At 71.5% G+C, this 57,671-nt stretch carries 46 protein-coding genes, 1 tRNA gene and 2 pseudogenes (2 of these 49 running past the window's edge); 35 read left to right on the forward strand and 14 right to left on the reverse strand.

The features are described 5' to 3' along the window. From hisF to ACIQ7Q_RS18950, 3 genes and pseudogenes are all read left to right on the forward strand, one after another. On the forward strand, positions 1 to 540 hold the 3' portion of the coding sequence (hisF, locus tag ACIQ7Q_RS18940) for an imidazole glycerol phosphate synthase subunit HisF (protein WP_403862872.1). It extends 216 nt beyond the left edge of the window; 540 of the gene's 756 nt are visible here — the last part of the coding sequence; its start codon lies beyond the left edge, outside the window; it ends in the stop codon at positions 538 to 540. A 533-nt stretch (positions 541 to 1,073) separates the two neighbouring features. Next, entirely contained in the window at positions 1,074 to 2,444 is a 1,371-nt protein-coding gene (locus tag ACIQ7Q_RS18945) for a PucR family transcriptional regulator (protein WP_403862875.1), read from the forward strand. Between the two features lie 125 nt (positions 2,445 to 2,569). Further along, positions 2,570 to 4,171, forward strand: a pseudogene (locus ACIQ7Q_RS18950) (cation acetate symporter); the annotation flags it as partial. 60 nt (positions 4,172 to 4,231) lie between these two features. Here the strand turns inward: ACIQ7Q_RS18950 and ACIQ7Q_RS18955 are convergent. Then, positions 4,232 to 4,864: a TIGR03085 family metal-binding protein gene (locus ACIQ7Q_RS18955; protein ID WP_403862878.1), complete on the reverse strand. Its 633-nt coding sequence runs from the start codon at positions 4,862 to 4,864 to the stop codon at positions 4,232 to 4,234. 85 nt (positions 4,865 to 4,949) lie between these two features. Here ACIQ7Q_RS18955 and hisI point away from each other — a divergent pair, with 85 nt between their 5' ends. From hisI to lgt, 11 genes are all read left to right on the forward strand, one after another. Beyond that, entirely contained in the window at positions 4,950 to 5,312 is a 363-nt protein-coding gene (gene hisI, locus ACIQ7Q_RS18960) for a phosphoribosyl-AMP cyclohydrolase (RefSeq protein ID WP_403862881.1), read from the forward strand. A gap of 11 nt (positions 5,313 to 5,323) precedes the next feature. Beyond that, positions 5,324 to 6,826 carry an anthranilate synthase component I gene (locus ACIQ7Q_RS18965; protein WP_403862884.1) on the forward strand — a complete coding sequence of 501 codons (1,503 nt, stop codon included), beginning with the start codon at positions 5,324 to 5,326 and terminating at the stop codon, positions 6,824 to 6,826. Beyond that, positions 6,826 to 7,476 carry a TIGR02234 family membrane protein gene (locus ACIQ7Q_RS18970; RefSeq protein ID WP_403862887.1) on the forward strand — a complete coding sequence of 217 codons (651 nt, stop codon included), beginning with the start codon at positions 6,826 to 6,828 and terminating at the stop codon, positions 7,474 to 7,476. The genes ACIQ7Q_RS18965 and ACIQ7Q_RS18970 overlap by 1 nt, the downstream gene beginning before the upstream one ends. Before the next feature lie 105 nt (positions 7,477 to 7,581). Next, entirely contained in the window at positions 7,582 to 7,836 is a 255-nt protein-coding gene (locus ACIQ7Q_RS18975) for an HGxxPAAW family protein (RefSeq protein WP_403862890.1), read from the forward strand. A 408-nt stretch (positions 7,837 to 8,244) separates the two neighbouring features. Then, entirely contained in the window at positions 8,245 to 8,730 is a 486-nt protein-coding gene (locus ACIQ7Q_RS18980) for a DUF2752 domain-containing protein (protein ID WP_403862893.1), read from the forward strand. A gap of 115 nt (positions 8,731 to 8,845) precedes the next feature. Continuing rightward, positions 8,846 to 9,655, forward strand: a complete 810-nt coding sequence (gene trpC, locus ACIQ7Q_RS18985) for an indole-3-glycerol phosphate synthase TrpC (RefSeq protein WP_403862896.1) — start codon at positions 8,846 to 8,848, stop codon at positions 9,653 to 9,655. Between the two features lie 7 nt (positions 9,656 to 9,662). Then, entirely contained in the window at positions 9,663 to 9,917 is a 255-nt protein-coding gene (gene trpM / locus ACIQ7Q_RS18990; RefSeq protein ID WP_403862899.1) for a tryptophan biosynthesis modulator TrpM, read from the forward strand. A 310-nt stretch (positions 9,918 to 10,227) separates the two neighbouring features. Then, positions 10,228 to 11,520 (forward strand): tryptophan synthase subunit beta, encoded by a 1,293-nt coding sequence (gene trpB, locus ACIQ7Q_RS18995; RefSeq protein WP_403862902.1) that lies wholly within the window; start codon positions 10,228 to 10,230, stop codon positions 11,518 to 11,520. Next, positions 11,517 to 12,332 (forward strand): tryptophan synthase subunit alpha, encoded by an 816-nt coding sequence (gene trpA / locus ACIQ7Q_RS19000; RefSeq protein ID WP_403862905.1) that lies wholly within the window; start codon positions 11,517 to 11,519, stop codon positions 12,330 to 12,332. Before trpB ends, trpA begins: the two co-directional genes overlap by 4 nt. Positions 12,333 to 12,395: 63 nt before the next feature. Beyond that, positions 12,396 to 13,253, forward strand: a complete 858-nt coding sequence (locus ACIQ7Q_RS19005; RefSeq protein ID WP_403862909.1) for a DsbA family protein — start codon at positions 12,396 to 12,398, stop codon at positions 13,251 to 13,253. Positions 13,254 to 13,338: 85 nt separating this feature from the next. After that, positions 13,339 to 14,262 (forward strand): prolipoprotein diacylglyceryl transferase, encoded by a 924-nt coding sequence (gene lgt, locus ACIQ7Q_RS19010; protein WP_403862912.1) that lies wholly within the window; start codon positions 13,339 to 13,341, stop codon positions 14,260 to 14,262. 231 nt (positions 14,263 to 14,493) lie between these two features. On the opposite strand, the gene ACIQ7Q_RS19015 is transcribed toward lgt, so the two are convergent. The 7 genes from ACIQ7Q_RS19015 to ACIQ7Q_RS19045 all read right to left on the reverse strand — a co-directional run bounded on the left by ACIQ7Q_RS19015 (position 14,494) and on the right by ACIQ7Q_RS19045 (position 23,446). Then, positions 14,494 to 15,303 carry an HpcH/HpaI aldolase/citrate lyase family protein gene (locus tag ACIQ7Q_RS19015; RefSeq protein WP_403862915.1) on the reverse strand — a complete coding sequence of 270 codons (810 nt, stop codon included), beginning with the start codon at positions 15,301 to 15,303 and terminating at the stop codon, positions 14,494 to 14,496. Beyond that, positions 15,300 to 16,547: a CaiB/BaiF CoA transferase family protein gene (locus tag ACIQ7Q_RS19020; RefSeq protein WP_403862918.1), complete on the reverse strand. Its 1,248-nt coding sequence runs from the start codon at positions 16,545 to 16,547 to the stop codon at positions 15,300 to 15,302. The genes ACIQ7Q_RS19015 and ACIQ7Q_RS19020 overlap by 4 nt, the downstream gene beginning before the upstream one ends. Beyond that, positions 16,544 to 17,431 (reverse strand): ribokinase, encoded by an 888-nt coding sequence (gene rbsK, locus ACIQ7Q_RS19025; protein ID WP_403862921.1) that lies wholly within the window; start codon positions 17,429 to 17,431, stop codon positions 16,544 to 16,546. Before rbsK ends, ACIQ7Q_RS19020 begins: the two co-directional genes overlap by 4 nt. After that, on the reverse strand, positions 17,428 to 19,011 hold the full coding sequence (locus ACIQ7Q_RS19030) for an ADP-ribosylglycohydrolase family protein (RefSeq protein WP_403862923.1): 1,584 nt from the start codon (positions 19,009 to 19,011) through the stop codon (positions 17,428 to 17,430). The genes rbsK and ACIQ7Q_RS19030 overlap by 4 nt, the downstream gene beginning before the upstream one ends. After that, on the reverse strand, positions 19,008 to 20,207 hold the full coding sequence (locus tag ACIQ7Q_RS19035) for an ADP-ribosylglycohydrolase family protein (protein WP_403862926.1): 1,200 nt from the start codon (positions 20,205 to 20,207) through the stop codon (positions 19,008 to 19,010). The genes ACIQ7Q_RS19030 and ACIQ7Q_RS19035 overlap by 4 nt, the downstream gene beginning before the upstream one ends. A gap of 117 nt (positions 20,208 to 20,324) precedes the next feature. Further along, positions 20,325 to 21,788, reverse strand: coding sequence for an ADP-ribosylglycohydrolase family protein (locus ACIQ7Q_RS19040; protein ID WP_403862929.1), 1,464 nt, complete (start codon positions 21,786 to 21,788; stop codon positions 20,325 to 20,327). Positions 21,789 to 22,420: 632 nt separating this feature from the next. Next, on the reverse strand, positions 22,421 to 23,446 hold the full coding sequence (locus tag ACIQ7Q_RS19045) for an ADP-ribosylglycohydrolase family protein (protein ID WP_403862932.1): 1,026 nt from the start codon (positions 23,444 to 23,446) through the stop codon (positions 22,421 to 22,423). A gap of 259 nt (positions 23,447 to 23,705) precedes the next feature. Between ACIQ7Q_RS19045 and ACIQ7Q_RS19050 the strand changes: the two genes are divergently transcribed. The 10 genes from ACIQ7Q_RS19050 to ACIQ7Q_RS19095 all read left to right on the forward strand — a co-directional run bounded on the left by ACIQ7Q_RS19050 (position 23,706) and on the right by ACIQ7Q_RS19095 (position 36,611). After that, on the forward strand, positions 23,706 to 24,434 hold the full coding sequence (locus ACIQ7Q_RS19050; RefSeq protein WP_403862935.1) for a VIT1/CCC1 transporter family protein: 729 nt from the start codon (positions 23,706 to 23,708) through the stop codon (positions 24,432 to 24,434). Between the two features lie 407 nt (positions 24,435 to 24,841). After that, positions 24,842 to 29,413: a glutamate synthase large subunit gene (gene gltB, locus ACIQ7Q_RS19055; RefSeq protein WP_403862938.1), complete on the forward strand. Its 4,572-nt coding sequence runs from the start codon at positions 24,842 to 24,844 to the stop codon at positions 29,411 to 29,413. Continuing rightward, positions 29,406 to 30,866: a glutamate synthase subunit beta gene (locus ACIQ7Q_RS19060; RefSeq protein WP_403862941.1), complete on the forward strand. Its 1,461-nt coding sequence runs from the start codon at positions 29,406 to 29,408 to the stop codon at positions 30,864 to 30,866. The genes gltB and ACIQ7Q_RS19060 overlap by 8 nt, the downstream gene beginning before the upstream one ends. Before the next feature lie 467 nt (positions 30,867 to 31,333). Further along, the gene (locus ACIQ7Q_RS19065; protein ID WP_403862944.1) at positions 31,334 to 32,050 is read left to right on the forward strand and encodes a vWA domain-containing protein; all 717 of its coding nucleotides are present in this window, start codon (positions 31,334 to 31,336) and stop codon (positions 32,048 to 32,050) included. A gap of 97 nt (positions 32,051 to 32,147) precedes the next feature. Next, positions 32,148 to 32,621, forward strand: coding sequence for a pyridoxamine 5'-phosphate oxidase family protein (locus ACIQ7Q_RS19070; protein ID WP_403862947.1), 474 nt, complete (start codon positions 32,148 to 32,150; stop codon positions 32,619 to 32,621). Between the two features lie 42 nt (positions 32,622 to 32,663). Then, positions 32,664 to 33,278, forward strand: a complete 615-nt coding sequence (locus ACIQ7Q_RS19075; protein WP_403862950.1) for a TetR/AcrR family transcriptional regulator — start codon at positions 32,664 to 32,666, stop codon at positions 33,276 to 33,278. Positions 33,279 to 33,733: 455 nt separating this feature from the next. Continuing rightward, complete coding sequence (locus tag ACIQ7Q_RS19080) at positions 33,734 to 33,937, forward strand: cold-shock protein (protein ID WP_005318814.1); 204 nt, start codon at positions 33,734 to 33,736, stop codon at positions 33,935 to 33,937. Between the two features lie 102 nt (positions 33,938 to 34,039). Further along, positions 34,040 to 35,635 carry a DEAD/DEAH box helicase gene (locus tag ACIQ7Q_RS19085; RefSeq protein ID WP_403862953.1) on the forward strand — a complete coding sequence of 532 codons (1,596 nt, stop codon included), beginning with the start codon at positions 34,040 to 34,042 and terminating at the stop codon, positions 35,633 to 35,635. 156 nt (positions 35,636 to 35,791) lie between these two features. Further along, a complete protein-coding gene (locus tag ACIQ7Q_RS19090) occupies positions 35,792 to 36,184 on the forward strand; it encodes a ribonuclease domain-containing protein (RefSeq protein ID WP_403862956.1) in 393 nt (130 codons plus the stop codon). Positions 36,185 to 36,224: 40 nt separating this feature from the next. Then, positions 36,225 to 36,611 carry a barstar family protein gene (locus ACIQ7Q_RS19095; RefSeq protein ID WP_403862959.1) on the forward strand — a complete coding sequence of 129 codons (387 nt, stop codon included), beginning with the start codon at positions 36,225 to 36,227 and terminating at the stop codon, positions 36,609 to 36,611. Between the two features lie 17 nt (positions 36,612 to 36,628). Here the strand turns inward: ACIQ7Q_RS19095 and ACIQ7Q_RS19100 are convergent, their stop codons facing one another. Continuing rightward, positions 36,629 to 38,152 carry an ankyrin repeat domain-containing protein gene (locus ACIQ7Q_RS19100; protein WP_403862962.1) on the reverse strand — a complete coding sequence of 508 codons (1,524 nt, stop codon included), beginning with the start codon at positions 38,150 to 38,152 and terminating at the stop codon, positions 36,629 to 36,631. A 23-nt stretch (positions 38,153 to 38,175) separates the two neighbouring features. Further along, positions 38,176 to 39,084, reverse strand: a complete 909-nt coding sequence (locus ACIQ7Q_RS19105) for a hypothetical protein (protein ID WP_403862965.1) — start codon at positions 39,082 to 39,084, stop codon at positions 38,176 to 38,178. 248 nt (positions 39,085 to 39,332) lie between these two features. On the opposite strand from ACIQ7Q_RS19105, the gene ACIQ7Q_RS19110 reads away from it, so the two are divergent. Next, positions 39,333 to 40,091 (forward strand): S1 family peptidase, encoded by a 759-nt coding sequence (locus tag ACIQ7Q_RS19110; protein WP_403862967.1) that lies wholly within the window; start codon positions 39,333 to 39,335, stop codon positions 40,089 to 40,091. 77 nt (positions 40,092 to 40,168) lie between these two features. Here the strand turns inward: ACIQ7Q_RS19110 and ACIQ7Q_RS19115 are convergent, their stop codons facing one another. Then, complete coding sequence (locus tag ACIQ7Q_RS19115; protein WP_403862970.1) at positions 40,169 to 41,917, reverse strand: beta-galactosidase family protein; 1,749 nt, start codon at positions 41,915 to 41,917, stop codon at positions 40,169 to 40,171. A gap of 137 nt (positions 41,918 to 42,054) precedes the next feature. Here ACIQ7Q_RS19115 and ACIQ7Q_RS19120 point away from each other — a divergent pair, with 137 nt between their 5' ends. From ACIQ7Q_RS19120 to ACIQ7Q_RS19140, 5 genes are all read left to right on the forward strand, one after another. Further along, positions 42,055 to 42,939: a helix-turn-helix domain-containing protein gene (locus tag ACIQ7Q_RS19120; protein ID WP_403862973.1), complete on the forward strand. Its 885-nt coding sequence runs from the start codon at positions 42,055 to 42,057 to the stop codon at positions 42,937 to 42,939. Between the two features lie 11 nt (positions 42,940 to 42,950). After that, a complete protein-coding gene (locus ACIQ7Q_RS19125) occupies positions 42,951 to 43,280 on the forward strand; it encodes a chorismate mutase (RefSeq protein WP_403862976.1) in 330 nt (109 codons plus the stop codon). 142 nt (positions 43,281 to 43,422) lie between these two features. After that, positions 43,423 to 45,921 carry an aminopeptidase N gene (gene pepN, locus ACIQ7Q_RS19130; protein WP_403862979.1) on the forward strand — a complete coding sequence of 833 codons (2,499 nt, stop codon included), beginning with the start codon at positions 43,423 to 43,425 and terminating at the stop codon, positions 45,919 to 45,921. A gap of 633 nt (positions 45,922 to 46,554) precedes the next feature. After that, on the forward strand, positions 46,555 to 47,919 hold the full coding sequence (locus ACIQ7Q_RS19135) for a pyridoxal phosphate-dependent decarboxylase family protein (protein WP_403862982.1): 1,365 nt from the start codon (positions 46,555 to 46,557) through the stop codon (positions 47,917 to 47,919). Beyond that, a complete protein-coding gene (locus tag ACIQ7Q_RS19140) occupies positions 47,916 to 49,325 on the forward strand; it encodes a lysine N(6)-hydroxylase/L-ornithine N(5)-oxygenase family protein (protein ID WP_403862985.1) in 1,410 nt (469 codons plus the stop codon). The genes ACIQ7Q_RS19135 and ACIQ7Q_RS19140 overlap by 4 nt, the downstream gene beginning before the upstream one ends. A gap of 9 nt (positions 49,326 to 49,334) precedes the next feature. Here ACIQ7Q_RS19140 and ACIQ7Q_RS19145 read toward each other — a convergent pair whose 3' ends face one another. Further along, positions 49,335 to 51,146 (reverse strand): bifunctional metallophosphatase/5'-nucleotidase, encoded by a 1,812-nt coding sequence (locus ACIQ7Q_RS19145; RefSeq protein ID WP_403862989.1) that lies wholly within the window; start codon positions 51,144 to 51,146, stop codon positions 49,335 to 49,337. A gap of 229 nt (positions 51,147 to 51,375) precedes the next feature. On the opposite strand from ACIQ7Q_RS19145, the gene ACIQ7Q_RS19150 reads away from it, so the two are divergent. Together ACIQ7Q_RS19150 and pyk are read left to right on the forward strand one after the other, a co-directional pair. After that, on the forward strand, positions 51,376 to 52,071 hold the full coding sequence (locus tag ACIQ7Q_RS19150) for an SIMPL domain-containing protein (RefSeq protein ID WP_403863589.1): 696 nt from the start codon (positions 51,376 to 51,378) through the stop codon (positions 52,069 to 52,071). A 134-nt stretch (positions 52,072 to 52,205) separates the two neighbouring features. Further along, entirely contained in the window at positions 52,206 to 53,633 is a 1,428-nt protein-coding gene (pyk, locus tag ACIQ7Q_RS19155) for a pyruvate kinase (RefSeq protein ID WP_403862992.1), read from the forward strand. Between the two features lie 13 nt (positions 53,634 to 53,646). Here pyk and ACIQ7Q_RS19160 read toward each other — a convergent pair. Together ACIQ7Q_RS19160 and ACIQ7Q_RS19165 are read right to left on the reverse strand one after the other, a co-directional pair. Continuing rightward, positions 53,647 to 54,073, reverse strand: a pseudogene (locus ACIQ7Q_RS19160) (hypothetical protein); the annotation flags it as partial. Positions 54,074 to 54,154: 81 nt separating this feature from the next. Continuing rightward, positions 54,155 to 54,238 (reverse strand) — tRNA-Leu (locus tag ACIQ7Q_RS19165). A gap of 91 nt (positions 54,239 to 54,329) precedes the next feature. Between ACIQ7Q_RS19165 and ACIQ7Q_RS19170 the strand changes: the two genes are divergently transcribed. From ACIQ7Q_RS19170 to ACIQ7Q_RS19180, 3 genes are all read left to right on the forward strand, one after another. Then, a complete protein-coding gene (locus tag ACIQ7Q_RS19170; RefSeq protein WP_403862995.1) occupies positions 54,330 to 54,986 on the forward strand; it encodes an ANTAR domain-containing response regulator in 657 nt (218 codons plus the stop codon). A gap of 531 nt (positions 54,987 to 55,517) precedes the next feature. Beyond that, on the forward strand, positions 55,518 to 56,678 hold the full coding sequence (locus ACIQ7Q_RS19175; RefSeq protein ID WP_403862998.1) for a branched-chain amino acid ABC transporter substrate-binding protein: 1,161 nt from the start codon (positions 55,518 to 55,520) through the stop codon (positions 56,676 to 56,678). 197 nt (positions 56,679 to 56,875) lie between these two features. Next, positions 56,876 to 57,671, forward strand: partial view of a branched-chain amino acid ABC transporter permease gene (locus ACIQ7Q_RS19180; RefSeq protein WP_356634236.1) — the 5' portion only. Its footprint extends 128 nt past the window's final position; only the first 796 of its 924 coding nucleotides appear in the window; it begins with the start codon at positions 56,876 to 56,878; the stop codon falls past the right edge of the window.

Raw genomic sequence — 57,671 nt, forward strand, 5'->3', positions numbered from 1 at the left:
CAGGTGTTCATCCCGCTCACCGTCGGCGGCGGGGTGCGCAGCGCCGAGGACGTGGACAAGCTGCTGCGGGCGGGCGCCGACAAGGTGGGCGTCAACACCGCGGCGATCGCCCGCCCCGAGCTGATCAGCGAGATCGCCGAGCGGTTCGGCCGCCAGGTGCTCGTGCTCTCCGTGGACGCCCGGCGCACCCCGGAAGGCACGTTCGAGGTCACGACGCACGGCGGCCGCAAGGGCACCGGCATCGACGCCGTCGAATGGGCGCACCGGGCCGCCGAGTTGGGAGCCGGGGAGATCCTGCTCAACTCCATGGACGCCGACGGCACCAAGGACGGCTACGACACCGAGATGATCGCCGCCGTGCGGAGGCACGTCACGGTCCCGGTGATCGCCTCCGGCGGCGCCGGCAGGCTCGCCGACTTCCCGCCGGCCGTCGCGGCGGGCGCGGACGCGGTGCTCGCGGCCTCGGTGTTCCACTTCGGCGACCTGCGGATCTCGCAGGTCAAGGACACGTTGCGGGAAGCGGGCCACCCGGTCCGCTGAGGGTGCGCAGATGAGCCGGCCGCCGCGCGGCCGGCTCACCAAGACCGGTGACGTGCCGATGTGCGCCGACCGGGTGCGCCCCGACGGTGGTACCGCCATCAACACGGCGGTACCACCCGGTGCATCCCCCCGGCCTTCGGACGACGGCCGGTCCCCCTGTGTGGCTCCGCCACGGCGGAGACGGCCACCCTCGTGCAGCACTATCCGCACCTCCCGGAGCCGCACCCGTAGCTGATGTTCCGGTGGCGGGCCGACCGCCACCGGCAGTGCGTTGTGCGGGCGCTCAGCCCGGAGCCACTCGGACCGGGGGCCGCCCAGTCCGAGCGGCAGCCGCGGCCGAAGGCGAACTCGCCCGTTTTCGCGAGCGCTCCAGGACCTGACCCAAGCCCGTTCGTGTTGCTGGACCGTGATGAGAACAATGCGCAAACCCCTGGGTACCGACTGGGCGGTATGCCATTCTGCGAGCGTCAGGTAGATCCGGTGAAGGTTTTCGTTCGCCGCGCCGGAGCGAACCGACCAGGTGGAGGCCGGCCATGTCGAATCTCGTACGCTCGCGCGTCAGGGCGGTTCCCCCGCCCCGCGCCGCTCTGCCCCGCGCCCGTTCCCTGCTGGACGCCGAGTCGCTCGTCGTACTGCACCGCGCCGCTCAGGTGCTGCTGGACGACGTGGCCGGCCTGACCACCACTCTGGTCGGCGAACTGCGTGAACAGGAGCCCGCATACCGGGCGGCGATCGACGAGGACGCCTCCGAGGTCTGGCAGGAGGTCCACCAGTCCCTGCTTCACAACGTGGCGTCCCTGATACGCCCCAGGCAGTGCCGGGACATCGCGCGGCGCACCTCGCGCGCGATCGGCGCCTCGCGGGCCGAGCAGGGCGTACCGCTCGACGCGGTGCTGCACGCGTTCCGGCTCGGCGGGGCGCTGGTGTGGCAGGGACTCGTCGACGAGACCGCCCGGCGCCACCCCGAGGACATCCGGCTGCTCGTCCATGTCGCCGCCGACGTCTGGAACTTCGTCGACGAGCACTGCGCCCTTGTCGCAGACGCCTACCGCCAGGCGGAACGCCGGATGGCCTGGCGCCGTGAGAACCGCCTGCGCCTGATGACCGCGGCACTGCTGGACGGCACGGCCCGCATCACCGACCTGCCCGAAGCAGCGACGATGCTCGAGCTTCCGGAGAACGGCCGCTACGTGGTGATCGCGGCGGCCTCCGCCCACCCGCACACACCCGGACCCCTCGTGACGCTGCCTCCGTGCACTGCGGCGGTGTGGCACACCACGCCGGAGGCGGAACTCGCCATCGTCCAGCTGGTGGGCGCGGCAATGGCACCGGAGGCCAGGCCCGTGACGGAAGGTCAGGAAGGCGCCGCGCACCGGCACGAGGGGCCGGACCGCGCCGGAGCCGGCGCTACCGCGGGCGCGGCCCCGGGCGGGCCCCTCGACCCCGCCGCCCTCGCCGCCGCGCTGCACGCTGCGCCCGGCGTCCGCGTCGGGATCAGCTCGGCCGTCGTCGGGCTCGCAGCCCTCGGGGAGGCGCGAAGACACGCCGGCACCGCACTGCGGGCCTGCTCCCGCACCGGCGGTGTCGTACTCCTCGAGGAACACCTCCCCGCCGCCCTCGTCGTCTCCTCCCCGCCCCTCGGGCGGGCGCTCGCCGAGCGCGTACTGGGCCCGCTGCACGGGATCGACCCGGCCGACCGCGACCTGCTCGTCGAGACGCTCACCGTGTGGCTCGACGCCGAGGGCTCCGCGCAACGCGCGGCGACCCGGCTCTACTGCCACCGCAACACCGTCCTCAACCGGCTCCGCCGCTTCGAACAGCTCACCGGCCGCTCCCTGTCCCGGCCGTCCGATCTCGTCGAGGTCTCCCTCGCCCTCGCGGCCCGCCGGCTCCAGGAGACCTGACATCGCCGGATGTGCGCGACAGGGTTGTGCCGCCGCACAGCCGAGGCCCGCCTCTGCCTGTGCGCGGGCACCGCAGGGGCGGCCACCTCTGTACGTGCATCCGCCGCACTGGGGCGGTATCCGGCATGTCATCTCATGTGCTCCTCGCCCAACCCTTCGCGGCCGGCGCCGATTTCGAGGGCCGGTCCCTCGCACTCGTCGTCTTCGTCGCGTTCGTGGCGGTGTCGCTCCTGCTGTGCGGCCTGGCCGCCGCCGACCAGGACGACCCCGAGCACTTCTACGCGGGCGGGGCGGCACTCGGCCCGGTCGGCGGCGGGCTGGCCGTCGCGGGGGACTACGTCTCCGCCGCGACCCTGCTCAGCACCACCGGCTCGGTCGCCCTCGCCGGAACGGACGGCATCCTCTTCGCCTGCGCCACCGTCGGCTCTCTGATCCTGGTGATGGCGGTGCTGGCGCGGCCGCTGCGCCGTGAAGGCGTCTACACGCGGGGGGACTTCCTCACGGAACGCCTCGCCGACCGCTCCGTGCGCACGGCCCTCGGGATCACCACGCTGATCGTCCTGTTCCCGCTGCTGGTGGTCCAGCTCTCCACTTCCGGGAAGATCATGACGGCGATGTTCGACCTCCCGCCCGGCGCGCTCACCGGATGCACGATCGCCGGCGGGGCACTGATGGTCTGCTACTCCGCCTTCGGCGGGATGCGCGGCACGGGCTACATCCAGATCCTCAAGACGTTCGTCGTCCTCGCCGTCGTTCTGCTGCTCGCCGGTCTCGTCCTCGAACGCTTCGGCTGGTCGCCCGGCTCCCTCTTCGACGCCGCCGAACAGGGCAGCGGGCGGAGCGGCGCATACGCCAGGCCGGGCCTGCAGTTCGGGCACGACCTCGCCGGGCGGCTGGACCTGATCGGCTTCCTGCTCACGCTGCTCCTGGGCGCCGCCTGCATGCCCCACATCACCATGAGGCTGCACCCGATGCGCGGCACGCGCAGCGTGCGCCGCGCCGCCACGTGGGCCGTCGCGCCCGTCGCCCTGTTGTGCGCCGGCGTGGTCGTGATCGGGCTCGGCGCGGCGGCCCTCGTCGGCAGCGAGCTGCTGCTGGCCGCCGACCCGGGAGGGAACACCGCCCTGCTCATGGTGACCACGGCCCTCGATCCCGAGGCCGGCGGACCCCGGCACAGCATGCTCTTCGCGGTGGTGGCCTGCGCCGTGTTCGCCACCACGCTCTCCACGGTCGCGGTGATCACCCTTGCTGCGGCCTCTTCCCTCGCCCGCGACTTCACGCTGCCCGCGGGGAACGGCCGGAGCCGGCGCTCGATGTCCGGCGAGGTGCGTCTGGCGCGTTGCGCGGTCGCCGCGGTCGGAGCACTGGCCGTGGTCGTCGCGACCCAGACCTACGGGCGCAACCCCCAGCTACTTCTTTCCTTCTCGTTCGCCGCGGCCGCCTCCGTGCTGCCCCCGGTCCTGCTCCACGGGATCTTCCGCCGGGGTTTCACGGCCGCCGGAGTGCGCTGGGCGGTGTACGGGACGCTGCCGCTGGTCGCCGTCCTCATGGCCTTCTCACCGGCGGCGTCCGGCACGCCGATCTCGCTCTTCCCGGACCGCGACTTCCACTGGTTCCCGCTGCAGACGCCTGGGCTCGTCACCATCCCGGCGGGCTTCGCGCTCGCGCTCCTCGGCTCCCGCCGCACCCGCCGGACCCCGGGCCACCGCGCGCCCGGTTCCCGCTCCGTGCGGTGGGCCCCCCACCATCGGTGGGGGGCCCACGGTGAGCGGGGCGCGGCGTACGTCTCAGAAGCCGAGCTCGACCTCGCGCAGCCGGGTGATCGCGTCCTCGTCGCCTTCGAGGTCCACCCGGGCCGCGTCCTGCCGCCCGAAGGCGAAGAGCGTCAGCTCGCCCGCCTCGCCGGTCACCGTCACCACCGGAGTGCCCTTGTGGGCCACCGTCGTCTGGCCGTTCGGCCTGCGCAGCACCAGGCCCACGGGCGACTTCCGGCCGAGCAGCCGCGCGGCCTTCTCCAGCCGTGACCACAGCGCGTTCTCGAAGATCCGGTCCAGCTCGCGCGGCAGCCACTCCGGCTGCGCCCGCCGTACGTCCTCCGCGTGCACGAAGAACTCCACCGTGTTCGCGGCCTCGTCGATCTGCTTGATCCCGTACGGGGACATCCGCGGCGGCCCGGTACGGATGAGGTGCACCAGTTCCTCGTACGGCTTGGCGGCGAACTCGGCCTGGATCCGCTCCGCCCTGTCCCTGAGCGCGCTGAGCAGTATCCCGCCCGCCGCGTCGGGCCGCCGCTCGCGCATCACCACATGGGCCGCGAGCTCCCGGGTCCGCCAGCCCTCGCACAGGGTCGGCGCATCGGGACCGGCCGCCTCCAACAGGTCGGCCAGCAGGAGTCGTTCACGCTTGGCATGGGTCGACATGTCCGTCAGCGTACGGCGGGGGCACCGGGTCCGCCCAGTGGACGCACCGCCCGGCCACGACCTTCGGCACGGCACAATGGGCCGTATGACCAGCAGTGTCCCCGCCAGCAGCCTCGACCCGGCCATTGCCGCCCGCCTCAAGCGGAGCGCCGACGGACTGGTTCCTGCCATCGCCCAGCAGTACGACACCGGTGAGGTGCTCATGCTCGGCTGGATGGACGACGAGGCGCTGCACCGCACCCTGACCACCGGCCGATGCACCTACTGGTCCCGCAGCCGTCAGGAGTACTGGATCAAGGGCGACACCTCCGGCCACGTCCAGCACGTCAAGTCGGTGGCCCTCGACTGCGATGCCGACACCGTCCTCGTCAAGGTCGACCAGGTGGGTGCCGCCTGCCACACCGGGGCCCGCACCTGTTTCGACGCCGACGTACTCCTCGACAAGTAGGGTCTGGCGCCATGGATCTCGAGACGTTCCGCAAGCTCGCCGCCGACCGCCGCGTCATCCCCGTCAGCCGCCGGCTCCTCGCGGACGGCGACACGCCCGTCGGGCTGTACCGCAAGCTGGCCGCGGAGCGCCCCGGCACCTTCCTGCTGGAGTCGGCCGAGAACGGCCGGTCCTGGTCGCGCTACTCCTTCATCGGCGTCCGCTCCGACGCGACCCTGACCGTCCGCGACGACCAGGCGCACTGGCTGGGCAATCCGCCGGTCGGCGTCCCCGTCGACGGCGACCCGCTGACGGCCCTGCGCGCCACCGTCGAGACACTGCACACCCCCCGTGACCTCGCGTCGGGCATGCCGCCCTTCACCGGCGGCATGGTCGGCTACCTCGGCTACGACATCGTGCGCCGCCTGGAGAAGATCGGCCCCGGCGAGCGCGACGACCTGAAGCTTCCCGAGCTGACGATGCTGCTCACGTCGGACCTCGCCGTCCTCGACCACTGGGACGGCACGGTCCTGCTGATCGCCAACGCGATCAACCACAACGACCTCGACACCGGTGTCGACGAGGCCTACGCGGACGCAGTCGTCCGGCTCGACGCCATGGAGTCGGACCTCGCCAGGCCGCTGGCGTCACCGCCCGCCGCGCTGCCCGCCTCCGAGCTGCCGGAGTTCTCCGCACTGTGGGGCGGCACCGACTACCAGGCCGCCGTCGAGGACATCAAGGAGCGCATCCGGGCCGGCGAGGCCTTCCAGGTCGTGCCCTCCCAGCGCTTCGAAACCCCGTGCGCCGCGAGTGCGCTGGACGTCTACCGGGTGCTGCGCGCCACCAATCCGTCGCCGTACATGTACCTCTTCCGGTTCGACGGCTTCGACGTCGTCGGCTCCAGCCCCGAGGCGCTCGTCAAGGTCGAGGACGGGCACGCCATGGTCCACCCCATCGCCGGCACGCGGCCGCGCGGCGCCACCCCGCAGGAGGACCACGACCTCGCGGAGGAACTGCTCGCCGACCCCAAGGAGCGGGCCGAGCACCTGATGCTCGTCGACCTCGGCCGCAACGACCTGGGCCGGGTCTGCGAGCCCGGCAGCGTCGAGGTGGTCGACTTCATGTCGATCGAGCGGTACTCCCACGTCATGCACATCGTGTCGACCGTGACCGGCAAGGTCGCCGAGGGACGAACCGCCTTCGACGTGCTGACCGCCTGCTTCCCCGCGGGCACCCTCTCCGGTGCGCCCAAACCCCGGGCGATGCAGATCATCGACGAACTCGAGCCCTCGCGCCGCGGCCTCTACGGCGGCTGCGTCGGCTACCTCGACTTCGCCGGCGACTCCGACACCGCCATCGCCATCCGCACCGCCCTGCTGCGCGACGGAACGGCGTATGTGCAGGCCGGGGCAGGCGTCGTGGCCGACTCCGACCCTGTCGCCGAGGACACCGAGTGCCGCAACAAGGCGGCGGCGGTGCTGCGGGCCGTACATACGGCCAACCGCCTGAACGGCACCGGGAGCGGTAAGGGATAGTGGAGGCCGTGAGTGCCGTACCCGTACCCCAGCCCCGAGCCGCAGCCGCGACGGCCGCCACAAGCAGCCGACGCAGCCTGGCCGCCGCCCTGTTCCTCGGCGCCGTCGGCGCGACCGTCGTCCTGCTCGCGGCCGGCCGGATCTGGGCCGAGGGCACCGCGTCCGTCGGCGGCGGGACCGTCCCCCTCGAGGCCAAGGGCTCCGACGTCACCGGCGTGCCCACAGCGCTCGCGATCGTGGGCCTGGCCGCGCTGGTCGCCGTGTTCGCCGTACGCCGCGCAGGCCGGTTCCTCGTTGCCGCGCTGCTCGCGCTGAGCGGTGCGGGCACCGCCGCGGCCGCGCTCCTCGGCGCGTCCGACGGAAAAGCGCTCGACGAGAAGGCTGCCCGTACCACCGGCGACACCGCAGCCACCGTCGAAGCGCTCACGCACACCGCGTGGCCGTACGTCACCGTCGCGGGTGGTGTGCTGATCCTGCTCGCCGGCCTCCTGGCCCTCCGGTTCGGCCGCCAGTGGCCCTCCATGTCCGGCCGCTACGAACGCGACGGCAGCCCCCGGTCCCGCAAGGCGGCCCGGCCCGCCGACCCGGACCGCCCCGAGGACCTGTGGAAGGCCCTGGACCGCGGTGAGGACCCCACGCGCGAAGCATGACCCCCGATCGGAGCCCGTCCCGACGTACGGGACAATGACTGACGAGCGCCCCGGCTCAGCTTGAGCACCGGCTCACGACATCGCACCAGAAACGAGGAGCAACTCATGGCGGGCAGCAGCCACGGACACACCCCGGCCGCCTGGACCGGCACCATCATCGCCTTCATCGGCTTCTGCGTGGCAGGCGTCTTCATGGTGGCGAACAGCCCGGTCGGCTTCTGGGCGGGCTTCGCCCTCATCCTGCTCGGCGGGGTCGTCGGCGGCGCGATGAAGATGGCCGGCCTCGGCACCCCGAAGGAGCCCGAGGAAGTGATCGAGGCCCGCAACCGCGCTGCGGCGCGGGAGAGCGCGGCGGTCTGAGACCCCGCCACCCAAGATGTCACGCAGCGGCGCAGCCGGCACGGCCGGGCTGCGCCGCTGCCGTCGAACGGGGAGAATCACCGCGTGAACGCCACCCCGCCTTCCCCGCCCCGGCCCGACTCCGTCCCCTCCCTGCCCAAGAGCGCCCCCGCGGCCCGCGAGGGCCGCACGGCGGGGGGGCACGCGGCTGCGGAGGCTGCACCCCTACAGCACGGCGCACCCGAGGCTGGTGCGGGTCCATCTGGTTGGACGGGTGCGTCGGCGTCTGCTGATCCCGCAGGGCAGGTGGGGGCCGCGGCCGCCCAGGACGAGGTGCCAGAGGGCGGTGCGGGTCTGCCCTGCCCGACGGGCGCGTCGGCGTCCGCGGAGGGCCCGGGGGTGACGGGACCCGGTCCTGGGGCGTCCAGGGTGTCGCCAGAGCCCCGCGTGGCCGCAGCGCCCGTTGTGTCCCCCGAGGAGCGCGCCCCGGCCGGGAGGCGGGCGCCCGTGGCGCGGCCGGGGCGCGCGCGGCGCGTCGCCGCGCCACTCGCCGTCATCACCGGCGTCGCCGCCGCCTTCGCCTATGTCGGGACCGTCGACCCGAACGAGCCCGGGCACTACCCGGTCTGCCCGCTGCTGCGTTTCACCGGCATCCTCTGCCCCGGCTGCGGCGGACTGCGCAGCGCACACGCGTTCATCCACGGCGACCTGGCAACCGCCCTCGGCGCCAACGCGGTCGCCGTCCTCGGCTATGCCGTGTTCACCGTCGTGTGGGTGATGTGGCTGATTCGCGCCGTACAGGGCAGGCCCCTGCGGATCGGTCTCTCCACGGGATGGTGGTGGGTCGTGGGAAGCGTGTTGGTGATCTTCAGCGTGGTGCGGAACCTGCCGTTCGGCTCCGCGCTGGCTCCGTGAAGTCCCAGGTAGTGGGACAGGCACCCACCGGATGCGAGCCCTCGGCCCTCCTCCGGATACCATCGAGGTGGCTGATCCTGATCCATCAACACCGTCCCGGAAGGGGGCCGCTCGCGTGAGTGTGCTCGACGAGATCATCGAAGGTGTGCGCGCCGACCTGGCAGAGCGGCAGGCGCGTGTCAGCCTCGACGAGCTCAAGGAGCGCGCCGCCAAGGCTCCTGCGGCCAAGGACGGCGTCGCCGCACTGCGCGGCGAGGGCGTCAAGGTGATCTGCGAGGTCAAGCGCTCCAGCCCCTCCAAGGGCGCGCTCGCCGCGATCGCCGACCCCGCCGGGCTCGCCGCCGACTACGAGGCGGGCGGTGCGGCCATCATCTCCGTGCTGACCGAGGAGCGCCGTTTCGGCGGATCGCTCGCCGACCTCGAGGCCGTGCGCGCCAAGGTCGACATCCCTGTGCTGCGCAAGGACTTCATCGTCACGGCGTACCAGCTGTGGGAGGCGCGTGCCTACGGCGCCGACCTCGTGCTGCTGATCGTCGCCGCGCTCGAGCAGGAGGCCCTGGTCTCCCTGATCGAGCGGGCCGAGTCCATCGGCCTGACCCCGCTGGTCGAGGCGCACGACGAGGAAGAGGCCGAGCGGGCCGTCGACGCCGGCGCGAAGATCATCGGCGTGAACGCGCGTGACCTCAAGACGCTCAAGGTCGACCGCTCCACCTTCGAACGGGTCGCTCCCGAGATCCCGGCGCACGTCATCAAGATCGCCGAGTCCGGCGTGCGCGGCCCGCACGACCTGATCGCCTATGCCAACGCGGGCGCCGACGCCGTGCTCGTCGGCGAGTCCCTGGTCACCGGCCGGGACCCCAAGTCGGCCGTCGCCGACCTGGTCGCCGCCGGCGCGCACCCGGCGCTGCGGCACGGGCGGAGCTGAGCCCGACGTGACCGCCGTCCGCCGCCGCACCGGGTCCACGCCGGGTCCCGTCGCCCCGCTAGCGGGTACGCCCGCGTACGCGGCGGCGTCTGGAGCGCCCCGCGACCCGTACGCACGGCTCGCCCGCGGCTGCCGGCCGAGGGGCTGCCGGGCGCCGGCGAGGCGGGTGCACGGGCGGCGTGTGCGGTACGTGATCGGTGACGAGCCGGGGCAGGTCAACGGCATGCGATGGCGCGCCGCGCCCGCGTGCGTCGGCCGTTAGGCCGTTCCCGGCGGGGTTTCTTTTCCCTACCCGCCCCTTCCCGTATCCGGGAGCTCCGCCCCCGGCCCCCCGCGCCTCTCTCCCCCTACGGCCTGGCGGCCGTGGGAGGTGCCCCCAGCGGGGCTGACTTTGTCAGCCCGTCCCGGCGCTTGAGGACACCGCGCGAAGCGCGGTAGGGGGTCCGGGGCTTGCCCCGGTTTCGGGAAGGGGCGAGTAGGGGAACGGCCCCGCGCAGCGGCCACGCCCGCACTCCGCTCCCGTACACCCGACACGTCCCGGGGCCCCGCCCCGAACAAGGAGCTGCGTCGCCATGTCGAGCGACTACTTCATCCCCGACCCGGAGGGTCAAGTCCCCAACGCCCAGGGCTACTTCGGAGCCTTCGGTGGCAAGTTCATCCCGGAGGCGCTCGTCGCCGCCGTGGACGAGGTCGCCGTCGAGTACGACAAGGCCAAGAGCGACCCTGCCTTCGCCGCCGAGCTCAACCAGCTCATGGTCGACTACACGGGCCGCCCGAGCGCCCTCACCGAGGTCGCCCGGTTCGCCGAGCACGCCGGCGGCGCCCGGGTCTTCCTCAAGCGCGAGGACCTCAACCACACGGGCTCCCACAAGATCAACAACGTTCTGGGTCAGGCGCTGCTCACCAAGCGCATGGGAAAGACCCGTGTCATCGCGGAGACCGGCGCCGGCCAGCACGGCGTGGCGACCGCGACCGCCTGCGCTCTGTTCGGGCTGGACTGCACCATCTACATGGGTGAGATCGACACCCGGCGCCAGGCCCTGAACGTGGCCCGGATGCGGATGCTCGGCGCCGAGGTCGTCGCCGTGAAATCCGGCAGCCGGACCCTCAAGGACGCCATCAACGAGGCGTTCCGCGACTGGGTGGCCAATGTCGACCGTACGCACTACCTCTTCGGCACGGTCGCGGGACCGCACCCCTTCCCCGCCATGGTGCGCGACTTCCACCGTGTGATCGGCGTGGAGGCCAGGCGGCAGATCCTCGAGAGGACGGGGCGGCTCCCCGACGCGGCCGTCGCCTGCGTCGGCGGTGGATCCAACGCCATCGGCCTGTTCCACGCCTTCATCCCGGACACCGGTGTCCGCCTGATCGGCTGCGAGCCCGCCGGTCACGGCGTGGAGACCGGGGAGCACGCGGCGACCCTGACCGCGGGCGAGCCCGGCATCCTGCACGGTTCGCGTTCCTACGTCCTCCAGGACGAGGAGGGCCAGATCACCGAGCCGTACTCGATCTCGGCCGGGCTCGACTATCCCGGCATCGGCCCCGAGCACGCGTACCTCAAGGACTCCGGCCGCGGCGAGTACCGCGCGGTCACCGACGACGCGGCCATGCAGGCCCTGCGCCTGCTGTCACGCAGCGAGGGCATCATCCCGGCGATCGAGTCGGCACACGCGCTGGCCGGTGCGCTCGAGGTGGGCAGGGAGCTGGGCCCGGACGGGCTGATCCTGGTGAACCTCTCCGGACGCGGCGACAAGGACATGGACACCGCCGCACGGTACTTCGGGCTGTACGACACCGACGCCCAGGTCGAGGCCGATGCCTCCGCCGACGACGGCGCCGCCGAGATCCAGGGGGACGCGAAGTGAGCGGCAACCTTCACCTGCTGAACGACACACTCGCCGCGGCGAGGAACGAGAACCGGGCCGCGCTCATCGCGTACCTGCCCGCCGGGTTCCCGACCGTCGACGTGGGCATCGAGGCGGTCAAGGCCGCGTTCGAGGGCGGAGCCGACGTGGTGGAGGTGGGGCTGCCGCACAGCGACCCCGTCCTCGACGGCCCCGTCATCCAGACCGCCGACGACATCGCCCTGCGCGGCGGCGTCAAGATCGCCCATGTGATGCGCACGGTGCGCGAGGCGCATGAGGCCACCGGCAAGCCGGTCCTGGTGATGACGTACTGGAACCCGATCGACCGCTACGGCGTCGAGCGCTTCACCGCCGAGCTCGCGGAGGCGGGTGGCGCGGGCTGCATCCTTCCCGACCTGCCGGTCGAGGAGGCCGGGCTGTGGCGGGAGCACGCGGAGAAGCACGGTCTCGCCACCGTCTTCGTCGTCGCGCCCAGCAGCCAGGACGCCCGCCTCGCCAAGATCACGGCGGCCGGGTCGGGCTTCGTCTACGCGGCGTCGCTGATGGGCGTCACCGGCACCCGCGAGTCGGTCGGCGAGCAGGCCCAGGACCTCGTGCACCGCACGCGCGCCACGACCGACATGCCGGTCTGCGTGGGGCTCGGGGTGTCCAACCCCGAGCAGGCCGCGGAGGTCGCCTCGTTCGCCGACGGTGTGATCGTCGGCTCGGCGTTCGTCAAGCGGATGCTCGACGCGCCGGACGACGCCGGGGCCGTCTCGGCCGTACGGGAACTGGCAGGCGAACTGGCACGCGGCGTGCGCAGGAATCCGTAGCTCGTACGGGTGGATCAGGGACCGGGGAGGCGTGCACACGCCTCCCCGGTTCGTTTGCGGGGTGTGAGCGAGAACCAAGAGCGAAAGCGGGTCGCCCGCGAGCGACTCCAGCAGGAACGGGCGCGGGAAAAGGCACGCGAGAAGCGTCGACGGACCCTGATCGTGGCGTCGGCCGTCGTGGGTGTGCTCGGGCTGGCCGCCGTGGTCGGCCTCGTGGCCGCGAACGCAGGCAAGGACGAGGGCGGCGGCACGGAGGCCGGGCCGATCCTCACGCCGAGCGGCGCCCAGGGCGAGGAGCAGCTCGCGATCCCGGTCGGCGCGAGCGACGCGCCCTCCACCCTCACGGTGTGGGAGGACTTCCGCTGCCCCGCCTGCGCCTCGTTCGAGAACGGTCTGCGGGACACGCTCCATGAGCTGGAGCGGACCGGCCAGATCAAGATCGAGTACCACCTCGCCTCGATCATCGACGGCAACATGGGCGGCAACGGCTCCCGCCGCGCGGCGAACGCGGCCGCGTGTGCCCAGGACGCGGGCAAGTTCGCCGAGTACCACGACGTCCTCTACATGAACCAGCCGCCGGAGACGGACGACGCCTTCGCCGACACCGGCAAGCTGATCGAACTCGCGGGCAAGGTCGAAGGACTCGACACGCCCGCGTTCCGCAGCTGCGTGAAGGAAGGCAAGCACGACGCCTGGGTCAACAAGTCGAACCAGGCCTTCCAGAGCGGCGGCTTCAGCGGCACCCCTACCGTGCTGCTCAACGGCGAGTCGATCTTCCCGACGAAGGGCAACGAACAGATCTCCGTCTCCAACTTCAAGAAGTGGGTCGAGGAGGCCAACAAGGGCAAGAAGCCGGGCACGGAGCGCCCCGCGCCTGCGGGCGGTGACAAGAGCGCGAGCCCCGGGGCCCCGGCCTCCTGACCCGCGGCGGGCCGCGGCTCGTTACCCATACGTTGCCGGGCGGGTTGCCGTACGTCCCGCCCGGCAGGGTAGCGTCGGTCCTGCCATGGACATCGCCTACATCCCCAGCCCCTCGACCGGAGTGATCCATCTCGGACCGCTCCCGCTGCGCGGCTATGCGTTCTGCATCATCATCGGCGTCTTCGTAGCCGTCTGGTTCGGCAACCGGCGCTGGGTCGCCCGGGGCGGCAAGGCCGGCACGGTGGCCGACATCGCTGTCTGGGCCGTCCCCTTCGGCCTCGTCGGCGGCCGGCTCTACCACGTGATCACCGACTACCAGCTGTACTTCAGCGAGGGTGAGAACTGGGTCGACGCCTTCAAGATCTGGGAGGGCGGCCTCGGTATCTGGGGCGCGATCGCGCTGGGCGCGGTCGGCGCCTGGATCGGCTGCCGCCGGCGCGGCATCCCGCTGCCGGCCTGGGCGGACGCCCTCGCACCCGGCATCGCTTTCGCGCAGGCGATCGGCCGCTGGGGCAACTGGTTCAACCAGGAGCTGTACGGCAGAAAGACCGATGTTCCCTGGGCGCTGGAGATCAGCGAGGGTCCGAACCGCGAGGCGGGCCTGTACCACCCGACGTTCCTGTACGAGTCGCTGTGGTGCATCGGCGTCGCGCTGCTGGTCATCTGGGCCGACCGCCGCTTCAAACTCGGCCACGGCAGGGCGTTTGCGCTCTACGTCGCCTCGTACTGCGTCGGCCGCGGCTGGATCGAGTACATGCGCGTCGACGAGGCGCACCACGTGCTGGGCCTGCGGCTGAACGTCTGGACCTCGATCGTGGTCTTCCTGCTGGCGGTCGCCTACATGGTGATCTCGTCGCGGATGCGGCCGGGACGTGAGGAGATCGTGGAGCCGGCGGCGGCGAAGACGATCAAGGGTGACGCGGAGGATGACGGGCCCGCGGAGACGGACCGGGACGCGGCGACGTCCGAGCCGGAACCGTCCGACGCGGACGCGGGCGCTGCGGACTGACGCGGCAAGGCCTGACTTCCCCCACCCCGCCCCTTCCCGCTGTATCGATGTGCGGCTCCGCCGCGTGGCGGGCAGGCCCCGCGGACCCCGTACCGCGTTTCGCGCGGTGCCCTCCATCTCGCCCTACGGCCTGGTGGCCGTGGGAGGTGCCCTCGGACGGGCTGAAGTTGCCCGGCGACTTCAGCCCGGTCGGCGATTCGAGGTGGGGGGACCGGGGGCGGAGTCCCCGGGTTACGGGAAGGGGAGCTCCTCGCGGCGCGCCAGCGCCAGCGTTCGCTGCGCCGTAGCCACCACCGCCGCGTCGACGAAACGACCGTCCGGCAGTGCCATCGCCCCCGCATCCGCCGCGGCCGCCTTCATGATCTCCTCCGCCGCCTCCACCTCCTCGCGCGTCGGCCGGTAGGCGCGCTCGATGACGGGCAGCTGCCGCGGGTGGATGGCCGCGCGGCCGAGGAAGCCGAGGGAGCGGCCGTGCGAGCAGGAGGCGAACAGGCCGTCGAGGTCGACGATGTCGGGGAAGATCGACTGAGTCGGCGGCGCGAGACCGGCCGCCCGGGCGGCCATCACGGTACGGGTGCGGGGCCAGTCCAGACCGGCGTCGCCGCGCAGGCCGAGGTCGGCGCGGAGATCGGCCTCTCCCAGTGCGATGCCGGCGACCGCGTCATGAGCGGTGGCGATCGCGTACGCGTGTTCCACGGCGAGCGCCGATTCGAGGAGCGCGTACAGCGGGACGCCCGGTGCGCGGGCGGCGATCTGCTGAATGTCAGTGGCGTATGCGACCTTGGGGATACGCAGTGCGGTGAGGCCCGGGAGGTCGGCCAGGGCCTCGATGTCGTGGGGGGAGTTGATGCGGACATGGACGGGGACGGGCTGGGGGGACGACAGCAGTTCCACCGTGGCGTCCAGCGCGTACGGCTTGCGGCCCTGGGCGACGGCGTCCTCGAGGTCGATGATGACGATGTCGGCCTCGGTGGCGAGGGCCTTGCGGACGACCTCGGGGCGGTCGCCCGGGGCGTACAGCCAGGTGAGAGGGATGGTCATAGCGCCCCTTGGGTGCGAAGTTCGGTGATCTCGTCGGCGGTCAGGCCCAGTTCGGCCAGGACTTCCTGGGTGTCGGCGCCGTGCGGGCGGCCGGTCCAGCGGATGGCGCCCGGCGTCTCCGACAGCCGGAAGAGGACGTTCTGCATACGCAGCGGCCCGAGTTCGGGGTCCGGGACCTCGGTGATGGTGCCCAGCGCCTGGTACTGGGGGTCGTTGACGACGTCGCGGATGTCGTAGACGGGCGCGATCGCGGCCTCGGCCTTCTCGAAGGCTGCGACCGCGTCGTCGCGGGTCTGGCGTGCGATCCAGCGGCCCACGGCGTCATCGAGCACGTCGGCGTGCTCGGCACGTCCGCTGCCGCTGGCGAACCAGGGCTCGTCCACGAATTCCGGCCGGCCCACCAGATGCATGACGCGTTCGGCGACGGACTGGGCAGAGGTGGAGACAGCCAGCCAACTGCCGTCCGCCGTGCGGTAGATGTTGCGTGGGGCGTTGTTGAGTGAGCGGTTGCCGGTGCGGGGCTGGATGTAGCCGAGCTGGTCGTACCAGAGCGTCTGCGGCCCGAGTACGGCCAGGATCGGCTCGATGATCGCCATGTCGACGACCTGGCCGCGGCCGGTGGTGGCGCGGGCGGCGAGTGCCGTCATGACGGCGTAGGAGGTGGCGAGCGCCGCGATGGAGTCGGCGAGACCGAACGGGGGCAGAGTGGGCGGACCCTCCGGCTCACCGGTGGCCGCGGCGAATCCGCTCATCGCCTCGGCGAGGGTGCCGAAGCCGGGGCGGTGGGAGTACGGGCCGAACTGTCCGAAGCCGGTGACGCGGGTGAGGACGAGCCGTGGGTTGGCCTCGCTCAGTTCGTCCCAGCCGAGGCTCCATTTTTCGAGGGTGCCGGGACGGAAGTTCTCGACGATCACGTCAGCGGTCGCGGCGAGACGGACAAGTGTCTCCCGGCCGCCGCGCGTGGACAGATCGAGGGTGATGTTCCGTTTGTTGCGGCCGAGGACCTTCCACCACAGTCCGACACCGTTCTTGGCGGGGCCGTGACCGCGAGAGGGGTCGGGGCGGGTGGGGTGCTCGACCTTGATGACCTCGGCGCCGAAGTCGCCGAGCATCGTCGCGCACAGCGGACCGGCGAACAGGGTCGCGAGATCCAGGACACGCAGCCCGTGCAGGGGGAGCCTGGCGGGGGCAGGGTCAGAAGGGCCAGGGGCAGGGGAACGGGTCGGTTCGGCCGCCCGGCTCATGAGGCGCCGTCGATCTCTGCGCGGTACGGCATGGACGACGACGCCCCAGGACGCTGAACGGACAGCGCAGCCGCCGCGCACGCCCAGGCGAGGGCCTGGGGGAGCGGTTTCTTCTCGCCGAGGGCGACGGCGAGCGCCCCGACGAAGGTGTCACCCGCCGCGGTCGTGTCCACGGCGGTCACGGCTGGGGCGGAAACGGTGAACGGCTCCACGTCGCGCGCGGCGTACAGACAGCCGGCGGAGCCGAGAGTGATCACCACTTCCGGGACTTGGCGCAGCAGTTCCTGTGCCGCGGAGCGCGGGTCGGAGATGCCGGTGAGGGTGGCGGCCTCGTGCTCGTTGGGGACCAGCAGGTCGGTGACGGCGAGGAGTTCGGGCGGCAGCGGCTGCGCCGGGGCGGGAGTGAGGACGGTCCGCACCCCGTGCCGGCGGGCGGCCTCGGCACCGTCGAGCACAGCGCTCAGGGGGAGTTCGAGCTGGAGGAGCAGGGTGTCGCCGGTCGCGATGAGGGCCTCCTCGCCGGGAGCGAGAGCGGTGACAGTGCCGTTCGCGCCGGGGATCACCACGATGGAGTTGCCACCCTCGTTGTCGACGACGACATGGGCCGTGCCGGAGGGGCCCTCGGCCGTATGGAGCAGGTCCGTGTCGACGCCGGACGCCTCGAGCGTGTGGCGCAACTGCGTGCCGAACGCGTCCGAGCCGACCGCGCCGATCATCGCGACCTGACCGCCGGCGCGGGCGGCGGCGATCGCCTGGTTGGCACCCTTGCCGCCGGGATTCGTACGGAACTCACGTCCCGTGACGGTCTCCCCGCGCTTCGGCGCGTGCGCGACGAAAGCGACGAGGTCCATGTTGGTGCTGCCGAGCACCACGATGCCGGTCATGGGCGGAGGGCCTCCTTGAGCGTGAGATGGGCGAGGGTGTCGAAACCGACGCCGTCGAAACCGGCGACGGACGTCGCCAGCCGGTTCTTGAGCGGCACGGTCCAGCGGTCGGGCAGAGCGTCCGGACGCCCGGCGAGCAGGCCCGCCAGCGAACCGGCCGTCGCACCGTTCGAGTCGGTGTCCAGCCCGCCGGACACAGCGCGGCAGATGGAGCCGGTGAAATCACCGTCGGCGTGGGTGAGGGCGGCGACGAGCAGCGCGGTGTTGGGGATGACATGGACCCAGTGGTAGGCGCCGTAGCGGGAGTGGATGCGGTCGACGGCGTCGGCGAAGTCGGTGTGGGCGTGGGCCGTCTCGACACCGAAGCGCACGGCGTGCGCCAAGCGGGATCGGGGCGGCACGACGGCGAGACCGGCGGCGATCGCCTCGTGCACATCGACGTCACCGCCGGCCGCGGCGGCGAGCGCGGCGGCGACGAACATCGCGCCGTACAGGCCGTTCGCGGTGTGGGTGAGCGCCGCGTCCCTGTACGCCTGAGCGGCGGCGGCCGCGGGGTCGCCGGGATTGGTCCACCCGTGCATGTCGGCGCGGATGGCACCGCCGATCCACTCCCGGAACGGGTTGCGGTGGGCGGCGGTGAGCGGGGGCTCGATGCCGGAGAGCAGATTGCGGTATGCGACGCGCTCGGCGGTGAAGGTCCGCCCGGCCGGAAGCTCGTCCAGCCACAGCCGGGCGACATCGGCGGTGGTGAATCTCCGGCCGTGGCGCTGGAGGAGCAGGAGGCCGAGCAGCGGGTAGTTGAGGTCGTCGTCCTCCGGCATGCCGTCGATGTTCTCGGCGAGGGAGGTGGGGGCGCTGCGACGGTTCCAGGGATGCGCCCGGGCGAGCTCCTCGGGCACGCCCCTGGCGGTGAACCAGCTGGTGAGCGGCCAGTTGCCGGTGGCGCGTGCGAGGTCTCTGATGGCGTGCAGAGGCAGCTTCTCGACGGGCTTGCCGAGCAGGCACCCCGCGGCCCGGCCGAGCCACGCGGCGTGCAGAGCGGGGCCGAGCGCCCGCCGGGTCCCGGGCCACCTTCCGCGGCCCGGTGCCGGGCCGGGGTTCCGTTCACCCGGCCCGCGCTGTGCACCGGCCCCGATACGGGCCCCGTCCCGCACCAGACCGGCGGCGGGTGGTTGGCCCGGGAGCGCGGCTCGGGGCGGCGTGCCCGACCTCAGGGGCCCACGCCCCGCGTCGGCTTCCGGCGGCGCCGGGCTCGTCGCAGCGTCGCCCGCCGTGGGCGAAGCGGGCGGTGGCCAGGCCGGGCAGCCGGTTCTGATCGTGGGCAGGGAGGTGGGCTCGTCCGGAGCCAACGGGGACGGCAGGGCCGCCAGTTCGGCCAGCAGTTCCTCCGCCAGCGCGCGGAGCGCCGGCGGCGCCGGTTCGGCGGACGCGCCCGCCCGTTCCGGCGACAGCGACCCTCCGGCCGACAGCCAGCGGTCGCGGATGTGCGACCCGTCGCGGCCGTCCTCCTCCGCCTGGCGCAGTTCGTGACCGATCAGGTCCTCCGGCTGGACCCAGGTCAGGCGCAGCGCCTCGTTCATCGTGCCGTGCCCGTCAGGGAGGCGAACGCGCTCTCGTGGGCGCGGCGGCGTTCCGTGTCGCGGGCGTAGATCTCGCGGGTGACCGCGGCCAGTTCGGCCGCCGGGGCGTGCAGGTCGACCCGGCTCGCCTCCGCGACCCGCTCCGCCCATTCCCGCGGCACCGTCGACTCGCCGTGCAGCGCGCCCGCGATCGCCCCGGCCATCGTCGCGATCGAGTCGCAGTCACGGCCGTAGTTGACCGAGGACAGGACCGTACGGTGGTAGTCGCCGTCGTTGACCAGCAGCATGCCGAGCGCGATGGGCAGTTCCTCGATGGAGTGGAGGCGGGAGGGGCGGCGCGCGCCCAGTGAAGGGGACCGGTAGTCCGGGCCGACCGTGTCGAAGGGCGCGACGGCCGCACGCAGTGGCACCAGCGCGGACTCGAAGTCCGAGTGGTGGGCGGCCGCTTCCGCCACCGACTCGATCGCCGCCTGCGTGCCGTCCTTGGCCAGGGACATCGCCGTCTCGACGACCGATGTGGGCGTCGCGTCCGGCAGGCAGGCCGCCGCGACCGCCGCCGCGAAGACCCCCGCCGCCTCCCGCCCGTACGAGGACTGGTGCGCACCCGCGATGTCGACGGCCTCGGCGTAGGCGGCGTCCGGATTCGCCGCGTTGACCAGGCCCACCGGTGCCATGTACATCGCCGCACCGCAGTTGACGATGTTGCCCGAGCCTGCCTCACGCGGGTCGTGGTGCCCGTAGTGCAGGCGGGCGACGAGCCACTTCTCCGCGAGGAAGAGCCGCTGCAGCGGAATGGCCTCGGCTTCGAGTTCCGGAATCCAACGGGGGTTGGTGATGAGGTCGGGGACGAGGTGGTCGGCGACGGCGTACGCGTCGAGGTGGTCGCGGACCGTGGCGTACACGCCGATCAGCGCGTGGGTCATGAGGGTGTCGTCGGTGATGTGCCCGTCGCCCTTGTGGTACGGGGCGATGGGACGTGCGGTGCGCCAGTCCTCCCCGTGCCAGGGGCCGACGATGCCGGTGACGCGGCCGCCGTGCCGCTCCACGATCTGGTCGGGGGTGTAGCCCTCGACGGGCCCGCCGAGCGCGTCGCCGACAGCCGCTCCGACAAGGCTGCCGGTGATGCGGTCGTCGAGGGGGAGGGTGTCTGTCGCCGCTGCTGCGGCCGTCTTCGTCGCCGCCGTAGTCGTCGTCATGCCGGAATTGTCCACCTGGGGCGGTCGCGTGCGGCGGACCTCGCGCCGGGTTTCGGCTACCGGGCGGACCTCGTGCCGGGTTTCGGCTGCGCGGCGGACCCCCGTGCCGGGTTTCGGCTACCCGGCGGGCGGCAGCGCATCCTGCGGCCGCCCGCCGGGCGGCCGGAGCGCGGATTCCAGCATCCCGGCGAGTTCCACGAGATCCGTCCCGGCGAGGCGGGGCAGTGCGCAGCCCGCCAGTGTGCGGCAGGCGTCCCGCCAGGTGGCCGGCACGGACGCGCCGCCGCCGAGCGCCCCGGTCAGCGCGCCGGCGAGGGCCGGGGCCGAATCCGCGACACGCGAGAGGCAGACGGCGGCGGGTACGGCCTCCGCGACCCGCCCGCGCGCGGCGGTGGCGACGGCGAGCGCGACGGGCACGGTCTCGGCGGCGGCGATGCCGTAGCTGTAGACGTGGTCGACGATCTGGTGCTCGAGCAGCGGTACGAGTTCGAAGGCGCCACTCGCGGCGCGGGCGAGCTCGACGGCGTGGCGGGCGTTTCGGCCGATCTCGGTCTCCTCGGGGAGTTCGGCGAGCGCCGCGTCGACGGCGTCGTCGACATTCGCGCCGCCGAGCGCCACGGCCACGGCGGCCGCCATGGCGCGGGCCCCGTGGACCCCGTCGCCGTCCTGCGTGTACCGGGCGTCGAACTCGGCGAGTGCGGCGGCACCGGCCGGGTCGCACGGATGGACCACGGCGAGCACGACGGCCCGTACACAGGCGGCGTCGTCGAAGTAGTGCGGGTTGTCGTGGCCGGTCGCCGGCGGGCGCAGGCCGGTGGCCAGATTGCCGAGCCCGGCACGTACGGAGATACGGGCGCGGAGGGGGAGTACGGCGGACTCGACCTCGGGAGCGCACTCGGCCGCCGCGGCGACCTGGCCGGCGAGGGAGTTCCAGGCCAAATCGATGGCGGCGCGCATCCGGCGGGAGGGGTCGAGCGTGCTGAACAGCGGCCCGGCGGCGGTGAGCAAGGTCCCGGCGGAGAACGCGGCCCATTCGGCGTCGTCGGAGGGGCCGAGCCGCAACGGCTCGGGCGGCTGGTTGAGGGCGATGGGGACGGGGAGCGTGGTGGTCGCGTTCTGCTCGGCGAACGTGTCGAGCTCACGGGTGAGGCGCCGGGTCCACTCCGGCATCCGGGCGGCACGGTGGCGTGCCGCCGGCCACCCGGCTGCGTCGCCGACGGCGAGCCCCAGGAGGAGCCCCTCGACGGACCGGCGTCCTTCGCCGGCCGACATGCTCCGGCGAAGCTCCTCGGCCTCGCTGCGCTCATGTGCCGCAGGGGGACGGCGGGTGCCGGCGCCCGTGCGGGCGACGTGCGCACTCGGGGCCCGGATCACGCGCCGCTCGGCGGGGGCCGCAGCTGCGACGGGGCCGTGCCCGGCGCGAGCGCCGCCGTGCGGCCCGACGGGCCCGCCCGGGCCCGCACTGCGCGAGTCCCCCGGGGCCGGGGCCGCCCCCGCGTCGCCCGTGCCTCCGCCGCGCGAGCCCCTGACGACGACGCCGGCGCCGGCCGCGTTCGCGACGCCCGTTCCTTTCCTGTCCATGGACGACGCGCCGCTGGAGCATGCGCCTCCCGAGCCGGCAACGGCCGCACCCGCGCCCGCCCCGGTATCGCCGCCGCCCCCGCTGTCCGGGGCAGCGACGCCTCGGTCACCGCTGCCTGTGCCTGTGCCTGTGTCTGTGCCTGCTGCTGCGGAGGCGTCGGCGCCCCCGGTCCTTCCCGAGTCGGCGACGGCCGCGCCGACGCCCGTGCCTGCATTGCCGTCGTCCCCGCTGCCCGTGCGTGCCGTCCCCGTGGTGTCGAGGTCGCCGGTCCCGTCGCGTGTGCCTGCCGCCGTCGTTGCGTGGATGCCTCCCCTCCTGCCTCCCGAGCCGGTGACGGCTGCACCTGCCCCCACGGCACCGGCGCCCTCACCCCCCGCCCCCGCGGCATCGCCGCCCCCGCCCCCCGCTCCCGCGCCCCCCGGCGGGATTCCGCCCGCCCGAGCCGTGCGGTGCGCACCGGCGACCGCACCCGGCCCGTCCGTCGGCGACCCCGCCCCCAGAGCGCCGACAGCGTGGTGTGTCGCCGCGCAGGGGCCGGCGTGCAGGGAGCCGTGGTGTGCCGCCGTCGCGTCGGCCGGCTCGACGGCGGGCGTCGGTGCGGGGTCGGAGGGTGTCCCTCGGGCGGGGCCGGTCATGAGGCCGGGCCCGGGTCGTCGTCCGGGGTGAGGAGTTCGGCGATGTCCAGGACGTGGTAGCCGCGCATCGACGGCAGGCAGCTGCCGCGGACCGGGCCGATGGCCGAGGCCCATTCCTCCGGGATCGCGCCCGACCCGGACACCGATCCCGCGAGCGCGCCCGCGACCGCCGCGGTGGTGTCAGCGTCGCGGCCCATGTTGACCGCTGTCAGTACCGACGTACGGAAGTCCCCGCGGGCGGCGGCGAAGGCGCCGAACGCGAGGCCGACCGCCTCCGGTGCGAGGTCCGTCCACGGGTAGCCGCCGATGACGACCGCGGAGCGGACGGCCCGTTCCATGGACAGGGTGTCCGGGTGGCTGCGTCCCGCGGCGACGACCGCGCGGCGCATGGAGCGCGCGGTCCAGGAGTCCATGGGGACCACGGACAGCGCCGCGCCGATCACCCCCGCCGGACCCGCGCCGCCCATGGCCGCCGCGACACCGGCGGCGACGGCCCGTCCGCCGTAGATCCCCTCGCCGTCGTGGCTGACGCTGCCGTCGATGGTCACAAGGCGTGCCGCCTCCGCGGGCTGCCCGGCCGCGAAGACGCCGAACGGGGCCGCCCGCATCGCCAGCCCGTCGCTCCACGCGTGCCGGTGCTGGGCGGAGATCGGGGCGGCGAGCCCCCGTCGCAGGTTCTCCAGAGTGCCGCGTTCGCTGAAGCCCGCGCCCCGGAAGGGGCCTTCGTCCAGGTCGGCGATCCACTGGTGCCATGCCGACTCGACGTGCGCGACGGTGAGCGCGGAGCCGTGCCGGGCGAGCAGCAGGCCCGAGAAGATCGCGTACTCGGTGTCGTCCGTGCCCGCGGGGTCGTCGCTCACGAAGCCTTCGATACGGCCCCAGCGTCGGCGGATCTCGGAGGGCCGCAGGTTCTCGGCGGGAGCGCCGAGCGCGTCGCCGACCGCGAGGCCGAGGAGCGCTCCGCGGGCCCGGTCGAGCCAGGCGGCGGCGGAACCGGCACCGGATGCGGTCAGCACTTCCATGCGGGTCCCTTCGCGCGCGAACCTTCCTCCCGCATCTGTGCCACGTGCCGCGCCCGTCGAGTCCGGGAAACGTTTCTCTCACCCGCGCGCACCCCTTTCCACCGGCCCCGGCTTGCGGGCCTGCCCGATCCGGTGCAGCCCCTCGGCAGCCAGGTAAGTAAAGCCTGCCTTGCTGGTACGCCCCTTACATAGCGCGTATCTTCGAAGGCGTCGAGGGGAGGGCGGCCGATCGGGCCGCTGCTGGAACAAGGGGAGAGCTGTGTCCATCATCGAAACCGAAGCCGCACTGCACGAGGCGCACCGCGACAACCACACGCACCGCGATGTGAACGGCGGCTGGCTGCGTCCCGCGGTGTTCGGGGCGATGGACGGCCTGGTCTCCAACCTCGCCCTGATGACGGGTGTCGCGGGCGGCGCCGTCTCACAGCAGACCATCGTCATCACCGGCCTGGCCGGTCTCGCCGCCGGCGCGTTCTCCATGGCCGCGGGCGAGTACACCTCCGTGGCCTCCCAGCGCGAGCTGGTCGAGGCCGAACTGGACGTGGAGCGCCGCGAGTTGCGCAAGCACCCCGTCGACGAGATGGAGGAGCTGGCGGCCCTCTACGTCGCCCGGGGCGTGGAGCCCCCGCTCGCCCGCCAGGTGGCGATGCAGCTGTCGAAGGATCCGGAGCAGGCGCTGGAGATCCACGCCCGCGAGGAACTGGGCATCGACCCCGACGATCTGCCGTCGCCGGTGGTCGCCGCGGCCTCGTCCTTCGGCGCGTTCGCGCTCGGCGCGCTGCTGCCGGTGCTGCCGTATCTGCTCGGTGCGAGCGCGCTGTGGCCCGCGGTGCTGGTCGCCCTGCTCGGGCTGTTCGCCTGCGGCGCCCTGGTGGCGAAGGTCACTGCGCGCAGCTGGTGGTTCAGTGGCGTGCGCCAGCTCGTCCTCGGTGGCACGGCTGCCGCGCTCACCTACGGCCTGGGCACGCTCATCGGCGCCGCGGTGTAGTACCGCCGCTTCCGCGGTGTCCGCCCCGCGCCGGCTCCCTGGGGAGCCGGCGTTCGCATTTTGGAGCTCCGTCACGGACCCTGTGACGTACGCCCTCCCGCGGCAGGGCCCCAGGGTGAGACACTATGCAAGGCGCAACATAAGTAGCCGTTAACCCCGTGGTTTCAATTTCGCAATCACTGGGCATTAGCCGTAGACGCTGCGGGCAATGAAGCCTGCTCAGCCGAAGTCCGCCGGATGCGACGTGTCCGCCGCGACCCCCTTCACCGCCCGGCGCGGTGTCCGCATGTTGGAATGAGCTATCCGCTTCCCGAGAATCACTCCATCATGTAACCTGCACGAAATTTCGCGGAGGGCCAACGTCGTCCCTCGGCACTGCACATGCCACGACGACGACGGGAGAGCCGATGCGTTCCGACGCCTGGTCGCCCATGGACGGTCGCCCCGCCCCCCAGGGGATGTACGACCCCCGTAACGAACACGACGCCTGTGGTGTCGGGTTCGTGGCCACCCTCACCGGTGTTGCCAGCCATGAGCTGGTCGAGCAGGCGCTGACCGTACTGCGAAACCTCGAGCACCGCGGTGCCACCGGCTCCGAGCCCGACTCCGGCGACGGCGCGGGCATCCTGCTCCAGGTCCCCGACGCCTTCCTGCGCGAGGCCACCGGTTTCGAGCTGCCCGAGGCAGGCTCGTACGCCGTCGGTATCGCCTTCCTCCCGGCCGACGCCGAGGAGAACGAGGCCGCCGTCTCGAAGATCGAGACGATCGTCTCCGAAGAGGGCCTCAGCGTCCTCGGCTGGCGCGAGGTCCCCGTCACGCCCGACCTGCTCGGCAACGGCGCCCGCGCCACCATGCCCGCCTTCCGTCAGCTCTTCGTGGCCGACGGCGAGAGCAAGGGCATCGCGCTGGACCGCAAGGCGTTCGTGCTGCGCAAGCGCGCCGAGCGCGAGGCCGGTGTCTACTTCCCCTCGCTCTCCGCGCGCACCATCGTCTACAAGGGCATGCTGACCACCGGCCAGCTCGAGCCCTTCTTCCCGGACCTCTCGGACCGGCGCTTCGCGACCGCCGTGGCGCTCGTCCACTCGCGGTTCTCCACGAACACCTTCCCGAGCTGGCCGCTGGCCCACCCGTACCGCTTCGTCGCGCACAACGGCGAGATCAACACGGTCAAGGGCAACCGCAACTGGATGCGTGCCCGTGAGTCGCAGCTCGCCTCGACGCTGTTCAACTCCGGCGCCGGCAAGATCGACCGGATCTTCCCCGTCTGCACACCCGACGCCTCCGACTCCGCGTCCTTCGACGAGGTCCTGGAGCTGCTCCACCTCGGCGGCCGTTCGCTGCCGCACTCCGTGCTGATGATGGTCCCCGAGGCGTGGGAGAACCACGACTCGATGGACCCGGCCCGGCGCGCCTTCTACCAGTACCACTCCACGATGATGGAGCCCTGGGACGGCCCGGCCTGTGTCACCTTCACCGACGGCGTCCAGGTCGGCGCGGTCCTCGACCGCAACGGTCTGCGCCCCGGACGCTACTGGGTCACCGACGAGGGCCTCGTCGTGCTCTCCTCCGAGGTCGGCGTCCTCGACATCGACCCCGCGAAGGTGGTCCGCAAGGGCCGGCTGCAGCCCGGCAAGATGTTCCTCGTCGACACCGCGGAGCACCGCATCATCGAGGACGACGAGATCAAGTCCTCCCTTGCCGCCGAGGCGCCGTACGCCGAGTGGCTGGAAGCCGGCGAGATCGAACTCGAGGACCTCCCCGAGCGCGAGCACATCGTCCACACCCACGCCTCCGTCACCCGCCGCCAGCAGACCTTCGGCTACACCGAGGAAGAGCTGCGCGTCATCCTCGCGCCGATGGCACGCACCGGCGGTGAGCCGCTCGGCTCCATGGGCACGGACTCGCCGATCGCGGCGCTGTCCGAGCGCCCGCGGCTGCTCTTCGACTACTTCACCCAGCTGTTCGCGCAGGTCACCAACCCGCCGCTGGACGCCATCCGCGAGGAGCTCGTCACCTCGCTGCACTCCTCGCTCGGCCCCCAGGGCAACCTGCTGGAGCCGACCGCCGCGTCCTGCCGCAGCGTCACGCTGCAGTTCCCGGTGATCGACAACGACGAGCTGGCCAAGCTCATCCACATCAACGCCGACGGCGACATGCCCGGCATGAAGGCCGCCACACTGGCCGGCCTCTACCGCGTCACCGGCGGCGGCGACGCGCTCGCCGCCCGTATCGAGGCCATCTGCGGCGAGGTCGACGCGGCCATCGAGGACGGCGCCCGGCTGATCGTCCTGTCCGACCGGCACTCGGACGCCGAGCACGCGCCGATCCCGTCGCTGCTGCTCACCTCCGCCGTGCACCACCACCTCATCCGCACCAAGCAGCGCACCCAGGTGGGCCTGCTGGTCGAGGCCGGTGACGTTCGCGAGGTGCACCACGTCGCCCTGCTCATCGGCTACGGCGCCGCGGCGGTCAACCCGTACCTGGCGATGGAATCGGTCGAGGACCTGGTCCGCGCCGGCACCTTCATAGAGGGCCTCGAGCCCGAGAAGGCCATCCGCAACCTGATCTACGCGCTGGGCAAGGGCGTCCTGAAGGTCATGTCCAAGATGGGCATCTCCACGGTCGCCTCCTACCGCGGCGCCCAGGTCTTCGAGGCCGTCGGACTCGACGACGCCTTCGTCGACAAGTACTTCAACGGCACCGCCACCAAGATCGGCGGCGCCGGACTCGACGTCGTCGCCAAGGAGGTCGCCGCCCGGCACGCCAAGGCCTACCCGGCCTCCGGCATCGCCGCCACGCACCGCGCGCTGGAGATCGGCGGCGAGTACCAGTGGCGCCGCGAGGGCGAACCGCACCTGTTCGACCCGGAGACCGTCTTCCGCCTGCAGCACGCCACGCGCAACAAGCGGTACGACATCTTCAAGCAGTACACGGGCCGCGTGAACGAGCAGTCCGAGCGCCTGATGACGCTGCGCGGCCTCTTCGGCTTCAACTCGGCCCGCGAACCGATCTCCATCGACGAGGTCGAGCCCGTCTCCGAAATCGTCAAGCGCTTCTCCACCGGCGCCATGTCGTACGGCTCCATCTCCAAGGAGGCGCACGAGACCCTCGCCATCGCCATGAACCAGCTGGGCGGCAAGTCCAACACCGGTGAGGGTGGCGAGGACCCCGACCGTCTCTACGACCCCGAGCGCCGCTCCTCCATCAAGCAGGTCGCGTCCGGCCGCTTCGGTGTCACCAGCGAGTACCTGGTCAACGCCGACGACATCCAGATCAAGATGGCCCAGGGCGCCAAGCCCGGCGAGGGCGGTCAGCTGCCCGGCCCCAAGGTCTACCCGTGGATCGCCAAGACCCGGCACTCCACCCCGGGCGTCGGCCTGATCTCCCCGCCGCCGCACCACGACATCTACTCCATCGAGGACCTGGCTCAGCTGATCCACGACCTCAAGAACGCCAACCCGGCAGCCCGCATCCACGTGAAGCTGGTCTCCGAGGTCGGCGTCGGCACGGTCGCCGCCGGTGTCTCCAAGGCCCACGCGGACGTCGTCCTCATCTCCGGTCACGACGGCGGAACGGGCGCCTCCCCGCTGACCTCGCTGAAGCACGCGGGCGGCCCCTGGGAGCTCGGCCTCGCGGAGACCCAGCAGACCCTGCTGCTCAACGGCCTGCGCGACCGCATCGTCGTCCAGACCGACGGCCAGCTCAAGACCGGCCGCGACGTCGTCATCGCGGCGCTGCTCGGCGCCGAGGAGTTCGGTTTCGCGACCGCGCCGCTCGTCGTGTCCGGCTGCGTCATGATGCGCGTCTGCCACCTGGACACCTGCCCCGTGGGTATCGCGACGCAGAACCCGGTGCTGCGCGAGCGGTTCTCCGGCAAGGCCGAGTTCGTCGTCAACTTCTTCGAGTTCGTCGCCGAGGAGGTCCGGGAGATCCTCGCCGAGCTGGGCTTCCGCAGCATCGAGGAGGCCGTCGGCCACGCCGAGCTGCTCGACACCGATCAGGCCGTCGAGCACTGGAAGGCACAGGGCCTCGACCTCGGGCCCCTCTTCCACGTGCCCGACCTGCCCGACGGCGCGGCGCGCCACCAGGCCGTCGAGCAGGACCACGGGCTGGAGAAGGCGCTCGACAACGAGCTGATCAAGCTCGCCGCCGACGCGCTGAACGCGGCGACCGCCGAGGACGCCCAGCCGGTCCGCGGCCAGGTCGCCATCCGCAACATCAACCGGACCGTCGGCACCATGCTCGGCCACGAGGTGACGAAGAAGTTCGGTGGTGCGGGCCTGCCCGACGACACCATCGACATCACCTTCACCGGTTCCGCCGGCCAGTCCTTCGGCGCGTTCGTGCCGCGCGGCATCACACTGCGTCTCGAAGGCGACGCCAACGACTACGTCGGCAAGGGCCTCTCCGGCGGCCGGGTCGTCGTCCGCCCCGACCGGGGCGCCGAGCACCTGGCCGAGTACTCCACCATCGCGGGCAACACCATCGCCTACGGCGCCACCGGCGGCGAGCTGTTCCTGCGCGGCCGGACGGGCGAGCGCTTCTGCGTCCGCAACTCCGGTGCACTGGTGGTCTCCGAGGGCGTCGGCGACCACGGCTGCGAGTACATGACCGGCGGCCACGCGGTCGTCCTCGGCGAGACGGGCCGCAACTTCGCGGCCGGTATGTCCGGCGGCGTCGCCTACGTGATCGACCTCGAGGCGGACAACGTCAATGCCGGTAACCTGGGGGCGATCGAGTCCCTGTCCGACACGGACAAGCAGTGGCTGCACGATGTCGTGCGCCGCCACTTCGAGGAGACCGGCTCGACCGTCGCAGAGAAGCTCCTCGCCGACTGGTCCGTGAACGTGGACCGTTTCAGCAAGATCATCCCGACCACGTACAAGGCAGTGCTCGCCGCCAAGGACGCCGCTGAGCTCGCCGGTCTCTCCGAGCGGGAGACCACCGAGAAGATGATGGAGGCGGCGATCAATGGCTGACCCCAAGGGCTTCCTGACCACCGGGCGCGAGGTCGCCGAGACCCGCCCCGTCGCGGAGCGCGTCAAGGACTGGAACGAGGTCTACGTCCCCGGCTCCCTGCTGCCGATCATCAGCAAGCAGGCCGGCCGGTGCATGGACTGCGGCATCCCGTTCTGCCACAACGGCTGTCCGCTCGGGAACCTCATCCCCGAGTGGAACGACTACGCCTACCGCGAGGACTGGGCGGCCGCGTCCGAGCGCCTCCACGCCACGAACAACTTCCCGGAGTTCACCGGCCGTCTGTGCCCGGCTCCGTGCGAGTCGGCGTGTGTACTCGGCATCAACCAGCCGGCCGTCACCATCAAGAACGTCGAAGTCTCCATCATCGACAAGGCATGGGACTCCGGCGACGTCACCCCGCAGCCGCCGGACCGCCTGTCCGGCAAGACCGTCGCGGTCGTCGGCTCCGGCCCGGCGGGCCTCGCCGCCGCCCAGCAGCTGACCCGGGCGGGCCACACGGTCGCCGTCTACGAGCGCGCCGACCGCATCGGGGGGCTGCTGCGGTACGGCATCCCCGAGTTCAAGATGGAGAAGGTGCACATCAACCGCCGCATCGAGCAGATGCGCGCGGAGGGCACCAAGTTCCGTACCGAGGTGGAGATCGGGCGCGACCTCGACGCCACCAAGCTGCGCCGGCGCTACGACGCCGTCGTCATCGCGGCCGGCGCGACCGTCTCCCGCGACCTGCCGGTCCCCGGGCGCGAGCTGAACGGCATCCACTTCGCCATGGAGTACCTGCCTCTCGCCAACAAGGTGCAGGAGGGCGACTTCGTGGCGCCCCCCATCACCGCCGAGGGCAAGCACGTCGTCGTCATCGGCGGCGGCGACACCGGTGCCGACTGCGTGGGCACCGCCCACCGCCAGGGCGCGGCCTCGGTCACGCAGCTGGAGATCATGCCGCGCCCGGGCGACGAGCGGAACGCCAACCAGCCCTGGCCGACGTTCCCCATGCTCTACAAGGTGACCTCCGCGCACGAGGAGGGCGGTGAGCGGGTCTACTCCGTCTCCACCACCCACTTCGAGGGCGACGAGGACGGGAACGTGCAGTTCCTGCACCTGATCGAGGTGGCCTTCGAGGACGGCAAGCTGGTCCAGAAGCCGGGCACCGAGCGGAAGATCCCCGCGCAGCTGGTCACCCTGGCAATGGGTTTCACCGGCATCGACAAGGCCAACGGCCTGGTCGAGCAGTTCGGTCTCGAGCTCGACGAGCGCGGCAACGTGGCGCGCGACGCGGACTTCGCGACGAACGTCGACGGCGTCTTCGTCGCCGGCGACGCGGGCCGCGGCCAGTCGCTGATCGTCTGGGCGATCGCCGAGGGCCGCTCGGCGGCGCGCGGCGTGGACCGGTACCTCACGGGCGCGAGCGCGCTCCCGGCGCCGATCCGCCCGACGGACCGCGCGCTGACCGTCTGACCGCACCACCCCTTGCACGTCCCGTACAACGGCGTACGGAACTGAACACGGCGCCTGCCCTGTCCCCGACCGGACCTTGGGTGGGCGCCGTGGCATGTCGTGGGGCGCGTGACGCCTGCGGCGGGCCGTTTCCCCTTCCCGCCCCGTCCCGAACCGGGGGCTCCGCCCCCGGGCCCCTGGCGGGGTCGCCGACGGGGCTGAAGGTGCCGGGCAACTTCAGCCGTCTGGGCCTCCCACGGCCGCCAGGCCGTAGGGGGAGATTGAGGACACCGCGCGCAGCGCGGTACGGGGCCCGGGGCTCGCCCCAGTTACGGGACGGGGCGGGTAGGGGAAAACGCCGCGCGCAGCGGCCCGCCCCGCCGCACCCAACACCGCCCGGACACCCGGACGTTGGCCCCGCCCCCGCGGGATATCGTCGGATGGGCCGACAATGTCCGACGGAACGGTCCGACGAAGGGGAGCCCCTCATGCCCGTCAGCCTGAGCAAGGTCGAGCAGAGCGCCCCCGCGCTCGTCAGCCTCTACAAGACCGCGGGCGTGAGCCTCCAGAAGCACGGACTGCACGGCGAGCGCGCCGCCGTCTATCTCGTGGTCGACTATTCGGGGTCCATGAAGGACTACTACAAGGACGGCAGCGTCCAGGCCCTCGCCGACCGTGTCCTCGGTCTGTCCGCCAACCTCGACGACGACGGCACCGTGCCGGTCGTGTTCTTCTCCACCGACGTCGACGCGGTCACCGACATCGCCCTGGCCAACCACCACGGCCGTATCCACGAGATCGTCTCCGGCCTCGGGCACATGGGGAAGACCAGCTACCACCTCGCGATGGACGCGGTCATCGACCACTACATGGACAGCGGCTCCACCGCGCCGGCGCTCGTCGTCTTCCAGACCGACGGCGGACCCGTCAACAAGCTCGCCGCCGAGCGTTTTCTCTGCAAGGCGGCGAAGCTGCCCCTCTTCTGGCAGTTCGTCGGCTTCGGCAACACGCGCAGTTCGCAGTTCGACTTCCTCCGCAAACTCGACGAGCTGGCCGTCCCCGCCAAGCGGCCCGTCGACAACGCGGGCTTCTTCCACGCGGGACTCGATCCGCGTCAGGTCCCGGACGCGGAGCTGTACGACCGGCTGGTGGGGGAGTTCCCGCAGTGGCTGTCCGCGGCCCGTGCCGCGGGCATCGTCCGGTGAGGACCCGTCGCCGAGGAGGAGCCGGTCCGGGCTCGCAGCCGCACCCCGCACGGATACCCGACAAAAGGTGTCGGGTATGCAGGCTTGAATGGCAGGCATGACGTCTTCCACATGGGCCGCCTTCCGGGCGGCGGAGCCCGCGTTCGCCGAGTCGGTCCAGCACCGTTTCGAGCAGTACCGGCATCACGTACTGGCCACTGTCCGCAAAGACGGTTCGCCGCGTCTGACCGGGCTGGAGGTGAACTTCCGCTTCGGTGAACTGTGGCTCGGCATGATGCCGGGCTCCCGCAAGGCACAGGACCTGCTGCGCGATCCGCGCTTCGCCCTGCACGCGAACCCCGGTGCCGACGACTCGATGGACGGCGGGGATGTACGGATCTCCGGGCGGGCGTTCGAGGTCACGGACGCCGGAGAGAAGGCACGCTTCGTCGAGGACGTGAAACCGCCGGAGCCGTTCCATCTCTTCAGGGTCGAGTTGACCGAGGTGGTGCGGACATCGGTGGAGGGCGACGAGCTGGTCGTACGGTCCTGGAGCGCGGGCGGGCAGGTCCGTACGCAGCGGCGCCGCTGACCTGCCGTCCCCCCGGCCCGGCGGAGCCGGAAGAATGGGCGGGTGCCTACGAAGAAGCAGAAGCAGGTGAGCGCCGCTCCGCCCGAGCGGCGCCGGGAACTCCTCGACATCGCCGCCGAGGTCTTCGCCGCCCAGGGCTACAACGCCACCACCGTCCGCAAGATCGCGGACGCGGCCGGAATGCTCGCCGGCAGCCTCTACTACCACTTCGATTCCAAGGAATCGATGCTCGACGAGATCCTCTCCACGTTCCTCGACGAACTCTGGGCCGGCTACGACACCGTCCTCGCCGCCGGTCTCGGCCCGCGCGAGACCATCGAGGCCCTCGTCACCGAGTCCTTCCGCGAGATCGACCGGCACCGCGCCGCCGTCGCCATCTACCAGAAGGAGTCCCGGCACCTGACCCGGCAGCCGCGCTTCCAGTACCTGGCCGACTCGCAGGTGAAGTTCGAGAAGGCCTGGCTCGGAACGCTGGAGCGCGGGGTCGCGGAGCACGTCTTCCGCGCCGACCTCGACATCCGGCTCACCTACCGCTTCGTCCGCGACACGGTGTGGGTCGCCGCCTCCTGGTACCGGCCGGGAGGTCTGCACAGCCCGGAGGAGATCGCCCGCCAGTACCTGTCGATGGTTCTCGACGGGATCGCGGTGCGTGCATGACGTAGGCCGTGCGCCCGTGACGAGACAGGCCTGGTGCCGGCGCCACTCGTCCGGCTCAACGAGACGCGGGCCGATCCGGCGAAAGTGAACGCGCCCGGGGCGGCCCGGCACTGGACCGGGCCGGGCCGGGCGCCGGACCGCAGCCGAACCGGTGACGGTGCAGGTCCAGAAGCCGGCGCGGGCCGACAGCCGTTTCGGCCCGCAGTTCCCGGGCGAGGACGGCGGGCCGGCGCACGTGACGATCATCGAGCGCCTCCGATCCGAGCTTTTCGGGGCTCGGCGTGCTACGGTGGCACAGTTGCAGTTTTGGTACCCATGAACTTTGTGTGCGCCTGACGGGAATGCTTCCTCAGGCGCACATTATTGTTTCCGGCTTCTCCGGATGGGGCTCAATGCAGCGACGGGAAATTCACGAGGTGTGGATTTTCGGCTTGCCCCTGTTTTAGGAGAATGACATGGCTACTGGAACCGTGAAGTGGTTCAACTCGGAAAAGGGCTTCGGCTTCATTGAGCAGGACGGCGGCGGCGCCGACGTCTTCGCCCACTACTCGAACATTGCCACCTCGGGCTTCCGTGAGCTCCAGGAGGGCCAGAAGGTGACGTTCGACGTCACGCAGGGCCAGAAGGGCCCGCAGGCGGAGAACATCCTCCCGGCCTGATTGCCGGGCGCGTATCTCGCAGCTCCTGCAGCCGGGGCCCGCACCTTCGTCGGTGTGGGCCCCGGCTCTTGCTGTCCACAGGCCCCAGGAAGGCACATCCGCATGAACCGCTCCGAACGACCGGACCGCCCCGCCGCCAGGTCCGCACGCCCGGCCCGCAGGCGCCCGGCCACCTCCGGCGTCGGAAATCGGCCCGGTGCCGGAAAGGGCACCGGCGCGGGCAGGACCTCCGGGTCCGGCAAGGCGTCCGCCCGCAGTGCCGCGCCCCCGCAGGAATTCACCCTGCCGGAGACCGTCACGCCCGCACTGCCCGCCGTCACGGCGTTCGACGAGCTGGACATGCCCGCGGCCCTCCTGAAGACCCTCGCGGCACAGGGCGTCACCGAGCCCTTCCCCATCCAGGCGGCCACGCTCCCCAACTCCCTCGCCGGCCGGGACATCCTCGGTCGCGGCCGCACCGGCTCCGGCAAGACGCTCGCCTTCGGGCTCGCGCTCCTCGCCCGCACCGCCGGCCGCCGTGCCGAGTCACGGGCGCCCCTCGCGCTCGTACTCGTCCCCACGCGGGAGCTCGCACAGCAGGTCACCGACGCCCTCGCGCCCTACGCGACCTCCGTGCAGCTGCGGCTCGCCACCGTCGTCGGCGGCATGTCCATCACCAAGCAGGCCGGAGCGCTTCGGCGCGGCGCCGAAGTGCTGGTGGCCACTCCCGGGCGGCTCAAGGACCTCATAGAACGCGGCGACTGCTCACTGGGCAATGTCGCGATCACCGTCCTCGACGAGGCCGACCAGATGGCCGACATGGGCTTCATGCCGCAGGTCACCGCGCTGTTGAAGCAGGTGGAGTCGGACGGCCAGCGGATGCTCTTCTCCGCGACCCTGGACAAGAACATCGACCGTCTTGTGCGGATGTTCCTCACGGATCCCGTCGTGCACTCGGTCGACCCGTCCGCGGGCGCGGTCACCACCATGGAGCACCACGTGCTCCATGTGCTCGACGAGACCGACAAGAAGGCCGTCGCCACGCGCATCGCGGCCCGTGACGGGCGCGTGATCCTCTTCGTGGACACCAAGCGGACCGCCGACCGGTTCGCGAAGCGGCTGCTGGCCAGCGGTGTGCGCGCGGCCGCCCTGCACGGCGGCCGGTCCCAGCCGCAGCGCAACCGCACCCTGGACCAGTTCAAGAACGGGCAGGTCACCGCGCTGGTCGCGACGAACGTGGCGGCACGCGGCATCCACGTCGACGACCTGGACCTGGTCGTCAACGTCGACCCGCCCGTCGACCACAAGGACTACCTGCACCGCGGCGGCCGCACGGCCCGCGCGGGCGAGTCCGGCAGCGTCGTGACACTCGTCCTGCCCGAGCAGCGCCGTGAGATGACGCGCCTCATGGCGAATGCGGGCATCAGCCCGCGTACCGCACGCGTGAAGTCCGGCGACGAGGAACTCAGCCGGCTGACGGGGGCGAGGGAGCCCTCGGGGGTCGCGGTGACGATCGAACTCCCGCAGCCGGCGGCGCCGACTGCGAAGACCGGAGCCTCGTCGTCGCGCAGGCGACGCCCGGCGCGACGCCCCGGCGAAGCTGCGGCGGAGTCGCCGCGGGCCTCGCGGGCGGCGGCACCGGGCGAGTCCCGGGGCAGCCGGGCATCGGCGGGCCGCGGACGCCCTGCGCGACGTGGCGGCAGGGGCGCGGCGAGCTGACGCGGTAGGGGGCGGCCCCGCCGGAGACGCGGGGCGGCAGCCTCGGTTTCGTGGTGGGGCGCCTTGGGGGACGACCGCGTGCCGCAGGGGCCAACAGCAGGGAAATGTGCATTCGTTGACGTTGACACGTCAACTTCTACGCGCATCAATGGATGCATGCGAATCCCCCCACGACTCGCCACCCTCGGTGGACTCGCCGCCCTCGCGTCGACCCTCCTCCTCGGCGGCCCGGCCGCAACGGCAGCCCCCGTCGGCACGTTCGCGATCGGCGACATCTGCTACTCCGACCTGCCGAGCCAGGCCCACGACACACTCGACCTGATAGAGCAGGGCGGGCCGTTCCCGTACGAGCAGGACGGCACGGTCTTCCAGAACCGTGAAGGCATCCTGCCGCCACACTCCACGGGCTACTACCACGAGTACACGGTCACCACCCCGGGCTCCCCGACCCGCGGCGCGCGCCGCATCGTGACGGGCGACTCGGCGCAGGAGGACTACTACACCGCCGACCACTACGAGTCGTTCGACCTCGTCGACCACGGCTGCTGAATCCGTTCCGCCACCCCGCCGCGCAGGTAACCTCCGCCCCATGACGACGACCTTTGTGATCGACGGGGCGGAGGTCACCGCACTGGACAGCTTCTGGAAGGCCATCGGTGAAGCGGTCAACGGCCCGGGCGGCTACTTCGGCCGCAATCTCGACGCCCTCGCCGACTGCCTCGGCGGCGGCTACGGCACCCCCGACGACGGCGACTTCGTCATCGAGTGGCGCGACCACGAACTCTCCCGCAGGGCCCTCGGCCACGAGGAGACCGCACGACAGCTGGAACTCCGAGTCCGCCGCGCCCACCCCGACGCGAGAGCCGCTGTCCTCGCACAGCTGGCGCGGGCCCGCGAGGGGCAGGGCCCTACCGTCTTCGACTGGCTGGTGGCGATCTTCGAGGAACGGGCCCCGGGCAGGCTCAGGCTCCTCTGAGGGGCCGGTCCCGGCCTTCAGCCGTGTCGCGACGGCGTCCCCGCGAGCCGCCGCCGCAGCCGCTCGTCCCTGATGTGCCGCACCGCGTTCGCCGCGGTGTCGTGGGCGTAGCCCTCCGGGTCCTCCTCCGCCAGCAGCCGCGTGAGGACCTCCTCGGCGCGCGGGTCCTGGCGCATCGCGAGACCCCTCGCCGCCTCGGCCACCGTCTCGGCGTCCGGGTCGTGGACACGGGCCGCGAGCGCCTCACGGATCTCGGGTGTGTCCGCGTCCACCCCCGCCAGCGCCGTGGTCGCCCAGTCCCTGACCGGAGCCTGCGTGTCCCGCGTCAGCTCGATCAGGGTCCGTACGCCCTCCTCGTGGTCCCCGGGCACCAGCCCGCACAGCGCCAGCGCCACCCGGTGGCGCACTCCCGCGTCCGGGCTCCCGGCGTGCCGCAGGATCTCGGGGAGCGATGCCGGGTCGCCGTGGTGCCCGAGGGCCAGGACGGCCGCCTGGACGACCTCCGGGTCCTTCGCCTCGCGGGACAGTTCACGCAGCAGCGGCAGCGCCCGTGCGGCGAACGGCCGCAGGACCTGCCCGCCGTTCTCCGCACGGAAGCCGAGCCGGCCCAGCACGTCCGCGGCGAATGCCTGGTGCAGCGGCTCGTCGCTCGCGCACCAGTCGGCCGCGGCCCGGAAGGTCTCCTCGTCGCCGCGCCGCCACAGCGCCGTCACCGCCTCGATCCACTCGTCCCGGTCCGGGTCGCCGTGATCGAGGGCCCGTTCCGAGAGGGTCGCGTGCGGAGTGCGGATGCCGAGCCGCTCCTCGAGGATCGTCGCGATCGCGCCGTGGCCGGTCTGCTGCTCTCTGCCCGACGCCGGGCTGCCGTCCCGCAGCACCTCGACGACCACCGTCGTGCCGCCGTCCTCGTCGACACGCCGTGCGACCGTCTCCGCCCCCGGTTCGTACGCCAGGAGCTGTGCCCTCAGCTCCTGTTCCACGTCGAGCGTCACCCATCGGCGGGCTTCCTCCAGCGCCTGCTCCAGCGTCTTCGCCCGTGAACCGGCGCCGTGCCGCAGCAGGGCCCGCACCGTCGACGGGGAGCCGCGGCGGGCGGCGAGCACCAGCGGCGGCTCGCCGCTCGGGCCCGGCAGATCGGGGTCGGCGCCGTGGTCCAGGAGGGCCTCCACCGTGTCCGTGTGCCCTTGGGTCACCGCCCAGATCATCGCGGTGAAGCCGAGCAGCTCGCGGCGGTCCGGTTCCGCGCCCGCGGCCAGCAGCGCCCGGACGGACTCGGCGTGTCCCCAGGCGGCGGCGCCGCACAGCGGCAGGTCGCCGTCCTCCGGACCACATGCCCGGTCGGGGTCGGCGCCCGCGGCGAGCAGCAGCCGCACGATGCCCGCCTTGTTGCCGGTGGCCGCCTCGTACAGAGCCGTCCGGCCGTCCTCGTCGGTTTCCTCGGCACCGCCTCCCGCCCGCAGCAGCCGCACCACGGTGTCGTCGTCACCGCCGTGCACCGCTTCGAACAGGTCCTGCGCGTTCGCCGCCGGTTCGTCGGTCATGGTTCGACCCTACGGAAGCCCTGTCAGGTATCGCATTCGAGAACCGTCCGGCACAGCCCGCAGCGGGCTCGTACCCGCCCCCGCACGGGTACCCGGATGCGCTGGTGGCAGGTGGTGCACGGGAAGGAGACGCGCAGGCCGTCCGGCCCGTGCTCGAACGCGTACGCGTACGGGCCCGCGACCCGGGCTCCGGGGGTTTCCAGGGCGTGGCGGCGGTCCTTGGCGTAGCGGTGGCGGCCGAGCCGGCCCGCTGTGGTCAGCGGGGGCTGCTGGGCGTCGCGCAGCGCCTCGGCGCGGCCCTTGGTGTACGCGTGGTAGGCCTGCGGGCTGGTGAACCAGGTCCGCGGATCCTCGTCGAAAGCCATCGCCCGCCCCGCGAGGACGTAGCCGAACTCCTCCGGTGTGAGGTAACCGAGCTTCTGGCTGGAGACGGCGTCCTCGCGGAACGCGTCCAGCAGCAGCCAGCCCGCGCCCAGGTAGGTGGTCACGGTGTCGGTGAGGATCTCGTTGTCGCGGGTGCCGGGGAACGCCAGCCCGAGCCGGTGCAGCAGCACATGGGTGATCTCGTGGGCGAGGGCGGCGCCGATGTCCCGCCGGTGGGTGCGGAACCGGTCATTGAGTTCGATGAAGTACTCCGGCCCCGCGGTCAGTTCGACGCTCGCCGCGTGCTTCATCTCGCGGAAGCTGACGATCACCCGGGCGTCCGGCAGACGCAGATGGTGCACCAGGGCGCGGGCCACCCGCTGCGCGCCCAGGTGGAGATCGTCCTGGTCGCCGAAGGCGACATCGGCGGGGAGCACGCTGGGCGCGTAGGAGAGCACGCCCTCCGGAGAGAGACGCCGGTACAGCGCGGTGATCGCCGACCGCACGGTGTCCAGGTGCGGGAAGCCGTGTACGACCTCGCTGCCGTTCGCCACCTGCCGTACCCCCATGCGTCCTGGGCCCCCTGCGCCTCTTGCGCCCGTGCACCTGCGCGCCGCCTGAACGGGCTTCAACTCTACGGCGGTGCCGCGGCCGCACCGCAGAGACGCCGCCCGGGAATTGGCCGAAAGGTGCTCCTTGTGGTGTCCGGTGACCGGGTCCCATACTCCGGACAACGCCTTGTCGGGCACATGTCATTACCGCCGTCCCGGCTCGGTGATCCCCTCAACCCCCCACGAGAGGCAAACCCTTGAACCTGATGCGCACGCTCAAGAGATGCGTCGCCGCCGGCGCCGTCATCCTCGCCGCCGTCAGTCTCCAGCCCACCTCCGCCTCCGCCGCCGCCCCGCCCGTCGTCGGCGGCACCCGCGCCGCCCAGGGCGAGTTCCCCTTCATGGTCCGGCTCTCCATGGGCTGCGGCGGGGCGCTCTACGCCAAGGACATCGTGCTCACCGCCGCGCACTGTGTGAACGGCTCCGGCAACAACACCAGCATCACGGCGACCGCCGGTGTCGTGGACCTGCGGAGCTCCAGCGCCATCAAGGTCCGTTCCACCAAGGTCCTGCAGGCCCCCGGCTACAACGGCACGGGCAAGGACTGGGCCCTGATCAAACTCGCCCAGCCCATCAACCTGCCCACCCTGAAGATCGCCGAGACCACGGCGGACAACAACGGCACCTTCACCGTCGCCGGCTGGGGCGCGGCCCGCGAGGGCGGCTCGCAGCAGCGCTACCTGCTCAAGGCCCAGGTCCCGTTCGTCTCCGACTCCAGCTGCCAGCAGGCGTACGACGAACTCGTACCCGGCGAGGAGATCTGCGCCGGCTACAACCAGGGCGGCGTCGACACCTGCCAGGGCGACTCCGGCGGCCCCATGTTCCGCAAGGACAACGCCGGTGCCTGGACCCAGGTCGGCATCGTCAGCTGGGGCTACGGCTGCGCGAGGGCCGGCTACCCCGGCGTCTACACCGAGGTCTCGACCTTCGCCGCCGCCATCAAGTCCGCGGCAGCGAGCCTGTAGGACACCCGGCGCAGAAGCCGCACAAGAGGGGGCAGGCTCGGCGGCCTGCCCCCTCCGGCATGCAGCACCACCGCGGCTCAACGCAACCGCAGCACCGGGTCGCCCGCGCCGCCCTCCAGCTCCAGCACCCACACGTCGTTGCCGCCCGCGCGCAGCACCGGCCCCGGCACGTACAGCGGACGAACCGGCCCGGCCGACCAGTAGCGGCCCAGGTTGAAGCCGTTCACCCAGACGAATCCCCGTGTCCAGCCCGGAAGTTCGAGCGTCGCGTCACCCGGCGCGGCCACTTCGAACGTCCCCCGGTACAGCCCCGCCGCCCCCGGCTCGGGATCACCCCACGGCACGCCGGCGAGAGAGCCGGGCTCCTCGAACGCTTCCAGCCGCAGCCCGCGGGCCCGCACACCGTGCAGAAACTGCCGCTCGTGCAGCACCCCGCCGGTGATGCCCTTCGGCTCGCCCGTCCGCGGCCCGTAGTTGACCCGCCCCAGCGACTCCACCCACAGCTCCACGGACGCCGGGCCCCCGACCGGTTCCGCAAGGACGACGTTCTCGCCGTCGAGCACCCCCGCCCGCACCCCGTCCACGTACACCACGGCCCGGTCGCGCAGCCCGGCCACGGTCAGCGGATACGGCTCCCGCGGCCCCGGGACGTCCACCCGGTAGCGGACCAGCCCGCGCTCCACGCCCAGCTCCTCGAACGTCGAAGGCACCGGGGCCTCGCGCTCCTTGCCGCCGAGCACCTCCAGCACCGCATCGGCCGGCGCCCACTCGCCGAGCGCGATCCGCACCGGCGACGACAGCGCGGCCGGGGCGGGCGGCGGCTTGGGCAACGGCCCCTCCTGGTACTCGGCGAGGATCTCGCGGAAGAGCCAGAACTTCTCCGTCGGCCGGCCCGCCTCGTCGACCGGCGCGTCGTAGTCGTAGGACGTCACCGTCGGCTGCAACTCGCCGTCGTGCATCGGCCCCGAGCGATTCGCCCCCGCCCAGCCGCCGAAGTTCGTCCCCCCGTGCGCCATGTACAGATTCACCGACGCCCCCGCCGCCAGGATCTCCCGCAGCGCCCCGGCCGCGTGCCGCGCGTCCCGCCGCGCCGACGGCGCCCCCCAGTGCTCGAACCAGCCGCACCAGAACTCCATGCACATCAGCGGCCCCGACGGCCGGTGGCGGCGCAGCGCCGCGAAAGCCTTCTCGGCCCCCGACCCGAAATTCACCGTGGCCAGCACACCCGGCACGGAGCCGCCCGTCAGCATGTGGTCCTCCGGTCCGTCGGACGTGAACAGCGGCACCGTCACACCGCAGGACCGCAACAGCCGAGCCAACTGGCGCAGATACTCCCGGTCCGAGCCGTAGCTGCCGTACTCGTTTTCCACCTGCACCATCAGCACCGGGCCACCGCGTGCGATCTCACGCTCCACCACCTGCGGCAGCAGCCGCCTGAACCAGCGCTCCACATGCACCAGATACTCCGGATCGCGCGTCCGCGCCCGCCGCCCGACCCTGCCCGTGAGCCACGACGGCAGACCACCGTTCTCCCACTCGGCGCAGATGTACGGCCCCGGCCGCACGATCGCCCACATCCCCGCCGCGTCCACCGCGTCCAGGAACCGGCCGAGCGCGCCCGAATCCACGAACCGCCCGGGCTCCGGCTCGTGGAGATTCCACGGAACGTACGTCTCCACACAGTTGAGGCCCATGGCCCGCAGCATCGCCAGCCGGTGGTCCCACTGCTCCTCGTGCACCCGGAAGTAGTGCAGCGCTCCCGACAGCAGCCGGACCGGCCGCCCGTCCAGCAGGAAATCCATGTCACCCACGGTGAAGTCAGCCACCCGGCGCGTCCCTCTCTCGCTCACTTTCTGTCACCAGAATCGGCCTCTGGCGGACGGCCGGTCCATGGACAAAGATCGGCGGTCCTTGGACTGACCGGGAAAGGGGCCGGTGAACCACAGAAGGAGCGAGAAACGGCATGTACCACACCTGGATGCGCTACTTCACCCCGAGCCTTGTGCACCACAGACTCGGCCTGGTGTGTCTCGGCGTCGGCCTCCAGCACGGCACGCTGCCCAAAGTCGGACCCCGCACCCTCGACCACCACGTCGCCGTCGTCATCAGCGCCGGCAGCGGCTGGTACCTCGCCGCGGACGGACGGCGCACCACCGTCACCGCCCCCGCCCTGCTCTGGCTCACCCCCGGCGTGCCCCACCACTACGGCCCCGACCCCGCCGGATGGGACGAGAGCTTCGTCGACTTCACCGGCCCGGCCACCACCACCTACACCGAACTCGGCTACATCGAACCCGACCGGCCCGTGGTCCCCCTGTCCGACGCCGCCGGAGCCCGCGCCGCCGTCGGCCGCATCGCCCGCGCCGCACGCCGCGGCAACCCCCTCCTCGAGGTCGAGACCGGCGCCGCCGTCCACGAACTCCTCGTCGCGCTGCGCCGCGCCCGCGCCGACCTCGGCCCCGACGGCGACCCGGTCCTCACCGCGCTGGCCCGCGACGCCTTCCAGCCGCTGACCGTCACCGAACACGCCGCACGGAACGGCATGACCCTCGCGGACCTGCGAACCGCCGTCCGCCGCGGCGCCGGGTGCACCCCCAAGGACTACCTCCTCGGCATCAGACTGGGCCGCGCCAAGGAGCTGCTCGCCGCCACCGAGCTGCCCGTCGCCGCCGTCGCACGCCGCGTCGGATACGACGACCCCGCCTACTTCTCCCGCCTGTTCACCCGCCGCGTCGGCCTCGCCCCCATCCGCTTCAGAGAACAACAGCGCCGGGCCGTCCCCGGCGGCTGGAGCACCCGCGTCCCGGACCCTGAACACCCCCCGACCATCGCCACGTCCTCGACGTAAGCTCCCTGACCATGACCACGAGGGACATCGACGAGACCGTGCGCGCCGAGCTGAACCGCCTGCGCGAGAGCATCGACAACATCGACGCGGCCGTCGTCCACATGCTCGCAGAACGCTTCAAATGCACCCAGCAGGTCGGCCACCTCAAGGCCGAGCACCATCTGCCGCCCGCCGACCCGGCCCGTGAGGCCCGGCAGATCGAGCGGCTCCGGCACCTCGCGGAGAGCGCGAAACTCGACCCGGCGTTCGCGGAGAAGCTGCTCAACTTCATCATCGCGGAGGTGATCCGCCACCACGAGCAGATCGCCGACCAGCCCGACGAACCGGACCAGTCCGCCTGACGGACGGACCGGCCCCGCCGGACCCGGACGCCGGCGCCCGGTGTGGGCAGCATGGGCCCACGTCCGTACTGGCGCCGGTGTGCGCTGACAGCGGAACCCCCACCCCGTGTGCCGACGCGGGCCCATCAGGCAGCATGGGCCCATGTCCGTACTGACGCGCGACGAAGCGCAGACCCGAGCCCGGCAACTCGACGTACACCGGTACACGATCGACCTCGATCTCACCACCGGCGACGACACGTTCGACTCCCGCACCGTCATCCACTTCACCGCCACCACGGCCGGGGACACCTTCGTCGAGATCAAGCCCGCCGAACTCCGCTCGATCACGCTCGACGGACACCCACTGGACCCCGCCTCCCTCGCCGGGAACCGGGCCCGCCTCACCGGCCTCACCGCCGGCGAACACGAACTCCGCGTCGACGCCCGGATGCGCTACTCGCACACCGGCGAGGGCATGCACCGCTTCACCGATCCCAGCGACGGCGAGACGTACGTCTACACACAGCTGTTCATGGACGACGTACAGCGCGTCTTCGCCGCCTTCGACCAGCCCGACCTCAAGGCCGTCTTCGAACTGTCCGTCACCGCCCCCCGGGGCTGGACCGTCCTCGGCAACGGCATCGCCACCGACCAGGGCGCGGGCCGCTGGACCTGCGCGCCCACCCCGCCGATCTCCACCTACCTCGTCGCCGTCGCCGCCGGCCCCTGGCACTCCGTACGCACCGAACACGACGGACTGCCCTTCGGCCTCCACTGCCGCCGCTCACTCGCCCCCTACCTCGACGCCGACGCCGACGAACTCCTCGACGTCACTCGGCAGTGCTACGACCGGTACCACGAGAAGTTCGAGGAGCCGTACCCCTTCGACTCCTACGACCAGGCCTTCGTCCCCGAATTCAACGCGGGCGCCATGGAGAACCCCGGCCTCGTCACCTTCCGCGACGAATTCGTCTACCGCTCCGCCGTCACCGACACCCAGCGCCAGACCCGCGCCATGGTCATCGCCCACGAGATGGCCCACATGTGGTTCGGCGACCTCGTGACACTCAAGTGGTGGGACGACATCTGGCTCAACGAATCCTTCGCCGAGTACATGGGCTACCAGACCCTGACAGAAGCCACCCGCTTCACCGACACCTGGGTCGACTTCGCCATCGCCCGCAAGTCCTGGGGCTACGACGCCGACCAGCGCCCCTCCACCCACCCCGTCGCCCCCGACCCCGACGCCGTGCCCGACACCGCGTCCGCCATGCTCAACTTCGACGGCATCTCCTACGCCAAAGGCGCCTCCGCGCTGCGCCAGCTCGTCACCTGGCTCGGCGAGAAGGACTTCCTCGCCGGCATCAACAACCACTTCGCCCGGCACAAGTTCGCCAACGCCACCCTCGCCGACTTCATCGACTCGCTCGCCGACGCCACCGACCGGGACGTGCACGCCTGGGCCGCGTCATGGCTGCGCACCAGCGGCGTCGACACCCTCACCCCGACCGTCACCGACACGGCGGCCGGCTGGACACTCACCGTCGAACGCGACGGCAGCCGCCCGCACCGCATCGCCGTCGGCGCCTTCGACCCCGACCCCATCGACCCCGGCCACCTCGTCCTGCGCGACCGGCTCGAGATCGACGTACCCCAGACCGAGGAGGCGACGCCGCGCCCCGGCCGCCGCCCCTCCCTCGTCGTCCTCAACGACGGCGACAACAGCTACGCCAAGGTCCGCCTCGACGACACCTCCTGGGCCACCGTCCTCACCTCGCTGTCCGGCATCCCCGACGCGCTCACCCGCGCCGTCGTGTGGAACGCCGCCCGCGACATGGTCCGCGACGGCGAAGTCGCCCCCTCGGTCTACCTCGAGGCCGCCCGCGACCACCTGACGCGCGAGTCCGACCTCGCCGTCGTCCAAGGCGTGCTCGCCTTCGCCGCCGGCCCGATCGCCGGCTGCTACCTCCCGGCCGACCAGCGGCCCGCCGCGCTCGCCACCCTCACGCACATCAGCCGCGCCCTGCTGCGCCGCACCGAGGACGGCAGCGACCCCGGCCTGCGCCTGACCGCCGTACGCCACTACATCGACGCGGCCACCCAGCCCGAGCCGATCCAGGTATGGCTCAGCGACGGCAGCGTGCCCGGCGGCCCCGAGCTCGACCCCGAGCTGCGCTGGCGCGTCCTGCAGCGTCTCGCCGTGCTCGGCGCGGTCGACGAAGCGGCCATCGCGGCGGAGCTGGAACGCGACCCGAGCGCCACCGGCCAGGAAGGCGCGGCGCGCTGCCGCGCCGCCCTCCCGACCCCCGAGGCGAAGGCCGCGGCCTGGGCGAGGCTGTTCACGGGCGACGAGCTGTCGAACTACCTGTTCACCGCCACGGCGCAAGGCTTCTGGCAGCCCGAACAGGCCGACCTCGTACGGGAGTACGTGCCCCGCTTCTACCCGGACGCCGTCGCGATCGCGGCCCGCCGCGGGCCGGCGATCGCGGAGGCGTGCGGCCGGTACGCCTTCCCCGTCCACGCGGTGGACGCGGAAGCGCTGCGCCTCGGCGAGGCCTGCCTGTCCGAACCGGACATACTCCCGGCCCTCCGCCGCAAACTGACCGACCAGGTCGACGACCTCCGGAGGGCGCTTCGTGTCCGGGCGGCGTCGGCCTGACGGTGCCGCGGCGTGCCGGGGAGTGTCGCGCCGTGGTCGGGGCTCCGCGTCGAGGTTCGTGCTCGTCGGCGGGGTGGGAGTTGCCGGGCGTGGCGGTGTTCTGCCCCGGGGGCCGCGTGCCTTGGGGCGGCGCGCCGGGGAGCGTGCCGCCCTTGTCGGGGCCCTGCCCCGAGCCCCGCGCCGTGCTCTGCGGCGGGGCTGAAGCTGCCCGTTCTGTCGGGCCGCCGGCCCGAGGCGTGCGCCTCGATCGGCGGGCTGGGGCGGGGTTGCCGGCGGGTTTCGCCCCGTGCTCCGCGCCTCGAACAAAGGCGGGGCCGGATGCCGCGGTACCTCCCACGGCCGCCAGGCCGTACGGGGAAACTGAGGACACCGCGCGGAGCGCGGTACGGGGTCCGGGCGTGCCCGCCACGCGGCGGAGCCGCACATCGGTACAGCGGGAAGGGGCGGGGTGGGGAACGGCCCCGCGCAGCGGCCACCCCCGCCCACCCCCATAGCAGCCCCAGCCCGCCCGCCCCCGCCCACCTCCACCCCAATACCCCTTTCGGGTTCCGATCGTTGAGATCTGCGGGCACTCCACCGGCCCCCTCGCCACCGTGAAGTGACACCCCCCGCGTCTCGCCGAAGGACCCGCCCATGCCGCACACCCCGCCCCTCGCGGGAGGAACCACCGGCCCCGACGCGCTGCGCCCCCTGCTCGCCGTCGTGCTCGACGCGCTCGCAGAGGGGGCGGCGGCGCGTGGTGGGCCCGTGCCGGCCGGGGGGCCCGAGGCTGTCGACGTGCGGGTGCGGCAGGCCCTCGGCGAGGCACTGCCCGAGGCAGGCGACGGCGCCGAAACCGCCCTGCGCACCCTCGTCCGCGCCGTCGCCCACGGCGCCGCCGACCCCGCCGACCCCCTGTGCGCGGCCCACCTCCACACCCCACCGCTCGCGGTCGCGGTCGCCGCCGACCTCGCGGCCTCCGCACTCAACCCGTCCATGGACTCCTGGGACCAGGCCCCCGCCGCCTCCGCGCTCGAAGCGCAGGTCACGCGCGCGCTGGCCGCCGACGTCTACCCCAAGGCCCCCGCCCCCGACGCCCTCGTCACCACCGGCGGCACCGAGTCCAACCAGCTCGCCCTGCTGCTGGCCCGCGAGCGGCACGGACCGGCGCTGCAAGTCGTCTGCGGCGACAGCGTCCATCACTCCGTGCGCCGCGCCGCCTGGCTCCTCGGCCTGCCCGAGCCCGTCATGGTCCACGGCCCCCCTTCCCTCGACGGCACGCTCACCGAACTCCACGGCCATCCGCTCCTCGTCGTCGCCACCGCCGGCACCACCGACACCGGCCGTATCGACCCGTTGCCCGAGATCGCCGATCTCGCGGACCGCCACCGCGCCGAACTGCACGTCGACGCCTCCTACGGCGGCCCGCTCCTGTTCAGCGCCGAGCGGCGCCACCTCCTCGCCGGTCTGGAGAGGGCCCACTCCGTCACCCTCGACCTGCACAAGCTGGGCTGGCAGCCGGTCGCGGCCGGGCTGCTCGCCGTGCCCGAAGCGGCACGTCTCGCGCCCCTGGCCCACACCGCCGAGTACCTCAACGCGGACGACGACACCGACGCCGGACTGCCCGACCTCCTCGGGCGCTCCCTCCGCACCACCCGGCGCCCCGACATCCTCAAGATCGCCGTCACCCTCAGGGCACTCGGCCGCACCGGACTCGGCGCGCTCGTCGACCGCACCTGCGCCGCCGCCGCCGGCCTCGCCGACCTTGTCGACAAGGACCCCCGGCTCGAACTGTACGAGCGGCCCACGCTCTCCACCGTGCTGTTCCGGCCCGTCGGCGCCACCGACGAAGAGGTCGCCGAGATCCGGCGCACCCTGCTCACCCGGGGCCGCGCCGTCCTCGGCCGCGCCCGCACCGACGGCCGGCTCTGGCTCAAGGCAACCCTGCTCAACCCGCACCTCACCTCCGACGACCTCGAAACCCTGACCGAACTCGTGGAAGGCAGCACACCCCGATGACCGGCACGCCATCGACCGAACAGCTCGACCAGCCGCACGACCTCATCGGCGTCGGCATCGGCCCGTTCAACCTGTCCCTCGCGGCCCTCGCCCACGGTGTCCCCGGCGGACTGGCGGCCACCTTCTTCGAGCAGCAACCGGCCTTCCGCTGGCACCCCGGTCTCCTCATCGAGGGCTCCACGCTCCAAGTGCCGTTCCTCGCCGACCTCGTCACGCTCGCCGACCCCGCCAGCCCGTGGTCGTTCCTCAACTATCTGCGCTCCCGCGACCGGCTGTTCCCGTTCTACTTCGCGGAGCGATTCCACATCCAGCGGGCCGAGTACGACGCGTACTGCCGCTGGGTCGGCGACAACCTGCCCGGCCTGCACTTCGGCCACCAGGTCGACGCCGTCCGCTGGAGCGCCGAACGCGACCTGTTCGAGGTCGACTTCATCCAGCTCGACGCGGACGGCGAGGCCGAGGCGCTCGGCCGCGCCTACACCCGCAACATCGCACTCGGCCTCGGCACCGAGCCGTACGTACCCGAGCCGCTCCGCCCACTCGTCGAGGCGCCCGCCGTGCCCGTCATCCACTCCGCCACCTACCTCGAGCACCGTGAACGGCTGCTGGCCGCCGACCACGTCACCGTCATCGGCTCGGGACAGTCCGGCGCCGAGGTCTTCCTCGACCTGCTGCGCGCCCGGCCGGCGGGAGCAGAGAAGCTCCACTGGCTCGCCCGGACGGAGGCCTTCGCACCCATGGAGTACTCCAAGCTCGGCCTGGAGCACTTCACGCCCGACTACACCCGCTATTTCCACAGCCTGCCCGAGAAGGTCCGCGACGACCTCGTTCCCCGCCAGTGGCAGCTCCACAAAGGCATCGACACCGACACCATCGCCGCCATCCACGACGAGCTCTACCGCCGCAGCATGCACGGCGGCTGGCCGGACGCCGTCCTCACCCCCGGCGTCACCGTCCGCACCGCCGGCCGGGTCGCCACCACCAAGGTCGAGCTGCACCTCGAGCACACCCAGCAGGGCACCCGCTCCCGGCTCACCACCGACGCCGTCGTCCTCGCCACCGGCTACCGAGAGCGGCCGCTCGACGGGCTCCTCGCCGGACTCGACCCGTACATGCGCCGCGACTCGGCCGGGCGCCCCCTCGTCGACGGCGAGTTCCGGCTGAAGCTCGACCCGGCCGTGACCGGAGCCCTCTACGTGCAGAACGCCGAACGGCACACCCATGGCGTCGGCACGCCCGATCTGGGCCTCGCCGCCTGGCGCAGCGCCGGCATCCTCAACTGCCTCACCGGCAAAGAGCCCTACCCGCTGCCCCGCCGCACCGCGTTCACCAGCTTCGGTCTGGAACGACGCGAGGCGCCCGGCATTCCCGGCCAGGCGCCCGCGCTCACCCCTCTGGAATGCTGAGCCTTCCCGCTAGAAGACCGGCACCCCGTCGCGCGTCAGCTTCCAGCCCACCGAGGCGAACTCCGCCGGGTCCACCGTGCCCTTCGCCTGCACCCACGCGATGATCGTGTTCCGGATCTCCTCCGAGTTCGCCCACAGCTGCTGGGCAGCGGCGACATGCGGGAAGTTGCCGCCGCCGCTCGCCCGGTAGTTGTTGACCGCGAGCACGAACCGCGCCGCCGGGTCGATCGGCGCGCCCTCGAACGACAGGTTCACGATCCGCGAACCGGCCGCCTTCGCGATGTCGATGTCGTACGTCAGGCCCTGGACAGCGTCGTAGTTGTAGTCCGGCGTACCGTCGGCGTTCGTCAGCTTCGACGTGTCGACAGGAGCGCCGGCCGGTGTCTGCACGTAGTACCGCGCGGAGAACTCCAGGTACTCCTTGAGCTGAGCACCCGTCATCAGCCGTGCCTCGAGGGTGTTCTCGAACGGGTAGAGACCAGCCGCGTCCTTGATCGTCACCTCGCCGGCCGGAATCGACGCCGTACGGGAGAAGCACGACGCCTGCGACAGCACCGGCAGGGCCGCGTGCTCGCCCCCGGCCAGCGCCGCCCTGACCGTCTCCGCCTGGACGTGGTTGATCAGATCGATGATCGGCTCGTCCTTCCACGGCGCGTCGGCCGTGGACATGAGGGCGGTCGAGGTGCCGATGACCTGATTGACATAGGCGACGACCTTCTTGTGCTCGTCGCCCAGCAGCCCGGTGATCCGCGGGTCCTCCGCGACCGTGTTGGAGTTCAGGACCTGCGCGCCGACCTTCTCGACCGTCCAGCGCCCCTTCTCCCACACCAGGTCGAAGTCGAACAGCGTCAGCCGCTGACCCCACTTCAGCGGCTCGGAGAGCACCACCTGCTTGCCGGTCTCCTTGTTGGTGACAAAGTACTCCGCGATCTCGGTGTGGGCATGGCCCACCAGGATCGCGTCGATACCGGGCACCTGCTCGGCGACCAGACCGGCGGCGTTCTCGATGTAGGGGAGCTGGTCACCGTACGAGGAGGTGCCGCTGGAGCCCGAGTGCGCGGAGACGATCACCACGTCCGCGCCCATCGAACGAAGCTTCGGCACCCACTTCGCCGCCTGCTCCTCCAGACCCGGGAACACCATCTTCCCGCTGACGTTCTGCTTGTCCCAGATGGCGATCCCCGGATTCGTCAGACCGAGGACCGCGACCTTCACATCGCGGCCGTGGGGGGTGCACAGCCGGTGCATGCTGTACGGCGCGAACGCCGGGCGCAGCGTCTTAGCGTCGAGCGCGTTCGCGCCCAACAGCGGAAAGCGGCACTGCTCCTCGAACTTCCGCAGCACCGGGATGCCGTAGTTGAACTCATGGTTGCCGAGCGCCGCGGCATCGTATCCGATGGCGTTCATCGCCTGCGCCATCGGATGCACCGGGCCGCGCTCCGCGGTGATCGGGTCGACCTTGGCGTAGTAGTACGACAACTGCGTGCCCTGGATGGTGTCACCGGCGTCTATCAGCAGCGTGTTGCGCCGGCCCTTCTCCTCGCGGACCTGGTTCACCAGCGTCGAGATCTTCGCCAGGCCCACGTCGTTGTGCGCCTTGTCGTCGAACTCCTTGTCCGTGAAGTAGTCCCAGTTGAAGACGTTTCCGTGCAGATCGGTCGTCCCCAGAACGGTGAACGAGTACCGCTTCCGCCGACGTCCACGACCCGGGCCCTCGCCCCGGGTCACGGCCGCCGCGGGAACGGCGGCACTCCCGGCGACGGCCACACCGGCCCCGGCGGCGGCCGAACGCCCAAGGAACGTCCTACGGTTGAGCGGCATCTCTTCTCCCTCGATCAAGGTGCACATCGGTGCGCCCCGGGTGCACAACGCGCGTAGATTCTGGCCCAGGAGCACCACCCCGCAACACCCCCCGCGGGTTTCCATCCGATGACCAGCCGTTGTCCGACCCGGATGAAAGAGTGTCATTACGAGGGCCGCTCCACCCGGATCCACCGGACAGGCCCCCGCCGCCGCGACAGGGAGAGCAGCCGTGACGACCGACGAACCCATGCCCGCCACGCCGTACGGCACCCCCCAGGCGCCCCGCGTCGCCGTGCGCGGCGAGGCCCGCCTCGAATTCGACCCCGAAATCGCCCGCATCGGCATTACCGTCAGCGCACGCGGCACCGACCGGCGCAGCGCGCTCGAAGACCTCACCCGGCGAAACAGCGCCGTGATCGAGCTCGTCAAGGCCTACGGCGACGCCGTCGAGAAGCTGGAGACCGGCGCGTTCTCCATCACTCCCGAACTCGGCCGGCACGGCAGGGGCGAGCGCGTCAGGGCCTACCACGGCCGCGTCCACATCACCGCCGTACTGAACGACTTCACCGCCCTCGGCGAAGTCACCACCCGCCTCGCCGACCTCGAACTCACCCGCGTCGACGGCCCCTGGTGGTCCCTGCGCCCCGACTCGCCCGCCCACGGCGAAGCCCGGCGCCAAGCGGTACGCGAAGCCGTGCAGCGCGCCCGGGAATACGCGGAGGCCATCGGCGGCAGGCTCGCCGCCCTGGTCGAACTGGCCGACCTCGGCGCGGAAAACGCGGCTCCCTACGGCGGGCCCGCGGCCCCCGGGGGCATGCGGATGGCTGCGTTCGCCGGAGCGGCCCAGACCGAGGCCGCCCCCGCCCTCGACCTCGAACCACAGCGCCAGACGGTCTACGCCCAGGTGAATGCGCGCTTCACCATGACACCGCCGCAGCTGTGACCCCGCGCGGCCATATGCTCATCAGAGCACGCCCACGCACAATTCAACACTTGTCAAGAGCCCTTCATGCAAAGGTTGTTGAGTCGTCATGCATGGCCAATTCTCTACCGGTCGGTAAGCTCTAGGCTCGAATCATGCGCCGAGCAAAAATCGTCTGCACCCTGGGCCCCGCCACCGACACATACGACCAGATCAAGACACTGGTCGAAGCCGGAATGGACATCGCCCGCTTCAACCTCAGCCACGGCACCTACGCCGATCACGAGGAGCGATACCAGCACGTACGCAAGGCCTCGGACGAAACGGGCCGCAGCGTGGGCATCCTCGCCGATCTTCAAGGCCCGAAGATCCGCCTCGGCCGGTTCCGCGAAGGCCCCGTACTCCTTGAACGCGGCGACACCTTCACCATCACCGTGGAGAACGTCGAAGGCGACCGGCACACCTGCGGTACCACCTATCGGGGACTGGCCTCCGACGTCACCCGGGGCGAGCGCATCCTCGTGGACGACGGCAAGGTCGCCCTCGAAGTCACCGAGATCGACGGCCCCCGCGTCCACACCAAGGTCGTCGAAGGCGGCATGGTCTCCGACCACAAGGGGCTCAACCTGCCCGGCGTCGCCGTCTCCGTCCCCGCCCTCTCCGAGAAGGACATCGAAGACCTCCGCTGGGCCCTCGGCATCGGCGCCGACATCATCGCCCTCTCCTTCGTACGAAACGGCCGCGACATCGAAGACGTCCACCGCGTCATGGACGAGGAAGGCCGCCGCCTCCCCGTCATCGCCAAGGTGGAAAAGCCGCAGGCCGTCGAGAACATCGACGACATCGTCGCCGCATTCGACGGCATCATGGTCGCGCGCGGCGACCTCGGCGTCGAAATGCCCCTCGAACAGGTGCCGATCGTCCAAAAGCGCGCCATCAAACTCGCCAAGCGCAATGCCAAGCCGGTCATCGTCGCCACCCAGATGCTCGACTCGATGATCGACAACAGCCGCCCCACCCGCGCCGAGGCCTCCGACGTCGCCAACGCCGTCCTCGACGGCACCGACGCGGTGATGCTCTCCGGCGAGACCAGCGTCGGCAAATACCCCGTCGAGACCGTCCGCACAATGGCCCGCATCGTCATCGCGGCCGAGGAGGACGCCCTCGCCAAGGGGCTGCCCCCGCTGACCGAACGCAACAAGCCCCGCACCCAGGGCGGCGCCGTCGCCCGAGCCGCCGCGGAGATCGGCGACTTCCTCGGCGCGAAGTTCCTCGTCGCCTTCACCCAGTCCGGCGACACCGTCAAGCGCCTGTCCCGCTACCGCTCCCCGATCCCCCTCCTGGCCTTCACCCCCGACCCGGCCACGCGCTCCCAGCTCAACCTCACCTGGGGAGTCGAAACCTTCCTCGGCCCCCACGTGGAGTCCACCGACGCGATGGTGGCCCAGGTCGACGAGGAACTGCTGCGCATCGGCCGCTGTGAGAGGGGCGACATCGTGGTGATCACCGCCGGCTCCCCACCGGGCGTCGCGGGCTCGACCAACCTCGTCCGCGTCCACCACATCGGCGAGAGCCTGAAGTAGCGGGTGACGCTCCGTACTTCGGCCCGACGTGCGCGTCCATGAGAGCGACGGACGCGCGTCGGGCGACGGAGATGTTGTAGGGCCGCCCGCTGCGGGTGCAGTCCTTCCACTCGACGCCGAGCTTGTCGAGAGTGTCGGTGTACAGCTGCCGGATGTCGTCCGAGACATTGGTGATGCCTGAGTACTGGATGAGATGGCCGTCTCCAAGGTAGAGCCCGAGGAGGTAGGAGTAGGCAGACTCGTCCAACTCGCGGCCGTCGCAGCGCGGACACTTAGGGGCGTGCTTGCCAGGACACTCACCACGCTTGGCGCGGTCTACGTGCTTCCAGTAGCCGATCGTGCCGATCGGCACTTGCAGTTTGCGTGCAACGTCGCAGTTCTTCGCTCCCCCACGGAGCAGCGAGTGCCTGCTGTCGCACTTGTGTGCCATGAAGGTCCATGGACGCCACTCTGCGTGACCGTCCAAGTCTTTGACGGTAAAAAGCGGATGTTCACGAGAAGGTGAACATCCGCTTTCGGAGTGCCGGGTATGGGATTCGAACCCACACGTCCTTTCGGACAGAGGTGTTTGAGACCTCCGCGTCAGCCAGTTGCGCCAACCCGGCCAGAAGACTGGAAGCAGCATACCGTGTGCTCGTCGCTGCATCTCAATGGGTAGGCTCGCGAGCAGTACCTGCCCCGCCCCGAGGAGCTCCCGTGACCGCCCCCGAGTCGCCCCAGCCCATCTCCGATGACGACGACAAGTCGCACGTTCCGCCGCTGACGACCCGTGTTGTCATCGCCGAGGACGAGGCGCTCATCCGGCTCGACCTCAAAGAGATGCTCGAGGAAGAGGGCTACTCCGTCGTCGGAGAGGCGGGGGACGGGCAGCGGGCCGTCGAGCTTGCTCGGGAGCACCGGCCGGACCTGGTGATCCTGGACGTGAAGATGCCCGTCCTCGACGGGATCTCCGCGGCCGAGAAGATCGCGGAGGAGTCCATCGCACCGGTGCTGATGCTCACGGCCTTCTCGCAGCGTGATCTTGTCGAGCGGGCGCGGGACGCCGGGGCGATGGCGTATCTGGTGAAGCCGTTCAGCAAGAGCGACGTCGTGCCGGCCATCGAGATGGCGGTGTCGCGGTTCACCGAGCTGAAGGCGCTGGAGCAGGAGGTCGCGGACCTCTCGCAGCGGCTGGAGACGCGCAAGCTGGTGGATCGCGCGAAGAGCATCCTGCAGACGCAGTACGGGCTGACCGAGCCCGCGGCGTTCCGGTGGATCCAGAAGACGTCGATGGACCGGCGGCTGTCGATGCAGCAGGTCGCCGAGGCGGTCATCGAGGATGCCGAGGAGAAGAAGGCCGCGAAGGGGCAGTAGCCCGCGGCGTTCGTTCGACGGGACCCCCGGTCACATGGCGGCCGGGGGTCCCGTGAGGTTCCTGGGCATGTTGTGAAGGTGGTTCCCGCTGCTTCCGGAAGTGGTCGCTGCGCCCTAGTGTGACGCGAACACGACACGGTGGGGGCCGCGGGGTGAGACGGCGGACGCGTTTCCGGGGTGCCGGACAGTTCGACGGGGTCGTGATCCGGGCACTTCCGGTCGATCCCGTGGCTGAGAACTTCCCTGTTCAGCGGCGGTGTCCAGGGGGATGCGGGCATGGTCGTGAAGATCATGTGCGAGTTGTCGGGAAGCTGTGGATCGCTGCTGACATGTCCGGTCGCCGGTAAGGAGTGTTCTGTTTCCGGCGCATGACTCAGGTCACAGGGCGATCACACATCGTTCGGTCACCTATCCGCATGCTCGAATGCCCGATTACATTCCCCGCACACCGCACGGACAAGCGGTGTCCTGCACGGGGATGCCAACTTCTCGCGCAGACAGAATCGTTCGGGCGGCTCCAAGGGGTTCGTAGTGCTGAACAAGACCATCGTCAAGCTCGCCATACCGCTGGCTGTGGGTGCCCTGGCATTGACCGGGTGCGGCAGTGACTCGGGTGGCGGCGACGGCGCCGTGAAGATCGCCTTCCAGGGCCCGCTCTCCGGCGACAACGTCGCCCTGGGCGAGAACATGCAGAACGGCGTCAAGCTGGCCATCGATCAGGCCAACGCCAAGGGCGACCTCGACTTCAAGCTCGAGTACGTCGCCGGTGACGACCAGGGTCTGCCGGACAAGGCCACGGCTGCCGCACAGAAGATCATCGACGACGAGAGCGTCGCCGCCGTGGTCGGCCCCGCCTTCTCCGGCCCCACCAACACGTCCTCCCCGCTGTACGCGGAGTCGGGTCTGGTGACGGTCTCCCCGTCGGCGACCAACCCGCTGCTGACGGACAAGGAGAACGGCTTCACCAGCTTCCTGCGCGGTGTCCCCAACGACAACATGCAGGGCGCCGGCATGGCGACCTACTACGCCAAGAAGCTGAAGGCCAAGAAGGTCTACCTGATCGACGACAAGACCGACTACGGCGTGGGCCTGGCGACTGTCGCCGAGAAGGGTCTGAAGGACGCCGGCATCGAGGTCGTCAAGAAGTCCGTCCCGCAGAAGACGCCGGACTACTCCGCGACCGCGAAGGATGTCGTCAACTCCAAGGCCGACGCGCTCGTCTACGCCGGTTACTACCAGGATCTGGCGCCGTTCGCGAAGAAGCTGAAGGACGCCGGCTACAAGGGCGCCGGCATCTCTGGCGACGGCTCGAACGACATGAAGTTCGTCGAGCTCGCCGGTGACGCCGCCGAGAACTGGTTCCTCACCTGCCCCTGCACCGACGCCACCGTCGAGGCGGGCACGAAGAAGTTCGCCGAGGACTACCAGAAGGAGTTCGGGCGGGCCCCCGGTACGTACTCCGCCGAGGCGTACGACATCACCAACATGATCATCGCCGAGGTCAAGAAGGCCGGCGCCGACGTCGAGCGTGAGGCTCTGCGCGACGCGCTGGCGAAGGCTTCGTACAAGGGTCTGACGAAGACCTTCTCCTTCGGTGAGAACGGTGAGTTCAAGGGAACCGACGTCTACCTGTACCAGGTCAAGGGCGGCAAGATCGGTTACCAGGGCAACATCAACGAGCTGGCCGGCTGACGCTGGGGCAACGGCTCTTCGCGGCTGATGCCATGCGACCGGGGGCCGGGAGGCGGTAGTTCTCCCGGCCCCCGTCCGCGAAGTGGGGCGATCGGCCCCCTGACCGCTTCGCCTCACTGATCGAATGTTTCGCCCGCGGGCCGCTCTCGTCGCCACGAGCGCCGGGCCCGCTCAGCTCCCACAAGGAAGTCTGCTCCATGTCCCTTCAGGAATTCTGGGACTACCTCGTCCTAGGGGTGATGCTCGGCTCGCTGTACGCCGTCATCGCCATCGGCTACACCCTTGTCTACGGTGTGCTGCAGCTGATCAACTTCGCGCACAGCGAGGTGTTCATGCTCGGTGCCTACGGCAGCCTCATCGTCCTTCAGCTGGTCAATCCGGGGGACAATCCGTCCGCTCTGGCCTCCATAGGCTTCGTTGCCCTCGCCATGGCGGGGTCGGCGTTGTTCGGCGGTGTCACGGCGTACGGCCTGGAGAAGGTCGCGTACCGACCATTGCGCAGGCGCGGCGCACCTCGCCTGATCTTCCTGATCACCGCGATCGGCGCCTCGTTCTTCCTGTACAACCTGGCCGGCAAGCTCTTCGGGCGTGACCCGCTCCCGCTGCCGGAGATGTACGACAACCACAACGTGTTCTCGATCTTCGGCGCGGGCGTGAACATCACGCAGCTGCTGCAGTTCGCGACGGCCGTGGTCATGATGATCGGTCTCGACCTGGTCGTGAACCGGACCAAGCTCGGCAAGGGCATCCGCGCGGTCGCGCAGGATGCCGAGGTGGCGGGCCTGATGGGTGTCGACATCGACCGGGTCATCTCCCGCACCTTCATCATCGGCGGCGTCCTGGGCGGTGTGGCGGGCTTCCTGTTCGCCAACCTGAACCAGGTCTCGTACACGATGGGCTTCATCCCCGGCATCACCGCGTTCGCCGCCGCCGTCGTCGGCGGTATCGGCAACATCCGCGGTGCGATGTTCGGCGGCATCCTGATCGGCATCG

The sequence above is a fragment of the Streptomyces sp. NPDC096176 genome, from assembly GCF_044763255.1.
In the GTDB taxonomy this organism is placed as follows: domain Bacteria; phylum Actinomycetota; class Actinomycetes; order Streptomycetales; family Streptomycetaceae; genus Streptomyces.

Coding starts and splice junctions, on each gene's coding strand:
- ACIQ7Q_RS19080 (WP_005318814.1), top strand. CDS start 33,734: ATGGCTACTGGAACCGTGAAGTGGTTCAACTCGGAAAAGGGCTTCGGC.
- ACIQ7Q_RS19020 (WP_403862918.1), bottom strand. CDS start 16,547: ATGAGCCGGGCGGCCGAACCGACCCGTTCCCCTGCCCCTGGCCCTTCT.
- ACIQ7Q_RS18975 (WP_403862890.1), top strand. CDS start 7,582: ATGGCGGGCAGCAGCCACGGACACACCCCGGCCGCCTGGACCGGCACC.
- trpB (WP_403862902.1), top strand. CDS start 10,228: ATGTCGAGCGACTACTTCATCCCCGACCCGGAGGGTCAAGTCCCCAAC.
- pepN (WP_403862979.1), top strand. CDS start 43,423: ATGTCCGTACTGACGCGCGACGAAGCGCAGACCCGAGCCCGGCAACTC.
- pyk (WP_403862992.1), top strand. CDS start 52,206: ATGCGCCGAGCAAAAATCGTCTGCACCCTGGGCCCCGCCACCGACACA.
- ACIQ7Q_RS19140 (WP_403862985.1), top strand. CDS start 47,916: ATGACCGGCACGCCATCGACCGAACAGCTCGACCAGCCGCACGACCTC.
- ACIQ7Q_RS19135 (WP_403862982.1), top strand. CDS start 46,555: ATGCCGCACACCCCGCCCCTCGCGGGAGGAACCACCGGCCCCGACGCG.
- ACIQ7Q_RS19030 (WP_403862923.1), bottom strand. CDS start 19,011: ATGAACGAGGCGCTGCGCCTGACCTGGGTCCAGCCGGAGGACCTGATC.
- ACIQ7Q_RS19035 (WP_403862926.1), bottom strand. CDS start 20,207: ATGACGACGACTACGGCGGCGACGAAGACGGCCGCAGCAGCGGCGACA.
- ACIQ7Q_RS19085 (WP_403862953.1), top strand. CDS start 34,040: ATGAACCGCTCCGAACGACCGGACCGCCCCGCCGCCAGGTCCGCACGC.
- ACIQ7Q_RS19145 (WP_403862989.1), bottom strand. CDS start 51,146: ATGCCGCTCAACCGTAGGACGTTCCTTGGGCGTTCGGCCGCCGCCGGG.
- ACIQ7Q_RS19090 (WP_403862956.1), top strand. CDS start 35,792: ATGCGAATCCCCCCACGACTCGCCACCCTCGGTGGACTCGCCGCCCTC.
- ACIQ7Q_RS19120 (WP_403862973.1), top strand. CDS start 42,055: ATGTACCACACCTGGATGCGCTACTTCACCCCGAGCCTTGTGCACCAC.
- ACIQ7Q_RS19065 (WP_403862944.1), top strand. CDS start 31,334: ATGCCCGTCAGCCTGAGCAAGGTCGAGCAGAGCGCCCCCGCGCTCGTC.
- ACIQ7Q_RS19125 (WP_403862976.1), top strand. CDS start 42,951: ATGACCACGAGGGACATCGACGAGACCGTGCGCGCCGAGCTGAACCGC.
- ACIQ7Q_RS18955 (WP_403862878.1), bottom strand. CDS start 4,864: ATGTCGACCCATGCCAAGCGTGAACGACTCCTGCTGGCCGACCTGTTG.
- ACIQ7Q_RS19040 (WP_403862929.1), bottom strand. CDS start 21,788: ATGGACAGGAAAGGAACGGGCGTCGCGAACGCGGCCGGCGCCGGCGTC.
- ACIQ7Q_RS19070 (WP_403862947.1), top strand. CDS start 32,148: ATGACGTCTTCCACATGGGCCGCCTTCCGGGCGGCGGAGCCCGCGTTC.
- ACIQ7Q_RS19150 (WP_403863589.1), top strand. CDS start 51,376: ATGCCCGCCACGCCGTACGGCACCCCCCAGGCGCCCCGCGTCGCCGTG.
- lgt (WP_403862912.1), top strand. CDS start 13,339: ATGGACATCGCCTACATCCCCAGCCCCTCGACCGGAGTGATCCATCTC.
- ACIQ7Q_RS18965 (WP_403862884.1), top strand. CDS start 5,324: ATGGATCTCGAGACGTTCCGCAAGCTCGCCGCCGACCGCCGCGTCATC.
- ACIQ7Q_RS19015 (WP_403862915.1), bottom strand. CDS start 15,303: ATGACCATCCCTCTCACCTGGCTGTACGCCCCGGGCGACCGCCCCGAG.
- gltB (WP_403862938.1), top strand. CDS start 24,842: ATGCGTTCCGACGCCTGGTCGCCCATGGACGGTCGCCCCGCCCCCCAG.
- ACIQ7Q_RS19095 (WP_403862959.1), top strand. CDS start 36,225: ATGACGACGACCTTTGTGATCGACGGGGCGGAGGTCACCGCACTGGAC.
- rbsK (WP_403862921.1), bottom strand. CDS start 17,431: ATGACCGGCATCGTGGTGCTCGGCAGCACCAACATGGACCTCGTCGCT.
- hisI (WP_403862881.1), top strand. CDS start 4,950: ATGACCAGCAGTGTCCCCGCCAGCAGCCTCGACCCGGCCATTGCCGCC.
- ACIQ7Q_RS19060 (WP_403862941.1), top strand. CDS start 29,406: ATGGCTGACCCCAAGGGCTTCCTGACCACCGGGCGCGAGGTCGCCGAG.
- ACIQ7Q_RS19100 (WP_403862962.1), bottom strand. CDS start 38,152: ATGACCGACGAACCGGCGGCGAACGCGCAGGACCTGTTCGAAGCGGTG.
- ACIQ7Q_RS19105 (WP_403862965.1), bottom strand. CDS start 39,084: ATGGGGGTACGGCAGGTGGCGAACGGCAGCGAGGTCGTACACGGCTTC.
- ACIQ7Q_RS19110 (WP_403862967.1), top strand. CDS start 39,333: ATGCGCACGCTCAAGAGATGCGTCGCCGCCGGCGCCGTCATCCTCGCC.
- ACIQ7Q_RS19045 (WP_403862932.1), bottom strand. CDS start 23,446: ATGGAAGTGCTGACCGCATCCGGTGCCGGTTCCGCCGCCGCCTGGCTC.
- ACIQ7Q_RS18945 (WP_403862875.1), top strand. CDS start 1,074: ATGTCGAATCTCGTACGCTCGCGCGTCAGGGCGGTTCCCCCGCCCCGC.